58 protein-coding genes, 1 tRNA gene and 1 rRNA gene (1 of these 60 running past the window's edge) are annotated in these 57,671 nt (G+C 44.5%); 35 read left to right on the forward strand and 25 right to left on the reverse strand.

The features are described 5' to 3' along the window. Positions 1 to 109: 109 nt before the first annotated feature. The 3 genes from rrf (at position 110) to Psfp_RS10280 (ending at position 3,959) form a co-directional block, all read left to right on the forward strand. Positions 110 to 226: ribosomal RNA gene (gene rrf, locus Psfp_RS10270) — 5S ribosomal RNA — on the forward strand. A 190-nt stretch (positions 227 to 416) separates the two neighbouring features. Further along, positions 417 to 3,245 carry a helicase C-terminal domain-containing protein gene (locus Psfp_RS10275; RefSeq protein ID WP_134218453.1) on the forward strand — a complete coding sequence of 943 codons (2,829 nt, stop codon included), beginning with the start codon at positions 417 to 419 and terminating at the stop codon, positions 3,243 to 3,245. Positions 3,246 to 3,650: 405 nt separating this feature from the next. Further along, positions 3,651 to 3,959 (forward strand): CC/Se motif family (seleno)protein, encoded by a 309-nt coding sequence (locus Psfp_RS10280; RefSeq protein ID WP_134218454.1) that lies wholly within the window; start codon positions 3,651 to 3,653, stop codon positions 3,957 to 3,959. A 92-nt stretch (positions 3,960 to 4,051) separates the two neighbouring features. Here the strand turns inward: Psfp_RS10280 and hypE are convergent, their stop codons facing one another. The 12 genes from hypE to Psfp_RS21625 form a co-directional block, all read right to left on the reverse strand. Further along, complete coding sequence (gene hypE / locus Psfp_RS10285) at positions 4,052 to 5,059, reverse strand: hydrogenase expression/formation protein HypE (RefSeq protein WP_134218506.1); 1,008 nt, start codon at positions 5,057 to 5,059, stop codon at positions 4,052 to 4,054. A gap of 113 nt (positions 5,060 to 5,172) precedes the next feature. After that, entirely contained in the window at positions 5,173 to 6,231 is a 1,059-nt protein-coding gene (hypD, locus tag Psfp_RS10290; protein WP_134218455.1) for a hydrogenase formation protein HypD, read from the reverse strand. Beyond that, on the reverse strand, positions 6,224 to 6,463 hold the full coding sequence (locus Psfp_RS10295) for a HypC/HybG/HupF family hydrogenase formation chaperone (RefSeq protein ID WP_134218456.1): 240 nt from the start codon (positions 6,461 to 6,463) through the stop codon (positions 6,224 to 6,226). The genes hypD and Psfp_RS10295 overlap by 8 nt, the downstream gene beginning before the upstream one ends. A 104-nt stretch (positions 6,464 to 6,567) precedes the next feature. After that, positions 6,568 to 8,859, reverse strand: a complete 2,292-nt coding sequence (gene hypF, locus Psfp_RS10300) for a carbamoyltransferase HypF (RefSeq protein WP_134218457.1) — start codon at positions 8,857 to 8,859, stop codon at positions 6,568 to 6,570. A gap of 132 nt (positions 8,860 to 8,991) precedes the next feature. Further along, positions 8,992 to 9,360, reverse strand: coding sequence for a 4Fe-4S dicluster domain-containing protein (locus tag Psfp_RS10305; protein WP_134218458.1), 369 nt, complete (start codon positions 9,358 to 9,360; stop codon positions 8,992 to 8,994). A gap of 18 nt (positions 9,361 to 9,378) precedes the next feature. Then, complete coding sequence (locus tag Psfp_RS10310; RefSeq protein WP_134218459.1) at positions 9,379 to 10,461, reverse strand: nickel-dependent hydrogenase large subunit; 1,083 nt, start codon at positions 10,459 to 10,461, stop codon at positions 9,379 to 9,381. Positions 10,462 to 10,463: 2 nt separating this feature from the next. Continuing rightward, positions 10,464 to 10,892, reverse strand: coding sequence for an NADH-quinone oxidoreductase subunit C (locus Psfp_RS10315; protein WP_134218460.1), 429 nt, complete (start codon positions 10,890 to 10,892; stop codon positions 10,464 to 10,466). Between the two features lie 13 nt (positions 10,893 to 10,905). Further along, complete coding sequence (locus tag Psfp_RS10320) at positions 10,906 to 11,361, reverse strand: NADH-quinone oxidoreductase subunit B family protein (protein ID WP_134218461.1); 456 nt, start codon at positions 11,359 to 11,361, stop codon at positions 10,906 to 10,908. 49 nt (positions 11,362 to 11,410) lie between these two features. Beyond that, positions 11,411 to 12,271 carry a complex I subunit 1 family protein gene (locus Psfp_RS10325; protein ID WP_134218462.1) on the reverse strand — a complete coding sequence of 287 codons (861 nt, stop codon included), beginning with the start codon at positions 12,269 to 12,271 and terminating at the stop codon, positions 11,411 to 11,413. Positions 12,272 to 12,324: 53 nt separating this feature from the next. Further along, complete coding sequence (locus Psfp_RS10330) at positions 12,325 to 14,274, reverse strand: proton-conducting transporter membrane subunit (RefSeq protein ID WP_134218463.1); 1,950 nt, start codon at positions 14,272 to 14,274, stop codon at positions 12,325 to 12,327. Positions 14,275 to 15,329: 1,055 nt separating this feature from the next. Continuing rightward, entirely contained in the window at positions 15,330 to 15,722 is a 393-nt protein-coding gene (locus Psfp_RS10335; protein ID WP_134218464.1) for a TIGR04086 family membrane protein, read from the reverse strand. A 79-nt stretch (positions 15,723 to 15,801) separates the two neighbouring features. After that, complete coding sequence (locus tag Psfp_RS21625; RefSeq protein WP_190239011.1) at positions 15,802 to 15,966, reverse strand: hypothetical protein; 165 nt, start codon at positions 15,964 to 15,966, stop codon at positions 15,802 to 15,804. Positions 15,967 to 16,080: 114 nt separating this feature from the next. Between Psfp_RS21625 and Psfp_RS10340 the strand changes: the two genes are divergently transcribed. The 8 genes from Psfp_RS10340 to surE all read left to right on the forward strand — a co-directional run bounded on the left by Psfp_RS10340 (position 16,081) and on the right by surE (position 20,653). Beyond that, on the forward strand, positions 16,081 to 16,290 hold the full coding sequence (locus Psfp_RS10340; RefSeq protein WP_134218465.1) for a heavy-metal-associated domain-containing protein: 210 nt from the start codon (positions 16,081 to 16,083) through the stop codon (positions 16,288 to 16,290). 46 nt (positions 16,291 to 16,336) lie between these two features. Beyond that, on the forward strand, positions 16,337 to 16,735 hold the full coding sequence (gene queD / locus Psfp_RS10345) for a 6-carboxytetrahydropterin synthase QueD (RefSeq protein WP_134218466.1): 399 nt from the start codon (positions 16,337 to 16,339) through the stop codon (positions 16,733 to 16,735). Then, positions 16,732 to 17,409 carry a 7-cyano-7-deazaguanine synthase QueC gene (queC, locus tag Psfp_RS10350; RefSeq protein ID WP_134218467.1) on the forward strand — a complete coding sequence of 226 codons (678 nt, stop codon included), beginning with the start codon at positions 16,732 to 16,734 and terminating at the stop codon, positions 17,407 to 17,409. The genes queD and queC overlap by 4 nt, the downstream gene beginning before the upstream one ends. A 50-nt stretch (positions 17,410 to 17,459) precedes the next feature. Further along, positions 17,460 to 18,023: a DUF366 family protein gene (locus Psfp_RS10355; protein WP_134218468.1), complete on the forward strand. Its 564-nt coding sequence runs from the start codon at positions 17,460 to 17,462 to the stop codon at positions 18,021 to 18,023. Continuing rightward, entirely contained in the window at positions 18,024 to 18,758 is a 735-nt protein-coding gene (locus Psfp_RS10360; RefSeq protein ID WP_134218469.1) for a 7-carboxy-7-deazaguanine synthase QueE, read from the forward strand. Between the two features lie 24 nt (positions 18,759 to 18,782). Beyond that, a complete protein-coding gene (gene folE / locus Psfp_RS10365; protein WP_134218470.1) occupies positions 18,783 to 19,343 on the forward strand; it encodes a GTP cyclohydrolase I FolE in 561 nt (186 codons plus the stop codon). Between the two features lie 341 nt (positions 19,344 to 19,684). Continuing rightward, positions 19,685 to 19,873, forward strand: a complete 189-nt coding sequence (locus Psfp_RS10370) for a YpmA family protein (protein WP_134218471.1) — start codon at positions 19,685 to 19,687, stop codon at positions 19,871 to 19,873. Between the two features lie 12 nt (positions 19,874 to 19,885). After that, positions 19,886 to 20,653 (forward strand): 5'/3'-nucleotidase SurE, encoded by a 768-nt coding sequence (surE, locus tag Psfp_RS10375; protein WP_134218472.1) that lies wholly within the window; start codon positions 19,886 to 19,888, stop codon positions 20,651 to 20,653. Here the strand turns inward: surE and spoVB are convergent, their stop codons facing one another. Continuing rightward, on the reverse strand, positions 20,654 to 22,219 hold the full coding sequence (gene spoVB / locus Psfp_RS10380) for a stage V sporulation protein B (RefSeq protein ID WP_134218473.1): 1,566 nt from the start codon (positions 22,217 to 22,219) through the stop codon (positions 20,654 to 20,656). It abuts the gene before it with no gap. 346 nt (positions 22,220 to 22,565) lie between these two features. Between spoVB and fusA the strand changes: the two genes are divergently transcribed. Continuing rightward, on the forward strand, positions 22,566 to 24,587 hold the full coding sequence (gene fusA / locus Psfp_RS10385) for an elongation factor G (RefSeq protein WP_134218474.1): 2,022 nt from the start codon (positions 22,566 to 22,568) through the stop codon (positions 24,585 to 24,587). 158 nt (positions 24,588 to 24,745) lie between these two features. Beyond that, on the forward strand, positions 24,746 to 25,024 hold the full coding sequence (locus Psfp_RS10390) for a hypothetical protein (protein ID WP_134218475.1): 279 nt from the start codon (positions 24,746 to 24,748) through the stop codon (positions 25,022 to 25,024). 93 nt (positions 25,025 to 25,117) lie between these two features. Here the strand turns inward: Psfp_RS10390 and Psfp_RS10395 are convergent, their stop codons facing one another. Beyond that, the gene (locus Psfp_RS10395) at positions 25,118 to 26,077 is read right to left on the reverse strand and encodes a MetQ/NlpA family ABC transporter substrate-binding protein (protein WP_243120581.1); all 960 of its coding nucleotides are present in this window, start codon (positions 26,075 to 26,077) and stop codon (positions 25,118 to 25,120) included. Positions 26,078 to 26,220: 143 nt separating this feature from the next. Between Psfp_RS10395 and Psfp_RS10400 the strand changes: the two genes are divergently transcribed. Beyond that, entirely contained in the window at positions 26,221 to 27,144 is a 924-nt protein-coding gene (locus Psfp_RS10400; RefSeq protein WP_243120582.1) for a 1,4-dihydroxy-2-naphthoate polyprenyltransferase, read from the forward strand. Between the two features lie 18 nt (positions 27,145 to 27,162). Here the strand turns inward: Psfp_RS10400 and Psfp_RS10405 are convergent, their stop codons facing one another. The 5 genes from Psfp_RS10405 to Psfp_RS10425 all read right to left on the reverse strand — a co-directional run bounded on the left by Psfp_RS10405 (position 27,163) and on the right by Psfp_RS10425 (position 30,502). Further along, positions 27,163 to 27,921 carry an ABC transporter permease gene (locus Psfp_RS10405; protein ID WP_134218477.1) on the reverse strand — a complete coding sequence of 253 codons (759 nt, stop codon included), beginning with the start codon at positions 27,919 to 27,921 and terminating at the stop codon, positions 27,163 to 27,165. Then, entirely contained in the window at positions 27,905 to 28,678 is a 774-nt protein-coding gene (locus tag Psfp_RS10410; protein ID WP_134218478.1) for an ABC transporter ATP-binding protein, read from the reverse strand. The genes Psfp_RS10405 and Psfp_RS10410 overlap by 17 nt, the downstream gene beginning before the upstream one ends. Before the next feature lie 2 nt (positions 28,679 to 28,680). Beyond that, positions 28,681 to 29,286, reverse strand: coding sequence for a TetR/AcrR family transcriptional regulator (locus Psfp_RS10415; protein ID WP_134218479.1), 606 nt, complete (start codon positions 29,284 to 29,286; stop codon positions 28,681 to 28,683). A gap of 166 nt (positions 29,287 to 29,452) precedes the next feature. Continuing rightward, a complete protein-coding gene (locus tag Psfp_RS10420; RefSeq protein WP_134218480.1) occupies positions 29,453 to 30,301 on the reverse strand; it encodes an acyl-ACP thioesterase domain-containing protein in 849 nt (282 codons plus the stop codon). Positions 30,302 to 30,426: 125 nt separating this feature from the next. Beyond that, positions 30,427 to 30,502: transfer RNA gene (locus Psfp_RS10425), tRNA-Trp, on the reverse strand. A gap of 137 nt (positions 30,503 to 30,639) precedes the next feature. Here Psfp_RS10425 and Psfp_RS10430 point away from each other — a divergent pair. The 6 genes from Psfp_RS10430 to Psfp_RS10455 all read left to right on the forward strand — a co-directional run bounded on the left by Psfp_RS10430 (position 30,640) and on the right by Psfp_RS10455 (position 38,167). Continuing rightward, entirely contained in the window at positions 30,640 to 31,578 is a 939-nt protein-coding gene (locus tag Psfp_RS10430) for a D-alanine--D-alanine ligase (RefSeq protein WP_134218481.1), read from the forward strand. Between the two features lie 2 nt (positions 31,579 to 31,580). Then, positions 31,581 to 32,282 carry a deoxyribose-phosphate aldolase gene (deoC, locus tag Psfp_RS10435; protein WP_243120583.1) on the forward strand — a complete coding sequence of 234 codons (702 nt, stop codon included), beginning with the start codon at positions 31,581 to 31,583 and terminating at the stop codon, positions 32,280 to 32,282. Positions 32,283 to 32,502: 220 nt separating this feature from the next. Next, on the forward strand, positions 32,503 to 32,688 hold the full coding sequence (locus tag Psfp_RS10440; protein WP_134218482.1) for a hypothetical protein: 186 nt from the start codon (positions 32,503 to 32,505) through the stop codon (positions 32,686 to 32,688). A gap of 52 nt (positions 32,689 to 32,740) precedes the next feature. Next, complete coding sequence (locus tag Psfp_RS10445) at positions 32,741 to 35,488, forward strand: UPF0182 family protein (protein WP_134218483.1); 2,748 nt, start codon at positions 32,741 to 32,743, stop codon at positions 35,486 to 35,488. Positions 35,489 to 35,621: 133 nt separating this feature from the next. Next, positions 35,622 to 36,719 (forward strand): 6-phosphofructokinase, encoded by a 1,098-nt coding sequence (locus tag Psfp_RS10450; RefSeq protein ID WP_134218484.1) that lies wholly within the window; start codon positions 35,622 to 35,624, stop codon positions 36,717 to 36,719. A 290-nt stretch (positions 36,720 to 37,009) separates the two neighbouring features. Then, on the forward strand, positions 37,010 to 38,167 hold the full coding sequence (locus Psfp_RS10455; RefSeq protein WP_134218485.1) for a glycosyltransferase family 4 protein: 1,158 nt from the start codon (positions 37,010 to 37,012) through the stop codon (positions 38,165 to 38,167). Between the two features lie 274 nt (positions 38,168 to 38,441). Here Psfp_RS10455 and Psfp_RS10460 read toward each other — a convergent pair whose 3' ends face one another. Continuing rightward, entirely contained in the window at positions 38,442 to 39,899 is a 1,458-nt protein-coding gene (locus Psfp_RS10460) for a long-chain fatty acid--CoA ligase (protein WP_243120584.1), read from the reverse strand. A gap of 141 nt (positions 39,900 to 40,040) precedes the next feature. Here Psfp_RS10460 and Psfp_RS21630 point away from each other — a divergent pair, with 141 nt between their 5' ends. Together Psfp_RS21630 and Psfp_RS10465 are read left to right on the forward strand one after the other, a co-directional pair. After that, positions 40,041 to 40,184 (forward strand): hypothetical protein, encoded by a 144-nt coding sequence (locus Psfp_RS21630; protein WP_192895364.1) that lies wholly within the window; start codon positions 40,041 to 40,043, stop codon positions 40,182 to 40,184. Beyond that, positions 40,177 to 40,761 (forward strand): DUF6657 family protein, encoded by a 585-nt coding sequence (locus tag Psfp_RS10465; RefSeq protein ID WP_134218486.1) that lies wholly within the window; start codon positions 40,177 to 40,179, stop codon positions 40,759 to 40,761. Before Psfp_RS21630 ends, Psfp_RS10465 begins: the two co-directional genes overlap by 8 nt. A gap of 36 nt (positions 40,762 to 40,797) precedes the next feature. Here the strand turns inward: Psfp_RS10465 and Psfp_RS10470 are convergent, their stop codons facing one another. Next, a complete protein-coding gene (locus Psfp_RS10470) occupies positions 40,798 to 42,075 on the reverse strand; it encodes an MFS transporter (RefSeq protein ID WP_207670246.1) in 1,278 nt (425 codons plus the stop codon). A gap of 219 nt (positions 42,076 to 42,294) precedes the next feature. Between Psfp_RS10470 and glpX the strand changes: the two genes are divergently transcribed. From glpX to Psfp_RS10510, 8 genes are all read left to right on the forward strand, one after another. Continuing rightward, complete coding sequence (gene glpX / locus Psfp_RS10475) at positions 42,295 to 43,278, forward strand: class II fructose-bisphosphatase (RefSeq protein WP_134218487.1); 984 nt, start codon at positions 42,295 to 42,297, stop codon at positions 43,276 to 43,278. Between the two features lie 92 nt (positions 43,279 to 43,370). Beyond that, positions 43,371 to 44,057 (forward strand): ATP-binding cassette domain-containing protein, encoded by a 687-nt coding sequence (locus Psfp_RS10480; protein ID WP_134218488.1) that lies wholly within the window; start codon positions 43,371 to 43,373, stop codon positions 44,055 to 44,057. A gap of 5 nt (positions 44,058 to 44,062) precedes the next feature. Beyond that, entirely contained in the window at positions 44,063 to 44,881 is an 819-nt protein-coding gene (fetB, locus tag Psfp_RS10485) for an iron export ABC transporter permease subunit FetB (RefSeq protein ID WP_243120585.1), read from the forward strand. A 140-nt stretch (positions 44,882 to 45,021) separates the two neighbouring features. After that, positions 45,022 to 45,810 carry a hypothetical protein gene (locus Psfp_RS10490; RefSeq protein WP_134218490.1) on the forward strand — a complete coding sequence of 263 codons (789 nt, stop codon included), beginning with the start codon at positions 45,022 to 45,024 and terminating at the stop codon, positions 45,808 to 45,810. Positions 45,811 to 45,886: 76 nt separating this feature from the next. Beyond that, positions 45,887 to 46,663, forward strand: coding sequence for a GGDEF domain-containing protein (locus Psfp_RS10495; RefSeq protein ID WP_190238996.1), 777 nt, complete (start codon positions 45,887 to 45,889; stop codon positions 46,661 to 46,663). Positions 46,664 to 46,944: 281 nt separating this feature from the next. Next, a complete protein-coding gene (locus Psfp_RS10500) occupies positions 46,945 to 47,208 on the forward strand; it encodes an alpha/beta-type small acid-soluble spore protein (protein WP_134218492.1) in 264 nt (87 codons plus the stop codon). 214 nt (positions 47,209 to 47,422) lie between these two features. After that, on the forward strand, positions 47,423 to 47,638 hold the full coding sequence (locus Psfp_RS10505) for an alpha/beta-type small acid-soluble spore protein (protein ID WP_134218493.1): 216 nt from the start codon (positions 47,423 to 47,425) through the stop codon (positions 47,636 to 47,638). 872 nt (positions 47,639 to 48,510) lie between these two features. Continuing rightward, positions 48,511 to 50,589: a DNA topoisomerase III gene (locus Psfp_RS10510; protein WP_134218494.1), complete on the forward strand. Its 2,079-nt coding sequence runs from the start codon at positions 48,511 to 48,513 to the stop codon at positions 50,587 to 50,589. Between the two features lie 65 nt (positions 50,590 to 50,654). Here Psfp_RS10510 and Psfp_RS10515 read toward each other — a convergent pair whose 3' ends face one another. After that, positions 50,655 to 50,945, reverse strand: a complete 291-nt coding sequence (locus tag Psfp_RS10515) for a zinc-ribbon domain containing protein (protein WP_134218495.1) — start codon at positions 50,943 to 50,945, stop codon at positions 50,655 to 50,657. Between the two features lie 580 nt (positions 50,946 to 51,525). On the opposite strand from Psfp_RS10515, the gene Psfp_RS10520 reads away from it, so the two are divergent. The 4 genes from Psfp_RS10520 to Psfp_RS10535 all read left to right on the forward strand — a co-directional run bounded on the left by Psfp_RS10520 (position 51,526) and on the right by Psfp_RS10535 (position 54,278). Further along, entirely contained in the window at positions 51,526 to 51,840 is a 315-nt protein-coding gene (locus tag Psfp_RS10520; RefSeq protein ID WP_134218496.1) for a hypothetical protein, read from the forward strand. Positions 51,841 to 51,987: 147 nt separating this feature from the next. After that, positions 51,988 to 52,734 (forward strand): ATP-binding protein, encoded by a 747-nt coding sequence (locus Psfp_RS10525; protein WP_134218497.1) that lies wholly within the window; start codon positions 51,988 to 51,990, stop codon positions 52,732 to 52,734. Positions 52,735 to 52,966: 232 nt separating this feature from the next. Next, positions 52,967 to 53,272: a CC/Se motif family (seleno)protein gene (locus tag Psfp_RS22505; protein WP_282434334.1), complete on the forward strand. Its 306-nt coding sequence runs from the start codon at positions 52,967 to 52,969 to the stop codon at positions 53,270 to 53,272. A 448-nt stretch (positions 53,273 to 53,720) separates the two neighbouring features. Next, positions 53,721 to 54,278 carry a DUF3231 family protein gene (locus tag Psfp_RS10535; RefSeq protein WP_134218499.1) on the forward strand — a complete coding sequence of 186 codons (558 nt, stop codon included), beginning with the start codon at positions 53,721 to 53,723 and terminating at the stop codon, positions 54,276 to 54,278. 186 nt (positions 54,279 to 54,464) lie between these two features. Here Psfp_RS10535 and Psfp_RS10540 read toward each other — a convergent pair whose 3' ends face one another. The 3 genes from Psfp_RS10540 to Psfp_RS10550 form a co-directional block, all read right to left on the reverse strand. Further along, the gene (locus tag Psfp_RS10540) at positions 54,465 to 54,665 is read right to left on the reverse strand and encodes a hypothetical protein (protein ID WP_134218500.1); all 201 of its coding nucleotides are present in this window, start codon (positions 54,663 to 54,665) and stop codon (positions 54,465 to 54,467) included. Positions 54,666 to 55,112: 447 nt separating this feature from the next. Then, a complete protein-coding gene (locus Psfp_RS21635; protein WP_192895366.1) occupies positions 55,113 to 55,274 on the reverse strand; it encodes a hypothetical protein in 162 nt (53 codons plus the stop codon). Between the two features lie 443 nt (positions 55,275 to 55,717). After that, positions 55,718 to 56,410, reverse strand: coding sequence for a zinc dependent phospholipase C family protein (locus Psfp_RS10550; protein ID WP_134218502.1), 693 nt, complete (start codon positions 56,408 to 56,410; stop codon positions 55,718 to 55,720). Positions 56,411 to 56,632: 222 nt separating this feature from the next. Here Psfp_RS10550 and Psfp_RS10555 point away from each other — a divergent pair, with 222 nt between their 5' ends. Continuing rightward, positions 56,633 to 57,671: the 5' portion of a Coenzyme F420 hydrogenase/dehydrogenase, beta subunit C-terminal domain gene (locus Psfp_RS10555; protein WP_134218503.1), read on the forward strand. 44 nt of this gene lie beyond the right edge of the window; 1,039 of the gene's 1,083 nt are visible here — the first part of the coding sequence; its start codon is at positions 56,633 to 56,635; its stop codon lies off the right edge, out of view.

The following is a 57,671-nucleotide window of genomic DNA, read 5'->3' on the forward strand; positions in this document are numbered from 1 at the left end:
CTGACCGGTACTAATAGGTCGAGGGCTTGACCTAAAACAGCAACTAAAACATTGTAACTCCTACGCTGTACAGTTTTGAGAGAACATCTCAACTAAAACGATAAATATTTCTGGTGACAATGTCGGAGGGGGTACACCCGTTCCCATCCCGAACACGGCAGTTAAGCCCTCCTGAGCCAATGGTACTTGGGACGTCGGTCCCTGGGAGAGTAGGTCGTCGCCAGATTAATTTTAAGCCTCATGGTCAAACAACCATGAGGTTAATTATTTTCTGACGTCCCACGTCCCACATCCCATATCGCTGCCATCGACCGATTTCGCAAAAGTAGTGGGGGGCTAAAGGGATTTAGTCAGACTTTCTAGAAATTCTTTTAGAGTAATATAATAGTATTGGCTAACGCGCTAGGTGAGTGTACATGGATAAGAGGATTGTGGTTTGTGACCTTGAAACAACCGGTCTGGATCCTAAATTTGATAACATCATCGAGGTGGGTCTGGTAAGCCTGGAGATGGGAGAGGTCACGGGAAAATTTCAAACGCTGATAAATCCCGGCCGGTCACTGCCGCTCAAGGTAAAAAGGCTCACCGGTCTGGATGACTCAGATCTCGTTCAAGCTCCGGACATTGATGCCCTGCTGCCTCAGATACTCGATTTTATTGGTGAAAGTCCTATTGCGGGGCACAATGTCCAGTTTGACTTGGGCTTTCTTGCTTCTGCCCGGGGAGTGCCATTTGCAAACAATTCTTACGATACGCTCGAACTTGCTCGCCTGGTTGCCCCTTTTGCTGCCAGTTACCGTCTGGAATCCCTTTGCAATGAATTTGATATAAATTTAGGAGCCAGTCACAGGGCTTTAGACGACGCCCTGGCAACTGCACGCCTGCTTGTGCTGATGTTAAAATTAGCTGGTCAGCTGGAACTTGGTGTATTAATGCAGGTGGCCAAGCTATTACTGGAGGCAGCCTCCGGTTGGAACGGCGCCTTTAATGATTTGGTCAAGGAGCGTTTGAAAAGTTTTCCCGATAAAAAAATTTCTACCCAGGCTTATTGGTCTCGTGGACATGGCGGGGATGGTAAAAACATCACCGCCCGTAAGGACAATTATCCCGGGAGACAAAAAGAAACCTTGGAAGAGAGCGACATCAGGTACTTATTTGGACCGGATGGCCCTTTTGCAGAGGTTCTACCCACTTATGAATACCGCTCTCAGCAGGAGGTTATGGCCTGTTGTGCGGCAGCAGCTCTTAACGATGAACGGTACCTTTTAATGGAGGCAGGGACCGGTGTGGGTAAATCTATGGCTTACCTGGTTCCGGCTGTGCTGTGGTGCATCAAGAATAAAGAGAGGGTGTTGGTGGCCACCCATACGATTAACCTACAGGAGCAGCTCTGGTTTAAGGATATCCCGGTACTGGCCGAAGTCATCAGCAAACCGTTTCGGGCGGCGCTGGCCAAGGGACGGCAGAATTATGTCTGCCTGCGCAGGTGGTTAACATCACTGGAAAGCCAACATCAGCCGGAAGAGGCCGCATTTTATGCCCGTGTGCTGGTTTGGTTGACGAACACCGGTGCCGGCGACAAAAGTGAATTGAATATTATCGGGGGTGAGGAAGACCTCTGGTTGGGTATTTGTGGAGAGGCGGAAGGTTGTCTGGGGATGCGTTGTCCCTATCAGAAGGACTGTTTTGTCCAAAAGGCCAGGAGAGCAGCGGAGGAGGCCGACCTGATTATTACCAACCACTCACTGCTCTTTGCCGATGTAAAGGCGGAAAACAGGGTACTCCCCGCATACGGGCCGCTCATAATAGATGAGGCGCACCACCTGGAAGAATCTGCGACAGCCCACCTGGGAATGCAGTTTGCCCAAGGTATGTTTAACCGTTGGTTGGGTATCGCAGGCAAGACCATGGCCAGGTTTGCCGAAAAAGCTCCGCCCGGTGACTGGGCAAGATGGTCGGAGAACCTGAAAAAATCCCAGGAAACCAGGGTTGAAGCGGCAGAATCAATGCGCCTTTTTTATAAACTGTTAGGAGAGTCCATAGCAGTAAGTATTTCGCCGGCTGACAACGAGTATGGGAGAGTTTCCACAAGGCTGCCTTGCCGCGATCCAAACTATGGTGAGGTGGTTGTCTGCGGCGGCAAATGCATCGAGGTACTGCGCCGCTTGACGGACGATATGAAGCAATGTGTCGAGCTCATGGAAACTTGGGCCATCACCGAAGAGTCCTGGGCGGGATATGCGCGTGATCTTGGGCAAATTGTCCACTCCGGCGAGAGTATGGTAGATGACTTTGAGTTTATCCTGGAAGGTCGCGACGAAGATTTCGTATACTGGGTAGATATGGCCTTTTCCGTACGCTGGGGAGTCAGGTACTGTACGCTGATGGCTGCTCCTATTGATGTGGGCGCCATGCTGTATGAACGCTTATTTAAAAACAAAAACACGGTAATAATGACTTCAGCCACAATTACTGTCAACGGGAGCTATGACCATTTTATTGAACGGACCGGCCTGCGTTATATCCAAAGGGAAAACCTGGTTACCTCAAATTTTGATTCACCTTTTGCCTATGACCACCAGGCACTGTTGTGTATCAACCGTGATCTCCCCGTACAGGGCGCTGTGGCAGATAATGTCTATATGGAGAGCCTGGAACATACAATTTATAAGCTGGTTGAAGTAACTGGCGGAAGGACCCTGGTTCTTTTTACCTCCCACCGGACTTTAAGGGAGGTCTATCAGCGGTTGAAACCGAAACTGGAGACCCTGGGTGTGTGCCTGTTGGGGCATGGACTGGACGGCAGCAGGTCCAGGATATTGGAGGAGTTTAAACAGGACAGCCGAACCGTTCTATTTGGAGCTTTCAGTTTTTGGGAGGGAGTGGACGTTCCTGGTGAGGCGCTTACCTGTGTGGTGATCGTGAAATTGCCGTTTATGTCGCCTTCGGTTCCAATTATAGAAGCCCGTTTGGAGGATTTAGCCAGAAAAGAAAGGGATGGTTTTCGGTTGCTCAGCGTACCGCAGGCTGTGATCCGCTTCAAACAGGGTTTTGGCAGGCTGATCCGGAGCTGCAGCGACAGGGGCTTCGTGGTTGTTCTTGACGGGCGAATTCTCAACAAGAGCTACGGCAGACAATTTTTACGTTCACTTCCTGTGAAAAACCACATAAGAGGTAGTATTGATATGATCATCACAAAAATGTCGGAATGGATTAATTCTGACAACACTACTAATACCTGGTAAAGTCTGTTTAAAAATATTTGGCACATTCACACACAGCCCGAAATAAACTATTATCAGTGAACGTTTAAGAAGGGATGTGAATAATTTGCGTGTATATTTTGTAAAACTTCCGTCTTTTTTGAGAGCTTTTCTGATGAAAATTATAAAATAATGTCCCCGGCAGGCGTAATGTCTGCCCTTTATTTTTGCTGCAGGTTGTCAAAATAATAGAGATAACAAGAAAAGTGTTTTTTTTATCACGATAAAGCCCGTAGACTTTTTATTAGTTCTACATATAGTTATTAGTTTTACATATAGATGAACTATTGTAAAAGAAATAATAAATATGATAGAATATCACCAGAGCACATGAGTTTAGTAATAAATTGATCTGTATACACTAAAAATATCTAGGGATTGAATAAAATGATCAAAGTCGAGATTTCTGAAGATGCCAGGGACTATATTCTCAAAACGTCTGATACCATTACTGTGGACCTGGTAATAATGAGCGGTTGCTTTGGCGCCACCAATGAGCCTCTGGTGTCCATAGGTGAACCGTCCGTACTTGAAAATTATGACGAAGTTATTGCTGACGGAATTAAGGTATACTTTTTTAAGGGGGCCGTTAGCGCACCAGATGGAATCAGGATATATCTGGAGGGTAATAGATTGGTATATCAGAGCTTGCAGATCGAAGGGCTGATCTATGAATTTACCCCGCTTCCATCATAGAACCTGCCGATAACAACAAAAGGGCAGTTGAACCTTCTTGATACAAGGGGGGCTAACTGCTCTTTTTTGATAGCAATATTGTCAGTGTCATCTTAACAGATGCGCGGCAGCAGTTCACCGGAAGCAATATCAATTATCCGTGTACTGCCAATATAGGTCCGTAGCGCAACTCTTCTTGTCTTATCTGTAACTTCACCGATTATAACCGCATCTTTACCATATTCGTGACCGTGTAGGACCTCCAGTATATTATCTGCTGCACTTGCTGCAACAATCGCGATAAACTTACCTTCATTGGCCAGATGCAAGGGATCCAGTCCCAATAATTCACAACTGGCTTTAACCTGGGGTTTGAAGGGTAAGCTTGACTCATCTATGAGCATGCCGGCATTACTACTGCCGGCTATCTCATTGAGGGATGAGGCGACACCTCCACGGGTTGGGTCGCGCAGGACATGAATATCATTGCCAAAACGCAGCAGTTCCTTGACCAGACCGTTTAACGGCGCGCAGTCACTTCTTAAATCTGCTTTGAAGCTTAATCCCTCACGCAAGCTGAGAATAGTCATCCCGTGGTCGCCTATTGTCCCTGAAATAATTACTTTATCACCGGGTTGCGCATTTTCAGCTGATATATTCAATTTTTCGTCGACAATACCGATGCCGGCGGTATTAATATAGATACCGTCAGCAGCTCCCCTGCCGACCACCTTCGTATCACCGGTCGCGATTTGTACCTCTGCCGTACTTGCAGCTTCGGCCATGGCGCGTACAATATCCTCTAATTCGACGATAGATAAACCTTCTTCAATAATGAACCCAACGCTCAAGTAAAGCGGCAGGGCGCCCCGCATAGCCAAATCGTTGACTGTGCCGCATACCGCCAGTTTTCCTATATTGCCGCCGGGGAAAAAGCGCGGTGTAACGACATATGAGTCAGTAGTGAAAGCAATTTTACGCTGCGGCAACATTACAGTGGCGGCATCCTCCAGGGCGTTTAAAATGGGGTTGCCAAAATACTTTAGAAATAAATTACTGATCAATTGTTGTGAAAGTCTTCCGCCGCCACCATGACCGATCATTATTCTATCCACAAAAATTCTTCCTTTCAAAGTAAGGGGACATTCCTTTTCGGTAGTCCCTTTTTCACAAATTAAGGTGATATCTTTCACTGTAAGGATTAAAAATAATGTCAGGCTATAATTTAATATCGTTATTCCCTGTATCTGTAATGAGCGGCACATGAACCCTCGCTGGAAACCATGCATGGTCCGATAGGATTTTCCGGTGTACAAGCAACACCAAACATTGGACAGGCGGCCGGTAATTTGACTCCTCGTAAAATGTCTCCACAGCTGCAGCCTTGGTGCTCAACCGGCTCGTCCACTTTAACTTCAAACCTGTGCAGCGCGTCATATTCTTGCCAGTCAGCTTTGATCGCCAGACCGCTGTCGGAAATTATACCCAATCCGCGCCAATCACTGTTACAGGCAGTAAACACTTGGTTCATTCCTTGAAGGGCAGCTTGATTGCCGTTATCTTTTACTACCCGCCGGTATTCATTTTCAATCAGCGGCCCAGCTGTTTGTTGACGAATCAGCTTTAAAATCGATCCTAAAATATCCCGTGGTTCAAAACCGGTAACAGCGCCGCCGATACCATATTCTTGCGCTAAGAAACCATATACTTTTGCGCCAATAATTGCGCTTACGTGTCCCGGCAAGAGGAAGCCGTTGATTCCCAGTTCACCTGAATCAAGCAACGCGCGCAGCGCATTGGGCAGTGTCTTATGCATGCAAATCACGGAAAAGTTCTTAAGAGCGTCTTTCTTGGCTTCCATAATGCCGAAAGCAGTGCTGGGCGCTGTTGTTTCAAAGCCTACAGCGTAAAAAACAACTTCCCGGGCAGGATTTTGCCTGGCTATCTCCAAGGCTTCCAGAATTGAATAGACTACCCTGACATCTCTTCCTTCAGCGCGTTCCCTGGCGAGGCTGCTTTTGGAACCGGGCACGCGGATCATATCACCAAAGGTTGTTAGTATTAAGCCAGGGATTCCGGCAAAGGCAATCGCAATATCGATATCACGGTTAGCGGTTACACAAACCGGGCAGCCAGGACCCGAAAGCAGCTTAATATTGTCCGGCAATACTTCCCTCAGCCCGTAGCGGCTTATAGCCATGGTATGTGTGCCGCATACCTCCATAAACGCAAGTGGCTTTTCGCATTTCTTAATCTCAGATATCAGTAACTGGACAATCTCAGCCTCATGCATCCCGCTGTTCCTCTTCCATCATTTTTTTAATCTCCTTGAACAAATCCATGGTTTCTTCTGCCTGCGTTTGATCAATGATACTGATGGCGAAACCTGCGTGGATCATAACATATTCACCAATTTTAACTTGCGGGGTCATAGCTATGGAAATAGCTTGGGTGACACCGTCAAATTCTACATCTGCCTTTTGGCCGTCAATTTTGACTACTTTGGCTGTTACACCCAGACACATATATCATCAGCTCCTCGTATATAGTTATTGTTTACAGTAAACCCACCGCTGTTCCATAAAAGAAGAAGCCAAGAGGGGAGGGTGGTGAAGCTGCACCAATTATACTACCTGCTCAAATTATAGTGTGCTATCATAACCTGGCCAAGTGAAATGCCGCCGTCATTTGCCGGCACTTTTTGTTGCCAGAAAACACTAAAGCCTTCTTTTGTGAGGCGCTTTACCAATCCTTTCAACAAAAAAGCATTTTGAAAGACACCACCACTCAGACATACTTTTTTAACCCCGGTATGATTCGAGATTCTCCGGCAGACATTAGAAATTGCCTTGATCAACCCATTATGAAATTTAGCTGCAATGGTTGAAGGGACAATGTTATTTGCCAGATCATTATATACTCCTTTTAAAAGAGGAGCAGGATCCAAAATATACCCCTGCAAGTCAAAATCATAAAAATCTATCACACCTTCGTCAATGATACTTTCTAAACGGACCGCGGCTTCTCCTTCATATCGCACAATTCTGGCTATATTAATAAGAGCCGAAACCGCATCAAACAATCGCGCACAGCTGGACGTCAACGGCGCATTTATATGCTTGTCCATTTGTTGCGCCATTATCAGTAGCTCTTCATCTTCAATAGTATCAAGATATTTTTGAAAAGTGCGGGTATCTTTGCCGAATAAACTATAAAGATAACCGTAGGCCATCCTATAAGGTTCTTTAATTGCTTTTTCTCCGCCGGGCATGCGTACATATTTAAAATGGCCCAGCCTGGTAAAAGAACGATAATCAGCCAGCAAAAATTCTCCACCCCAGAGATTCCCGTCTGTTCCATAGCCGGTACCGTCAAAGGCGATACCGATTACCTGATCTGTGACGCCGTTTTCTAGCATGCAGCTAACAATATGAGCATGATGGTGTTGTACGCCGAGCAATTGAGCGTTGCCGATTGACTGGGCGTAATGGGTCGAGAGGTAAGCAGGATGTAAATCATGTGCGACGATGCGCGGGTTGATCCGGAAAATATGTTTATAGAAATCAATCATACGCTCGTAGTATTCAAGCGTGGGCAGGTTATCCAGATCGCCGATGTGTTGACTGACAAAAGCGTGATAATCGCGGGTAAGGCAGAAGGTATTCTTTTGTTCCGGCCCGCAGCCTAAGATTTCCGGCAGTTGTTCAGGCAGCAGCAAGGGTTCCGGCGCATAACCACGTGCGCGGCGGATTACTGCTTCCCGTCCGGCTATGATCCGGGTCACCGAATCATCAATTTTATTCACGATATCACGGTTATGCATCAGGAAACAGTCTGCAATTACGCCCAGCTTTACAATTGCTTCTTCATTGGAACTAACTAAGGGTTCTTCGGAAATATTGCCGCTGGTCATGACCAGCGGTTCCCTATAACTATCAAGAAGTAAAAAATGCAGGGGGGTATATGGCAGCATCACACCCAGGGTAGGTAAACCAAAGGTAACACTGGACGCTATCTTTGTACCTTGCCGCTGATTCAAAATAACAATGGGCCGTCGTGGGCTAACCAGCAATTTCTCTTCGGTAGCAGAAAGCTCGCAATATCTGGCTGCCTGCTCAAGGTCCTTCATCATTACGGCCATTGCTTTGCCGTAACGGTGTTTTCTCCTGCGTAATTCAGCAACTGTGGTTTCATCGGTAGCACTGCAGGCCAGGTGAAAACCACCGAGCCCTTTTATCGCTAAAATCTTACCTTCCTGCAGGGCCTGCGCCGTCAGTTTAATCGCTTCTCCATTGATAACTTGCAATGGTGTTCCACCCATAAAAGTCAACTGTGGTCCACACTGCGCACAGGCATTTGGTTGGGCATGAAAGCGGCGGTCATCCGGGTCTGTGTATTCTTGAGAGCATGTGTCGCACATCTGGAAACGTTGCATGGAGGTAAATTGGCGGTCATAAGGGATATCGGTTATGATTGAAAAACGCGGCCCACAATTTGTGCAGTTAATGAAAGGGTAACCATAGCGGTGGTCGGTGCTATCCATTAATTCGCGTTGGCAGTCCGCACAAGTGCCGACATCCGGCGATATAGACACATATTTTCCCGGCTGTGCTTGACTTTGCCTGATTTTAAAATCCTGGTACCCGGCTGCTTCTGCTTCAATTACCGATATGGTATCTATTTTGGCAAGCGGCGGCAGCTGCATGGTTAAGTCATCCAGGAAGGCATGCAAGCTTTCTTCCGCGCCTTCCACTTCAATTAATACTCCACCGGAAGTATTAAGGACCCATCCATGCAAACCATACCGCTTGGCAATTTGAAAAACAAAGGGGCGGAACCCCACCCCTTGTACTATCCCTTTGGTTTCTATTATCCGCCGAGTTAAATTGTCTTTGCTATTAGCGTTAGATAGTCTGTCCATTCTCTAATTCCTTCAGATTTAGCAGCATACTGCAAAATACCCAAGCTGTTTAGGAGTGCGTTTATTCTAATGATATCCAAACCAGTTTCAAGTATGCCCCGGGTAACTGTCAGTTCATGCATTATATTTTATTTAGGAGTTCTCTTTGGTAGCTGTTTTTTTCACCGGTGGCTTACCAATTTTTATTTGGTTTTCTTTAACATAAACTGGAGTCCTGTAAACCTTGTTAAGAGACAGGCATTTGGTCGGACAGGCTTCTACACAAACACCGCAAATAATACAGTTGTAGGGGTTAAGTTCCCATTTGCAGGCAGCTTTTTCGACGCTTAAACAGGTTGATGGGCATTTGCGCTGGCACATCCCACAGAAGATACATTTATCAATATCTATTTCCAGTTGACCCCTGGCCTTATCGAAAGCTTCCCTTTTTTCAAAGGGATACAACCGGGTGGCCGGTTTCCCAAGGCCATTTTTCAAAATGGGTGATAACATTCCAAACATCTTTACGTCCTCCTTTTCTTACCGCTCGGTGCAGCTGATGCAAGGATCGATCGTCAATGCCAGAACAGGCACGTCTGCCAGTTCACAACCAGGCAACATGGTCAGGAAGGCAGGAATGTTGGCAAAGGTTGGTGTGCGCACATGCATTTTTTCAAGATTTTTGGTCCCGTTCGCTTTAACAGTATAAGTCACTTCACCACGCGGTTGTTCAACCTGTATAAATGCTTCGCCTTCCGGATTCCCTTTAACCTTGACATTAATTTCTCCGGCAGGAATTTTAGCAATTGCTTGCCGCAATAAATCAAGTGCTGCAAACATTTCTCTGAAACGGACTTTTGTCCTGGCGTAGCAGTCTCCGGCGGTTTCTACAACCGGTTCAAAGTTCAAGTATTTATATCCGGCATATCCGATCATCCGTGCGTCCCATTTTACGCCGCTGCCACGCAGTGTTGGACCAGCGGCGCCCAATTTCCATGCTTGTTCTTTGCTGATAATGCCTTTATCCACAGTTCTCTTTTTGATTGTATAGTCATTCAGGATTGAATGCTCAATAGCTTTTAGCCTGCGTTGAACATCGTCGGCTAATTTAACAATCTGCTGCAATAATTCAGGTGAAATATCCCTGCGTACGCCGCCGACCTGACAAGTGGAGATAATCACGCGGCTGCCGGCGGTTGCTTCCAGCATATCGACAACAGCTTCACGAATTTTCCAGGTTTCCATGAACATGGCTTCAAAACCAAAGGCGTCAGCCATAAGCCCAAGCCAGAGCAAGTGGCTGTGTACCCGGTGTAATTCCGACCAGATCACGCGCAAATAATCAGCCCGTTCAGGAACTTCAATATTCATTAACCTTTCAATACTGAGACAATAACTCATAGCGTGCTGAAAACTGCAGATACCGCAGATTCTTTCCGCCACAAATACCATCTGGTTAAAGTCCCTGACTTTAACCAGCCTTTCCAGGCCACGGTGAATATAGCCGATTTGCGGAAGCGCCTCAACTACTTTTTCATCTTCAAGTACTAGTTTTAATTGAATTGGTTCGGGTAATACAGGGTGTTGAGGCCCAAAGGGTATAACAGTACGTCTTTCTCCCATGATTAACCCTCCTTCTTCGCAGTATCAGCTTTTTTGTTCCACTTTTTAACGAGAGAGACGTTCATACCGGCCATTGATTGTGGTGGAGCTTCCACTTCGTCCTGTGACATATATAAACGTCCGCCAAAGTCAACAACCAAACCCTTATATTTTAAGCCATATAGATCCTGATTTTCATTTTCGATTAACAGCGCGTTGAAGAAAATAGGGGAGATGCTAGGTATTTCCGAACCCTTGGCAACAGTTAACCGCAAGGTTGTTGCGTCATAATCCTTTCCAAACTCATAGATAAGTTCGAAATTATCTTCGTTTTCAAAGACATCCGCAATTATGAAGCGATAACCATTATCCGCTAATTTTTGAGTTTCTGCGAACAGTTTATCGATGGTAATTTTCACTTCATTAGTTTCTTTTGTTTGGTTATGCAGCATTTCGTAACACCTCCTAATTCCCGACAGCTTTACTATTCATCTTTGCTACTTTTTCCCCGAATTTCTGAAGGCCCAGCACCACACCATCGATAATTGCTTCCGGACGCGCAGCGCAACCGGGTACGTATACATCAACAGGGATGACTTTGTCAATACCTTGTATAACGTTATAACAATCCGCAAAAACGCCGCCGGTGCATGCACATGCGCCTATCGCAACTACCACCTTGGGTTCGGGTATTTGTTCATAGACGTTTCTTAAGACACGTTCATTGCGCGGATTCACTGTACCCGTTACCAGCAGAATATCAGCATGTTTTGGATTGCCAATATTCAGGATGCCAAAACGTTCGATATCATAAAGTGGGGTCAGGCAAGCCAGGACTTCAATATCGCAACCATTACAGCTACCGCAGTCAAAATGTACGACCCACGGAGACTTGGCCCTGGAATTGTTAATCAAACCCATATAATCATCTCCTTTATATCCCCTGTATATACCAGCGAGTGTTTAAGAGCTAGATAAAATACAAAGCAATTACGTTAACAGCACACAACACAATCCCGAAACCCCAGGCGGATTTTAACATCCATCTCCAGGTTAACCTGGCCGTAGTGTTGTCTAATATTATTTCCAAGAGGTACATTACTATCACCAAGGCTGCAGCAATATACCAATTGCTTGCGAAGAAGATGGCGACAAAACCAAGCGCCAACATTAATTCATACCAGTGGGCAACTTCAATCAGCGCCAGATAAGGACCGGAAAATTCTGTATGCACACCACGCACAAGTTCCTGGTGGGCGTGTTGTCCAGCCGAGATGTCAAAAGGAGATTTTCTCATTTTAATAGACAATACTTCGATCAGCACAATGAACACTAAGGGTAATACATATAAGAGAGGAGTATTGTTTTGAATCTGGTAGTTCACTATTTCTGATACTTTAAAACTACCGGTTACTACAAACATACCGAAGGCAGTAATGATTAACAACGGGTCATACGCCAGCATTTGCAATATCTCACGCTGGCTGCCGATTTGGCTGTAGGGGGAACGGACGGAAAGAGCTCCCATGACCATTGCGCCGCCACCAACGGTGAGAACGAAGATGATAGCGATTAAGTCCTGGCCTAAAACAAAGAGCACAAAACTTAACATCGCGAAGAATATATAAGTGATTACATATACAATTTGTACTTTGTTGTTAATAAATTTTTCTTTACCAAGCAATTTGAATACATCATAGAAAGGCTGCATGATTGGCGGGCCGAAACGACCCTGCAATCTAGCGGTTATTTTTCGATCAATACCAGTGAGCAAGCCCCCAATGATAGGGCCCAGGACAATGGCTAAAACAACGATCAACGCTGTATTCATCTCATATATCACCCCAATAATTTATTTTTCAGCACAATTGACAAGAGATGCTGTTACAATCCCATGTAGGACACAATAAACATTACTAAAATCGCAATAATAGCAATGATATTGGAACCATTCGTCAGTACTTCTTCTCCAAATACTTTGTTCAAATAATAGTTGCTATGAGCGTAATCGACCCAACCGTCAGCAATGGCACGGAACCGCGGCCGGTCTTCATCATTATCGGCGGTTTCACCGCACATATATGGCGCGGTAACCACGCTGTTTTTCGCTTTCCCGACAGCGTAAATACTAAATAGAATGACCACTATAACGGTTGCGAATATGGGCCACAGGGTGAAAGATCCTACGGTGTTGACTAATGTACCGTTCCCTACCTGGGTAAAGGTGTCCGCTGCTTTAGTATAGTAAACTTTTGCCAGAGGGGAAATCATTAAGTTATATACCTGGAAGATTATAATATTGAGGATAATCGCCAGCGCCGCCAGGGCAACTAACGGAGTCTTGGTCAGGAAGGCAATATTTTCAATAACCCGTTTTACAGGCTTGCTGGAAGTACTCATTAGAATTCCAGCCCACCGTACCCAGAAGACTATTGTAATAGCACTACCCAGAACCATTAGGAGTAAAACTATCGGCATAATTGCAGCTGCTTCCATAGCGGTCCATTTACCAATCAACATGCCAAAAGGAGGTAAGAACATGGTAACCATACCAATAACGCTGATTACGGCGGTCATAGGCATTTTATCAACTAAACCATGCATGTCTTCAATATCTCTGCTGCCAATACCATGTTCGATTGTCCCAACACAGAGGAAGAGCAACGCCTTGGAAACCGCATGAAAAATAATCAAGAATATGGCGCCGGCATATGCGAGCGGAGTATTTATCCCGGCACATGCGATAATCAAACCGAGGTTGGCAATAGTAGAGTACGCCAGGACTTTCTTACCATTGCTTTGTCCAACCGCCAAAGCTGAAGTAATAACAAAAGTTAAACCGCCAAGAATAGCGACCATCGTGCTTAACCAGGTGCCGGCATAGGCTGGCGCTAAGCGTACGATCAGGTAGACACCTGCCTTAACCATGGTGCTGGAGTGAAGCAGCGCCGAGACAGGGGTCGGGGCAACCATCGCGCCCAGCAACCAGCTCTGGAACGGGACTTGCGCAGCTTTGGTTAGTCCTGCAAAAACCATCAGTGAAAGCGGTAAAATTAATAATGCTGGGGCATGTTTACTGTTGATAATGTCTATTAAAGATAGTGTATGGGCGTTGTTGAAAAGAATCATAACACCGGCAGTAAAACCAACACCACCCAGCATGTTTAATGATATCGCCCTTAATGCGTTTACTGTGGCAATTTCAGTTTTATCATGTCCGATAAGCATAAAGGAGCAAAGAGTGGTAATTTCCCAGAAGAACAACAACCAGACAATATTATTGGCAAGAACAAGACCATTCATTGCGCCAAGGAAGAGCACTAAGTAAAGGAAAAAACGCGGCTGTCTGGTTATTTCTAAATGTATATGGTGTTCATGTTCCTTCATGTAAGGAATACCAAAAATAGCAATCAACGAACCAACTATCGAAATAATCAATACCATGATAATTGAAAGCTGATCAGCAAAGAAAGTTGGCTCTACTTCAATCCCATGGGCCATTACAAAGTCAAAATAATAAACCATTACAATAGAAGCAATGGCAAAGATAACAGCGCTGTATGCAAACAAGGAATGGTATTTTCTGTGGTAAAAGGCTTGGAATGCAATATAAGCTAATAATGCAAAATCAAGATACGTAATTAATTCGTTCCATTGCCCTCCCAAAGTGTACTCGAAGTCTCCATAACCCAGTAGTACTATTGAAGTTATCATTAAAACTATGGAAACAAGAACGACAACTACTGCCCTGGCAGAGTGGTTCTTCAATGCAAGACAAATAAAACCCGCAATAAACGGTAATGCAATTAGTATCAATAAAAGCGTGTCCAGCATTGTAATATCATCACCTCTCCTGATTTCTCAAAAAAATTCTTTCTTTCTAGAATCAAAAAAATAAATTATGACGCTAAAATTAGCCCTAATAACCACCCTTATAAAAAAATATTATTGTTTTCCGAATTCCCTCATCTCCTATCCAGGCTATTGTTTCCTTCTAAGGTACCGTTGGTGGCACTGAAACTAATCAGTTTAAGAAGCCTCCCCAGTAACTTATAACAATGCATGCCACGTTGACCACCGGCACTGGGAATCGTTTGGGTTCCAATCTCTATTTATTTGGTTCTCCTCACGTAATTGCCACCAAACGTAATGAGGATGTAGCCTTCATTTTTTAAGGACACACAAAATAAACCTCTCTAATGACTTTTTCTAATCGCAATTTCCCTGTGGCTCATGTAAGATTTTCAACAACACGTTTCCCTTGAAGTTAAATAGATTCCGCCTTTCAAGCGTAAGACCATGAGTGATAAATGAAAGGCTCTTCGCCTGAAATAGGGTGAATGTGTAAACTCGGGATGGCTTGACCAAATTTAGCCAGCAGCACGCCCCAGCTTTTATGCGTGGACGTGAGCATGCAGGCAACTGTAATCATAAACCGGCATGGCGTACTGGTGGCCATAGAGGGTTTATCTAAAGCATAACAATCTAAGTTTAAGTAAGTTTTTAAATAATTATGAGGTTGCCAAATTTCACTATTATGGAGAATAGTAGTACAGAGTAAAACAGTGTGCAATTTATGAAAATTAGACAAAATTCGATATTGTTAGACAAATTTATGTGGTTATGAGTATTTTATAAGCTACTTCAGCATAAACATTGTTTTGTAATTAAAGTAAGTTTAACAGAAAACAACTTACCAGTCAACAAGAGCAACTATTTGTAGGTTTGGGATGCGGGACGTAGTTTGTTGACATATTTACAACAAATAATTTTTATCACAAACTAGATATTGAAAATGCAAAAGGTTTTTTCTGGTGAGCATCAATAGTAGGCATTAAGAAGCGTAAGTCTAGGGCTGAATGAACTTTTATAGAATATAAGCTTGTATTTCATGTTAAACTAACGCCTACAACACCACCGAGAGCTCCGGCGCTCAAAGATAACAGAAATTTGGAGAAAATACTGAGGCCGGCTTGCCCCGGTAAGAACAAACCGGCCAGCAGCCATAACGCGAAAAAAAACAGCAGCCCCGTAGCAAGCCCGTGGTAAAGTCCCCTGCTCCCGGCCTGCTTGCCGGCGGCAAGTGAACCGCTGAAAGCGCTGGCAGCCAGGATAGCGCCGGTAAACCATGGTAGAGTTTGCTCTGTTACTGAACTTACATGGTAGACAATACCGGTCCCAATGCTTAATAGCAAGGACACAGCCAGGGTCAGAAAGGTCCCCTTGAGCACCGCGCTGATATTAACCAAACTTCTCAGGCTCCCCATATTAGTGGAAGACATTGCAACACCCCCTTGATCTTATTATAATTATGTTTATGTATTGAGGGATGCTGCATATGACAGCGGGCAAGAGTTCTGCTTATTTCTTTAGCTTGGCCTTAACTTCGTGAGCAGCCGTGGGCGTCCGTCCCGAGGGAGTATTGTCGTCAACAAAGTCGTGTTCCCACTGGCCGTCAAGGTTAATTTTTGTAGCGGATCCGGTTTTTTCTTTAATAAAGGTGTTGCCTTTGCGAAATTTAGCCAAATTATTAACCTCCTTCTTTTATTTTAGTATTTACCCGGTATACTATCTTTAAGTGGATTTTTCAATATATTTTTGTTGTGGTGAGTTAAGAACATATTGAAAGGACGTGGGTTTATGGAGAAAATTATTCTTAAGGTATGGGGAATGGAATGTGGTCATTGTAAGGCCGCAGTTCTAAAGGCTCTAAGGGAAACAAAGGGAGTGAATGACGTAAGTATACATTTACCTTCCGGCGAAACTACAGTAACTTATGATCCCTCGGTTGTTGGACGTGACGAGATGGTAGTGGCAGTAAAAGGCGCGGGATATGAGGTTTTAGATTAAGGAAAAATAAAGTCGGTGTTCTAAACAGTCTAAGGGGGCCCAGCTGTTGTACGAGCTTAGTATTAGAACCCGGTTTGCAGCGGCGCACTGTATTGAAGATTATAAAGGCCCCTGTAGCAGGGTGCACGGTCACACCTGGCAAATCGAAGCTACCGTGCTTGGTCCGCAGTTAAACCGGTTGGGGATGCTGATTGACTTTCAGGACCTTAAAAGAATTCTCAAAAATATTGTTCATAAACTTGACCACCAAAACCTGAATGAGCTGGAACCGTTCAAGGGCGGGGGGGAGAAAAGCCCCACGGCGGAAAACCTGGCCCGTTATATCTTTGAACAGCTCAAGCCTGAAATTACAGCCATGCAGGGGGACCTGCGGGTAGGATTGGTGCGTGTCTGGGAGTCGCCTGACGCCTCGGCTGTTTACAAGGAGGTGCAACCGCTTTCATGAAAAGTGTTGTTCTTCTGTCAGGCGGTCTCGATTCCACAGTTTCTTTCGCCCATGCGTTAAGAGAAAGCGAAGTCGCCCTGTGCCTGACTTTTGATTACGGACAGAGGGCAGCCAACCAGGAAAAGAAAGCCGCCGCAGCGCTGGCGGCCCACTACCGGGTTGAACACCTGGTAGTGGAACTGCCTTTTTTAAGGGATATTACCTCAACAGCCCTCGTCAGGGGTGATTTGGATTTGCCGGAACCAGACCGGACCGGACTTGATGATTTCGCAGCATCAACCGCCAGCGCTGCCGCCGTTTGGGTTCCTAACCGCAACGGGGTATTTATCAATATTGCCGCTGCCTTTGCCGAGTCCCGTCAATGCGGGCTGGTTGTAACAGGTTTTAATCGCGAGGAAGCAGTAACCTTCCCCGACAATAGCACGGACTTCGTTGCTGCTGCCGGCCATGCCCTCAGTTTTTCAACTATGAATAAGGTTAAAGTCGTCAGCTATACCCAGCGTTTGGATAAGGTTGAGATTATCAAGTTCGGCCTAAGGTTGGGTATTCCATTTAGACACATTTGGAGCTGTTACAGGGGATATGAAAAAATGTGCGGCAGCTGTGAAAGCTGCCAGCGCTTCAAGCGGGCATCAGAACAGGCCGGCCTGGATACAACTGCTTTTTTTGTCTAAGGCTGCTTGCGTATATATCAAAATGATTTTTCTATATCGCGGAGGTTGAAATGCTGCAACGTTTTATTTCCGAAACAATCACCTACGACGGTACCCAGCTTTCATCACACTGGGCTTTTCGCAGTATGGGACTTCTGGGAGACAGCATTGTGTCTTTTCGAGGACCCTGCCGGGTTATGCTGGCGGAAATGGTGGACCTGGAGGATGTGAGAAAAAACGCTCCTATATTTAGCCACAATATGCTGCACTTCATCGTGGAGCATTTCGACATGGACCTCGAGAAGACGATTTTGCGTCAACGTATGCTGATTGCGATTATTAAAGATATTCTGTGGGAAAGCCATCGGGCAGAGTTTACCCGTAGTGGAGACGACCTCTATGCCGGTGAAAAAAAATTATCTGTCTCCATCGCTACTTTGACTCCGGTTTCCACCATGATTCACACGGGACTTAATATTTTAAGCAAGGACACACCGGTTAAAACGGTCGGGCTGGCCGACCTTGGCTTGCAGGAGGAAGAAATCGAGTCCCTGGGCAAACTTATTAGCAGCAGATATACAAAGGAGATGGACGAAATCGGGATGGCTCGTTGTAAAGTGCGAGGGACCACGTAAATGGCTGTTCCGGTAACCGAAATTTTCTCTTCTGTGCAAGGGGAGGGATTGCTGGTAGGGCGCCGCCAAATTTTTATCAGGCTGTACGGTTGCAACCTCAGGTGTTCCTACTGCGATACGGTTTTGACCGAAGAGCCCGCTTTCTGCCGGGTAGAAACGGCTCCAGGATGTGGAATTTTTGAGTATCTGCCAAATCCCTTAGGAATCGAAGAGATTGTTAAGGTCCTGGAAGGCCTTGCTGTTGGCCTGCATCACTCAATCAGCCTTACTGGTGGTGAGCCGCTGCTGCATTCCAATATTATCAGGGAACTGGCGCCGGCGCTTCGCGGGTCACGCAGGGGAATTTACCTTGAAACGAACGGCACTCTGCCGGATGAGTTATCCAGGGTTATTGATCTGGTTGATATGGTGGCTATGGATTTTAAACTGCCAAGTGTAAGCGGCCTTCCTCCCCTCTGGAGCAAACACGGTCGTTTCCTTGAGATTGCTGCCACTAAAGAAACATATGTAAAAGTAGTAGTGGCTGAACAGACACCCAGCCGGGAGATAGAAATGGCTGCCGGTCTAATTAAAAGTACAGCTCCCGGTGTGCCTTTGGTTATCCAGCCCCTTACTACCAAAGGAGCGATGGGTATATCGCCAGCTCGTTTGAGCCTACTGCAGAGACAGGCATTAAAGGTTTTGGACGATGTAAGAGTCATACCTCAGACCCATAAACTAATGGGTATGCTGTAGCTAACAACCAAAGGGGCGAGAGAGATGGTCGACCAAGACAAGATAAAAAAAGCGGTCAGGATGATCCTGGAGGCCATAGGAGAAGATCCGGAGCGGGAGGGTTTAACGGAAACACCGGACAGGGTGGCTCGTATGTACAACGAGATCTTTAGCGGGCTTTGGGAGGATCCCGAGTCTCATTTGGAAAAAATTTTCAGCGAACAACACGAAGAGATGATCATTGTGAAGGATATACCGTTATATTCAATGTGTGAGCACCACCTGCTGCCATTTTACGGAAAGGCTCATGTCGCCTATATTCCAAAGGACGGCAAAGTCACCGGGCTGTCCAAACTGGCCCGGGTTGTGGAGGGTTACGCCAAGCGGCCACAGCTGCAGGAGCGACTTACCTCCCAGATCGCCGACTCCATTATGAACAGGCTAAATGCCCAGGGCGCCCTGGTGGTAGTGGAGGCGGAGCATATGTGTATGACCTTCCGGGGAGTTAAAAAACCTGGTTCAAAGACTGTAACCTCTGCGGTACGGGGCCTTTTCCGCCGCAATAAGGCTACCCGGGCGGAAGCCTTTGCGCTGATAAAAAGTTAAGGAAAATGGATCCGTCCTGAAAACACATGCGAGTGAGATCCAAGCATGAGGTGCGAATTCATTCGTACAAAAGTTAATTTAGACAACCATGCCGTTAACACGGCACCAGCAGAAGATGAAAATTTGATTTTCGGGATAGATGCCCCAAGTGGGGCGCTGACGCGCCGTTGTGCGATTAAAATCGCACCACATCACTTGTGTTTTCATGATATATGGCGCCGCTGGCGGGCATATATCATGAAACAGTGGGTGCGAAATTTGATCGAATACAAGACTGAAACCTCATTGTAAGGTTTGTTACAGTATGAAATCTTGCGTTTATACTTAACGAGGTGGGTTGATTGGAAAACAACGAAGGCAGCTTGACGGGCAAACTTGAATTAATTGCTGTTAAGACCTTTAAAAATTATGATGAAATGTACAAAGTGGTCAATTTTTTGAACAATACCTTAAAGGACAAAAAACTCATATTCGGTCTTACCAAAGATTCTGCCAACGGAACAGTGACAATATCCATCTATGAAAGCTGACGGAGACAATTAATGCGTATATTAATAAGCAATGATGACGGTATTGAGGCTGAAGGAATCAATCAGTTGAGAGTATTCCTTCAGGAGGACCACGAACTGTTTGTGGTCGCTCCTGACCGGGAGAGAAGCGCCACAGGTCATAAAATTACAATGGACCGGCCGCTGAGGGTCAAGGAACGTATCTATCCCGGCAGCAAAACAAAAGGGTGGGCCGTAGACGGGACGCCTGCGGACTGTGTGAAACTTGGGTTGGAGGCTTTGCTTCCGGCGCCTCCGGACCTGGTTATATCGGGAATTAACTTCGGGCCTAATCTGGGTACCGATGTCCTGTACTCAGGTACCGTATCCGCGGCCATAGAAGGTATCATCAACGGGGTGCCTGCCCTTGCTGTTTCCCTGGCCAGTTATGAGTACCACGATTTCTCCGAAGCAGGGAAGTTTATTAAGGAGCTTGTTGCCAAACTCGGCCGGGATATTGCAAAGAACAGCCTGCTCAACATAAATATTCCGCCATGCCGGCCGCGGGGCATCAAAGTGACCAAATTGGGCCAAAGGCGCTATATCAACATCTTCGATAAAAGAATTGATCCAAGGGGAAAAGTGTATTTTTGGATGGGCGGTGAGCCCTTTGATTTGGACGAGAAGGACCCGGATACAGATGTGTGGGTGGTGAGGGAAGGGTATACTTCCATTACACCGCTCCACTTTGACTTTACTGACCATGGCTTTATCAGCAACCTGAAAACGATGATAAAAAAGCTGGAGGGTGAACCAAGCTAATCAAGCGTCAATTTTTGAGTTGAAGGCAGCCCTTAGCCGTAGCAGGTCATAAATTTTAATACCACCTGTAAGGAATAATAATAATAGATAAAAAGAAATCCCTGCAAATAGGGCGCCTGCGGTTGCAGCGGCTTCTGAACCCGTATATCCGTAAAGGGAATTCTTTGATAAAAGGATGGCTGGCCCCATACCGATGGTCGCAATTAAGGGTTTCATTAAGTTATTGTGCCAATCAGGTTTTAGCCGGGTCAGGCGGCGGATGTCGTAAAGGTTCAGCACTGCCATTACAAAATAGCCTGCAACCAGTGCTGCAGCCGTACCCTTTATCCCCAGATGGTTTAACCCGGTCAGGTAGTATATACCGGTAATCTTAATAAATGAAGCGAATACCAGGTTCCGAAAAGGCCGGAATGCTTCACCCAACCCTTGGAGAATACCAGTTGAGGTCTGCTGGAGATAAAGAAATGGGCCCCCGAGGGCTAAAATTCTGAGACTTGCTCCGGCCTCGGGGTAACCGAAAATCAGGCCGCATAATTCTTCTGCCAAAAACATAAGGATTACGGCGCTGGGCAACCCGGCCAGCAGGGTTATTCTGATGGCTTCTTCGCAACGTGAGCGTACCAGGGGGATATTCTGTAAGGCAACGGCATCCGAAACCGCCGGGATTAACGCGGTCGCCATAGAGATCGTGATTATACCCGGGACAAACAAAAGACTCTCCGCGATTCCCACAAATTGCCCGAAGACAGATGTGGCCTCGACCAATTGAAGACCGCTAGCTTGTAAGCGGAGCGGGATTAAGACGGCATCTATCGACAATAGCGAAGTTGCAACAAAACGAGTGAGGGTAACAGGGACGGCCAGGTTGAAGATTCTGCCCAATGAACGCAGCAGAGGTTCATCCGTGGCAGATGGAAGGCCTGCAGGGAAGTGGGGACGTTTTTGTAAATGAATAGTGACGATTGCTGCAAGGCCTGCAATTTCGCCGATGATTACACCTGTTGAGGCGCCAGCCGCCGCATACTCAATCCCGCGAGGCAATAACAATGTGGCCAGTGTGAGTCCGGCGACGACCCGGACCAGTTGTTCCAGGACCTGCGTTACGGCGGTAGGTTTCATCTGTTGCAAACCCTGGTAGTAGCCGCGAAAAGCAGAGCAAAGAGAAACAATAATAATCCCGGGCAAAAGGCTTAAGAAAATATTGAATACTTTAGGATTGGGAAAGACGTGCTTAAGAAGGTATGGAGCACACAGGAGGCAAAGCAAGGTAAAAACTGAGCTGCTTACTATAAGGAAGGTAAAACAAATATTAAATATGCGGTTGGCTCCCCGCCAGTTATGCCTGGCCACTTCCTCCGCCACCAGTTTTGATATGGCCACCGGCACACCCGCGCTGGCCATCACCAGTATCATAACGTAAATTGGGTAAATCATGTTAAGCAAGCCGATCCCTTCCGGGCGGATCAAACGAATTAAGAAAATCTGGTAAGTGAAACCAATAATTCGGTTCAATAAACTTGCTGCCAGCAAAACGAAGGTACCATAAATAAAGGACTGCTGTTTCATATGAGGTAAATCCTTCCCATTAATAGTTGAGAGCTCTAAAGCTTCCTGATAATATCTATGCAGCCTAAATTTACCTATGAAAAAAGCTTGCTGACGGAACTGAAGTATTAAAAAATAAGACGCTATTTTTAAAATAACAAGGAATTTGGATTATGCCTGTAGAATTGGTAATTTGAAAATATTATGTCATTTTGCCTGTTGCCCTGAGGGTTGATCAACGTTGTTTTAGTTAATCCTTAGGGGGGGTTATTTTTTTGTTTTGTTCCAAAAATGCCCATTTATGCTCTAATAAAGTATAGAATGACAGTTTTAGGGAAACCATTATTTACAAAAGGAGGCATACATATTGAAGAACTATCAAACCGGACAAATACGCAACCTCGGGGTAGTGGCCCACGGTGGGGCAGGAAAAACCTCCCTGGTTGAGGCTTTGCTGTTTAATACCGGTGTATTATCACGCCTCGGCAGGGTTGAGGACGGGACAACTACCTCGGATTACCATCCCGAGGAAACGTCAAGGCAGATTACCGTTCACACCAGCCTGGTACCGTGTGAATCAAACGGTGTAAAGGTAAACCTGCTGGATACTCCCGGTTTTTCTGATTTTATCGGTGAAGTAAAAGGTGCTTTAAGGGTTTCCGATGCAGCCATGTTCGTGGTATCAGCCGTTGACGGCGTTGAGGTGCAGCACGAGATTATCTGGGACATTGCCGACCAATATAATCTGCCCCGGATAGTATTTATCAATAAAATGGACCGAGAAAATGCTAATTTCGAAAGAGTTCTGGATGATTTGAAGTCAAAATTTAAAGCTAATTTTGTTCCCGTACAAATTCCCATCGGCTCATTTAGCACCTTTAACGGCGTGGTTGATATCATTAACGCAAAGGCCTATACGGGTGAAGGAAAAGGCAAGGAGACCGGGATTCCCGGCGATCTGGAGGACGACATCGCCAGCTACAGGGAACAGTTAATTGAAGCGGCAGCTGAGGGCGATGACGACCTCACAATGAAATATTTGGAAGGGGAGGAGCTGACCCCGGACGAGATTAAGGACGGGTTGAAGAAATCCGTTGCTCTTGGTAAGGCGGTTTTAGTGCTGGCAGGATCGGCAACCAAAAATACAGGAGTTGCCCAACTGCTCGATGTCATCATAAATTATTTGCCGGCTCCACAGGAAAATGAAGGTCCGATGGCAGCCCTTGTATTTAAGACCATCGCAGACCCATTCGTTGGTAAAATGAACTTCCTGAAGGTTATGAGCGGAAAATTCAAAAGTGATACAACTGTTTACAACAGCAGTAAGGAAAAAAACGAAAAAATCGGCAATGTCCTGTTTGTCCGGGGTAAAAACACGGTTCAGACTGATGTGGTAAACTGCGGCGACATGGCAGTGGTGGTAAAACTCCAGGATACCGGGACCGGCGACACCTTGTGTGACAGGGATAAGCATGTGGTTCTGGAAAGAATTGACTTCCCCGTGCCCACCCTGACTGTGGCCATATCCCCCAAGAGTAAGAACGATGAGGATAAACTGGGCGATGCCATTTCCAAGCTGCTTGAAGAAGACCAGACTATGCGCGTTGAGAAGAACACCGAAATAAAACAAACTCTTCTTACCGGTATGGGAGAACTGCACATCAACATCTTGGTTGAAAAACTTAAGCGCAGGTATGGTGTTGATGTCGTGTTGGCCGAACCCAAGGTTCCATACAGGGAAACAATAAGGTCCAAGGTAGAAGTAGAAGGAAAACACAAAAAACAATCGGGTGGACGCGGGCAGTACGGTCATGTCTGGATCCGCTTTGAACCAAACCCGGAAGAAGAATTTACCTTCACTGAGGAGGTTTTTGGTGGTTCTGTCCCCAGACAGTATTTCCCCGCAGTTGAGAAGGGCTTGCGTGAAGCTATAAATGACGGGGTACTGGCGGGCTTTCCTACTACCGGTCTTAAAGCGACTTTGTATGATGGTTCCTACCATAACGTGGACTCTTCCGAAATGGCCTTTAAGATTGCGGCTCACCTTGCCTTTAAAAAAGGCGCCATGCTGGCCAAACCGGTGCTTTTAGAGCCAATCATGAATGTTGAGGTGTGGGTACCGGAAAATAACATGGGAGATATTATCAGTGATTTTAACACCAAGCGCGGGCGTGTCCTCGGCACTGAGTCCGAAGGCAAGCAAACCATTGTTAAAGCAACGTGTCCTCTCTCTGAGATGTACCGTTATGCCATAGACCTTAAGTCCATAACCCAGGGCAGAGGTTCCTTCAAGATGGAGTTCAGCAGCTACGAGGAAGTTCCCGGGCGTCAGGCTGAAGATATAATCAAGAAGGCCAAGGCTGAGGCTGAAGCTGAGAAGGAAAAATAATTATTCAGGTATAATGAAAGCATTTGTTTGTGAAGCACGGTTATATACTGAAAAGTGAACGAGTATGTTGCCATAAAAGTTCAAGAAAGAAATAAAAGAATTCTAGCCCGTGCAGCGAGCTAGAATTTTTTTGAAAAAGATTAGGGGGTAGGCAAGTTTTGAGTATGATTTACACCACAGTGCATCATCCGGATGTTGATCAGAATTTAGCATGGTTTGAGATTAAAGATGATAAAATCTACCCTGCAGAAAAACACCCGGATGGACCAGGCCAAGAGCCATGGTTTGAGATTAGAGGTAATAAAATTTATAGTACTGAAAATTACCCATATGGGAAAAGCGGAATACAACTTTTTGAGATTAGATTGGACAGTATCTACACAACCAGCTTTCACCCGGGCGGGGCCAATAATTTCCCATGGTTTGAAATACGGTAAGTATATTAAAACCGCTATATTAAATACGTGAATTGGTTTAAAGGACCATTTTGGGGAAAGAATCCTGCAATCATTGTATATTGCTCAGTACAATTAAATTTTTTCAACCAGGTCCTGGTATTTTAAATCTGTTTTCAGCAGGCCTTTTTTTGTCATCCACTTCAAAATATTGTTGACATCCTCCTCTGCGGGAAGCTGGGGTTTGGGATAGCGCTGGATTTGATAGTCTTTGGCAATTTGTTCGGGAATATTGACATTATCAATCATTACTTGTTGGTAATCAACCGGATGGTTATTGAGGTCGTCCACTGCATTGGCATATGCCCGGTAGAATGCTTTTACAGCACCTTTCTTCTCGTTTAATGTTTTTTGGTTGAAAATCACCACAGACTGGGAAAGGTTACGAGCCGTATCCCGGACTACGATTTTGGCGCCTTTAAACTCGGCAAAGGTCAGCAGGGGATCGGGTACCACAATGGCGTCAACCTGGTGGCTGAAAAGCATCTCCACGCGTACGGGGATTTTAGGCACGGACACTTTGTCAACCAGGGACGGGTCAATCCCGCCATCCTCCAGCAGACCGTCCGTAACATATTCGATGATGGTATTGTTAGCGATCCCTATTTTTTTACCTTTTAAGTCTGCGAGTGTGTTAATGCCGGACTTTGGCGCAGCGACAATGGCGAATTTTCCTTCCTCGGGAGTTGACCCGAGTGCTATTGAAGTGACTTTGATATTCTGGCCGGATTCTTTTAAAAGTGCCGCCACTATCAAATCGTTGACAATGCCGTCCAGTTGTCCGGACTGTATGGCGCTTTCCTGTTCCACCGCGCTCTGAAAACGAACAAGTTCAACATCAAGGTTTTCCTGAGCAAAGTAACCATTTTTCTCCGCCACTACTGCAGGCATGGCGTCTTCAAGGGGCAATACTCCGATCTTTAATTTTTCCGGCGCTGTTTTTACTGCTGTCACTTTCGTTTGCCCGCACCCGGCCAGCAAAAGAAGAGATAAAACCAGCAAAATTAAGCCTCTCAACCTCACAGCATTTTTCACATTACCAACCTCCTTAGGCCCTTCAGTGTAATACAATGAATCAAGGTTCATTTCTTTAACTTTATGTTAATTTGACATTAATCAAAAGTCAATAAGAACCTTTTGTAGCAAAAAGAAGGATTATGTCTAAGGAATACGAATATATGAATATTATGGATATGATGGTAAGCCCTCAACAACAACAGAGTATTCTGAAAATATGGATGCTGGCCGTTCGTCCGAAGACATTACCTGCAGCTGTTGGACCTGTGTTGGTAGGTACGGCACTCGTTGCCGGGGATCAGGCTTTCAGAATCGGGCCGGCCCTAGCGGCCCTGTTGGCGGCCTTGCTTTTACAGATCGGTTCCAACCTGGCCAACGATGTTTTTGATTTTAAAAAAGGAATGGATACCAAAGAAAGGACCGGTCCCATGAGAGTCACCCAGGCGGGTCTATTAAACCCCTGCCAGGTGCTGGCGGGGATGTGGACAGTCTTCGTACTGGCCTTTTTGATTGGTACATACCTGATCTGGGTTGGGGGATGGCCCATCCTGTTAATTGGGGTATTGTCCATTATTACTGCCATTGCTTATACAGGGGGCCCATATCCCCTTGGTTATCATGGTTTGGGTGAGATTTTCGTCTTTATCTTCTTTGGACCGGTAGCAGTCTGCGGCACATACTATGTTCAGGCAGGATTTATCGGCGCTTCAGCCTGGTGGGCATCCATTCCCATGGGGTTTTTAATTTGTGCGATACTTGTAGTAAATAACTACCGGGATATGGAAACCGATAAAAAAGGAGGCAAAAGGACTTTGGCCGTCCGCTTAGGACCCTCCTGCACCCGGTGGGAATATTACTTTTTTCTTATGGCCTCTCAATTGGTACCATTAATTATGTGGTTAAGTGGTGAATATTCGCTGTGGATGATCATGTCTTGGATTTCCTTACCCCTTATCAGGCCGCTGGTCCGTGATGTGCAAACAAAAAAAGGTGTCGCTCTGAATGCTACCCTGGCCGGGACAGCCCGTTTTACGTTAATTTTCAGTATTTTATTTTCTATTGGTTATCTAATAGATAAGTTTTAATTTTGTTAACTACTTCAGTTATAAATGAACCCATTCGCATAGCGCCTTTTCCATCTTATCCAGCATGATATAGAGGATAAATCCCATCAGCCCCATGGCGATAATGCCTGCGAACATTTCTTCATAATTCATCCGGCTCAGAGAATCTATGATAAAAAAACCGATACCCTTTTGGGTGGCATAAGTTTCCGCCAGAAAGAGTACGGCCATGGCTGTCCCCAGCCCCAGTCGCAGAGAAGTGAGTATGGACGGTAAGCAGCCTGGAAGAAAAACGTGCAGGTATAAATCCCGGGAGCTGGCCCCCAGTGAACGAACTGAAGAAATATATCCTTTTGCCAGATTTTTTGCTGCATCCCGTGTTGTCACAAGGATTTGATAAAATATGATCAGGGTGATCAATACGATTTTGGAAACATCCCCGATTCCCAGAAGGATAAGAAAAATAGGCATAAAGACAACCTTTGGCACTGGATAAGTCAGGTAAATCATGGGTGCGATCCTGGCATCGATTTCCGGGTTTTTACCCAAGAAAATACCCAATGGCACTCCAATGGCTGCTGCCAGAATGAGGCTCACAAGAACACGGTAAAGGCTGATGCCCAGGTGGATAAGAAGTTCCCCCCGGAGGCTAGTCAAAAAGCTTTTTAAGGCGCCTAAAGGGGGAGGAACAGCCGGGCTTTTTAAAGCCAGGGCGAGAAGCCACCAGACGAACAGGAGAATTATGATAGAAATAACGAGTGACATCGTTCCCAGTCCTTTTTTAAGCGGTTGCCGCATCACTGTACCTCCCGCGCAAAAATGATCGAAGGGAACTGCACATTTCAAGGAACTGGACTTTTCCCCTCAGGTGGGAGGCCCCTGCTAATCCGTTCTCTACTTCCTGTTGAATATGTCCTGGGCCGGAAGACATGATAAAGATCTTTTGGCCCAGGAAAACAGCTTCTTCAATATTGTGGGTGATCAATAAGATTGTGAGCCGGGTTTCTTCCCAGATTTCCAGAAGGAAATCCTGGATTTCTTCTCGCGTCAGGGCGTCCAGCGAAGAAAAAGGCTCGTCCATCAATAAGAGTCTGGGCTCCAGCACCAAAGCCCTGGCAATGGCTACCCGCTGCCTCTGACCACCGCTTAATTGGGCTGGGTATCTTTTGGCCAGGGAGTAGAGGCCCAGTTTTTCCAGGAGCGTGGCTACTGCCACGTTAATTTCTGCGGTGGTCCTTTTCCGAAGTTTAAGACCCAAAACCACATTGTCCCAAACCGTCTTCCAGGGTAGGAGACCAAAATCCTGTAGAATCATAGCTGTTTCTCCACCTATAGCAGGCGGTCTGCCGTCGATTAACACTTCTCCGGAATAGTTTGAATTCAGACCTGCCAATACGCTAATCAGGGTGCTTTTACCGCAGCCTGAAGGGCCGATAATAACACCTCTTTTGCCCTGGTTCAGAGAGAGATTAACAGAGTCAAGTGCTGTGACTGTCTCTCCTTTTTGCTCGTAAAGGACTTTTAAGGATTTTATTGATAGGAAATAATCCTGCACTTTTATTGCCCCAATCCCCTGATATTATATTTCACCAAAGTGTTAAAGGCCGCTTCCAGGTTTTCCGGTTTTCCTTCCCGCAGCCAGTTGATGATTACCTGCCGGAAGCTGCCCACAAAAGCCATGGCGCTGACCAGGGTATCATCATCGGGCAGTCGTCCCAGACTTTTTAATTCATCCAGGTCCTCTTTGGTTAGTTTAATCAGCTCGTTTTCAAGCTCGATAAGCTTGGCATTGAAGGCATTATTTACACTAGGTACTTGGACCAGCAGGATCTTTGCCATGCCTTTTTCTCTTACAAAAAGTTTAATGCACGCTTCCATGGAAGCCTTAAGTTTATCAAATCCATCGGTAAATTTCGCCCGTTCATTTTTTATTGAGTTAAGGAGTTCCTGGAATAGCTCATCGACAATCATATTAATCAAGGTTTCTTTGTTGGAAAAATAAAGGTAGAAAGTGCCGGTAGCGATTTTTGCTTTTTGAGCCAGCACCTTAATAGATGTTCCCTGATAACTGTTCTCGGCAAAAACCTCACGGGCTGCCTTAATTATTTCTTTTTTTTTGAGCTCGAATTTTTCTCTAACCTTATCGGTCTGCCGGTAAGCCATGAATTATGGGTGCCTCCTGAGTAGTAATAAAATGAACAGTAATTCACATTATTAAATAATATATTAGGTCTTTTAAGAAATTAAGTCAATAATGGATAATATGGGGATGTCAGTAGGTAACAAAGAAGCCGGCAAAAGTTTTTATTCGCCGGCATTCTTATTTTTGCTATAAACTATTTGAAAACTCAAATTTAATATCAAAGGCGGTGTTATCTTTTATATCATTGTATCCCCGCACAAAAACCTTATTGCCATCATAAGCTTTTAATATTGAGAAGGTGTCTTTTTTCCTTAGTTCAGATGTAAAGTTGAAATCCATCCGTTTAAGTTTCGCTAAGTTCTGCCGCTCTTTATCGGTAAAGGCGTCATAGGCAAATTCGCCATAACGGCAGTTGTTAACATGACCAAGATAGTCAATATGGCTGTTTAATACTTTTCGTTCGTCTACCTTGCAGAATTCCAAATTGGTTTTAAAGGTTGGGCTTGCTTCTATGGTAAAATCCCCGGTAGGCTGACCAAGAAGAAACGGAAGCTCTTTTTTACGATAGATGGTTCGTTTTTCAACATCCAGCAAAACAGAAAAGGTGGAGCCATGAAACATCACCTCGCCGTTTTCGTTCCTAAACACAAGCTCACGGCGAAAAAATGGTCCTCGCCGCTGGGAATACCATGTGTTTGCATACATCTTTATACAGCCCTCAACAGGCTTAACCAGCTCAAAAGAGAGAGACGTCAGTACCCAGGCTAAATTATATTTCCTGGTTATATTTACATTTACATTAATATTTCTTAAGTGTTTCTCCACTATCTGGGCAAACAGATTCTGGTATGCGTAAGGCTTTAAAATATTGTAATCGTTTAAAACAGAAGGTTCAGTTTCCACCTCATATAAATAATCCTTTTCAATGCGCATTTCATACCTCACATGGTCTTCTACCAAACTGTTTTCCAGTAAATAGTAGCAAATAGTTTCAACAACGTCAACCAAAGTCGTGCAGGTCAGAGGGATAGACATAGCAATGGGATGATCAAAGATATACTAAACTTGTCTAAAAAGTTGGTTTGCCAGTCAAAAATATTGATTGTGAGCCAAGTAGTGATTTGAGAAAAAAATAAAAGCCCCGAAAGGCTTTATTTCTCTGGCAGGGGTGGAGGGGCTCGAACCCCCAACCAACGGTTTTGGAGACCGCTACTCTACCAATTGAGCTACACCCCTAAGTGTATCAGCAATAAATATTATATAAAAATAATTGCCTTGCGTCAAGAGAAAACTCTATCCTAAAAGGATTTTATGGAATTGGCACGAATATATTTAAACCAGTTTAATAGAACAAAAAGAGTGAGGTGAAAGCAGTGTCGCCCAAAATTGGTGTCCTGATGGGAGGTCGCTCCCCCGAGCGGGAAATATCGCTAAAGACAGGAGCGGCCGTTTATAATGCGCTTGCAAAACTAGGTCGCCCGGCAGTGAAAATTGATGTGGGACTTGATGTTGTTGAAAGAATAAAGGAAGAGGGTATAGAGCTGGCTTTCCTGGCGTTGCACGGCAAGTATGGAGAAGACGGGGCCATTCAGGGGTTGCTGGAAATGATTGGCGTACCTTACACGGGTTCCGGGGTCCTTGCCAGTTCTCTTGCCATGGACAAAATAGCTACCAAAAAGATGCTGAGCTACGAAGGCCTGCCGACGCCGCATTTTCTGGAACTGGAAAATAATGCTGTCAAAGGACTGGGTCTGCAGGCTGCTGCGGAAACAATCTACAGCAAAATGGAGCTGCCGTTAGTAGTCAAGGCGCCAACCCAGGGTTCTACTATAGGTATCAGTTTTGTTCACAAGAAAGATGACCTGGTTAGCGCTCTGGAACTGGCTTACCGCTATGATCGCACAGCCCTCGTAGAGCAGTTTATTGATGGCAGGGAAATAACAGCCTCAGTGCTCGGCAACGAAAAACCGGTGGCGCTGCCCCTGATTGAGATTGTCACAACGACCGGGGTTTACGATTATGAGGCCAAGTATACAGCCGGTTTGAGTGATCATATTATACCGCCACGCATTTCACGAGAGCAGCAGGAGATTATCAAGGATCTTGCCGTACGGGCCTTTAAAGCATTAGGCTGCAGGGGATTGGCCAGGGTTGATTTCATGCTTGATCACGAAGGCAATCCGTTCATTTTGGAGGTTAATACCATCCCGGGTATGACTGCAACCAGCCTTTTCCCGGATGCTGCCCGTGCCGAAGGCATCGAATTTCCGGAACTGATTGACCGGATTTTAAAACTGGCCCTGGAAAGTTAGAGATGACAATGGAAGATCAGGTGTTCCTTTCCAAAGCTGAGTTGGCCGGGCTAATTGACCACACCCTTTTGAAGCCGGATGCCACTCCAAGGGATATTATGGAACTTTGCAGTCAGGCAGTAAGTTTCAGATTCAAAGCAGTTTGTGTCAACCCCTGTTATATCCCTTTGGTGAACAGGGAACTTACGGGCTCAAGAGTACTTATTTGCACGGTGGTCGGATTTCCTCTGGGGGCCAGTGACCCTGCGCTTAAGGCGGTAGAGGCGGGAGCCGCTGTACGCGCCGGAGCCTTGGAAGTCGACGTGGTGATGAATATTGGTTTTTTCAAGGGGGGCCTGTTGACCCAAGTACAAGACGATTTGGCGGCAGTAGTACAGGCGGCCAGAAGAGAGAATTCCCAGGCAGTAGTAAAGGTTATACTGGAAACATGTTTGCTAAATGACCATGAGAAAATTGTCGCTTGCCGGCTGGCTGTTGAGGCTGGCGCTGATTTTGTAAAAACCTCAACGGGATTTGGAAAGGGAGGCGCGACAATTCAGGATGTGGCCCTTTTGAGACGGGCAGTGGGACCATCGTTCGGGGTTAAGGCAGCCGGGGGAATTCGTAATCTCCAGGCTGCTTTCAACATGATCAAAGCAGGCGCTAACCGCCTTGGCACCAGTTACGGCCAGTCCATATTATTAGAGCATTCTCAGTTTAGTTGACATACAGCCTGGTTAATAGCCAGGTTTTTTGTATATCAATGTTGAAAGTCTAATGTGATAAATGTAAATTATTATGAATTGAGGTTAAACTATTAATATGTATTAAATGCTGGAATTAGCTTGAATTGTATCCCTATTTTTTTTATTGGGCAGGAATTAGCTTAAGCCGCAACGAAGTATCTAGGTTATCACTCAACTATTTTAATTGGGGGTGCCGGTTATGAAATTGCGGTGTATGCTCTGTGGCAAGATTATGGAGGAAGAGCTTGTGTCCAATCCTGATCCTTTTGACGACGATTATGATGACGATCTACCCCAAAAGAAACCACTGGCAGTTTGTTTGATGTGTCAGGCCAAGCTCAAACATGAAGCGGACGATTCGCAAAAGGTACCAAGGCCGATGTAAACGCGGAATATAATTACGCACTGATGTATGGATAACTTGGGAGGTTAGTTGCTTGCAACATAATTTTCGACGTGTGTTTAATGTTGTTTTAGCGTTGGTGGTTGTGCTGGTCATTGCTGCGATTTCCGGAGCCCGTCTTTATACTGATTGGCTATGGTTCCAGTCTTTGAATTACCAGAGTGTTTTTATGACTATAGTTGTCTCGGATATTGGACTTCGGATTATTGTCGGTGTGACTTTTTTCCTGCTTTTATTCTTTAATCTTCTTTTTACTCTTGGGCCGCTGCTGAAGGCTGCACAAAATGCTGCCGTATATAAGGAAGAGAATGTTCTTACCATCCAAAGTTCTCCCTGGAGTCACTTCCTTACAAAAAAACTCTTACTTGTAGCGTTTTTTGCCTTAAGCCTTGTTATGGCATTTCTATTTAGCTTTAGTGTGGTAGGCGACTGGGTAACTTTGCAAAAGTTTCTCCATCCCACCTCCTTTGGGAGCATTGAACCTGTTTTTCAAAAAGATGTAGGTTTTTATGTTTTCAAGCTCCCATTTTACGAGTTTCTATATAATTTAGCCAGTTGGGCTATAATAATCATAGCCTTCTGGGTTTCTATGGTATACCTCCTGGTCAATATTGTCCAGGGTCAAGCGGGAAAGCTTCTGAACAGCATTTCGGCGCGTTACCACCTTTCATTCCTGGCAGCTATTTTCTTCGGGCTTAAAGCCCTGGGATATCAGTTGAACCAATATGCTTTGCTTTATACCCACCACGGCGCTGTCTGGGGACCCGGCTATACTTCCACTCACGCTACGATAGTGGCTTACAAGGTATTATCGGTAATTGCGCTGCTGTGCGCTCTGGCCATATTGGTCAACCTTTTTCTACAGCGCTTCCGGTTGGTGGTGTACAGCATCGGAGTGCTGTTGCTGGCGTCCATACTCCTGGGTGGAATTTACCCGTCCGTGGTGCAAAAATTTGTGGTGCAGCCCAATGAGATTGCCATGGAAAGCCCGTACCTGCAGAGAAATATTCAGTATACCAGGATGGCTTACAACCTTGACGCTGTTGAAAAAAAGGATTTTCCGGCCGGGCGTATATTAAGCGCTGACGATATCAAGGCCAACAAGGATACTATTGATAATGTCAGGTTGTGGGACTGGGCGCCGCTCATGCAGACTTATGCTCAACTGCAGGAAATGAGGCTTTATTATGAGTTCAAGGATATAGATATTGACCGTTATGTAGTGGATGGTCAATACCGGCAGGTTATGCTGGGGGCCAGGGAACTGAACCAGGAACGCCTGTTGAGTCAGGCCAAAACATGGGTCAACCAGCGGCTGATATACACGCATGGTTACGGGATAGCCATGAGCCCTGTAAACTCCTTGTCTGGTGAGGGACTGCCTACTTTTTTCCTTAAAGATATCCCCCCTGTTACCCAAACAGATTTAAAAGTTGATCGACCGGAAATTTATTACGGTGAAGTTACCGATAATTATGTAATTGTTAACACGGCGTCACAGGAGTTTAATTATCCCAGGGGTGACGAGAACGAATACTCTACCTACCAGGGCGACGGTGGAGTAAAGATATCCAACTTTTGGCGCCGGTTTATGTTTGCTTTTTCACTCGGTGATTATAAGCTGCTCCTGTCCAAGGAGGTTAACAACGACAGCCGTGTGCTGTACTACCGTACCATTAAGCAAAGGGTAACCAAAGTTGCTCCGTTTCTTCAACTTGATAACGATCCTTATATTGTATTGAGTGAAGGCAAGCTTTACTGGATGTGGGACGCCTACACCAACACCGACAGGTATCCGTATTCAGAACCTTACGATAAAGTCAACAACTACATCCGAAATTCGGTAAAAATTGTGATTGATGCATATAGCGGAGAGATGGATTTTTATATCAGCGATCAGAATGATCCCATAGTTATGACCTACAGTAAGATATTCCCAGGAATGTTTAAGCCATTAGAGGATATGCCCGAGGAGCTAAGGAAGCATATCCGCTATCCTGTTGATTATTTTAAGATTCAGGCCAATATGTACGCTGTTTATCACATGCAAGAACCGCAGGTTTTTTATAACAGGGAAGACAAATGGAATGTTGCGACTGAAGTTGCGGAACAAACAGAAACACCGATGGAGCCTTACTACACCATTATTGAGCTGCCTGGCTCGAATGAGCCTGAGTTCGTTTTAATTCTGCCCTTTACACCGCAAAATAAGAAGAACATGATTGCCTGGTTGGCGGCCAATTCAGATGGAGAAGATTATGGCAAAATCCTGTCCTACAGCTTCCCCAAACAGGAGTTGGTTTACGGGCCGGCGCAGGTTGAAGCCAGGATAACCCAGGATACAGTCATATCCCAGCAGATATCGCTTTGGGATCAGCGGGGCTCAAAGGTTATACGGGGCAACCTGCTGGCAATTCCAATTAATGATGCCCTGCTATATGTGGAGCCGCTGTACCTGCAGGCTGAACAGAGCAAGATGCCTGAACTGAGGAGGGTTATAGTAGCGCACGGGGACACCGTGGTTATGGAGCCGACCCTTGAGCTGGCTCTTGATAGAATATTTGGAAGCGGGAAGGGCGCAGGTACACCTGCCGTTGAGTTGCAAACCGAGCCCGGGACTCAGCGGCCGGATGCAAGTGTCGCAGAACTGGCCAAAAAGGCTGACCAACTCTATGACGAAGCCCAAAGCAAGCTCAAGGCTGGGGATTGGACCGGCTATGGTGATGCTTTGTCCAGGTTGAAGCAGACTCTATCAGAACTGGTGGATAAATCAGGCCAGTAAAGGATGGGGACTGAAACAAAGTGGTATCTACCGGCAAGGCATTAGATGCCCGCCAGCCTTATCAAATGTGCGCTAAAAGAGCTGCCGGCGGTATGCCGGCAGCTCTTTGTAACAAAAAATAGGGGGTATGGTTATGGGTATTGGCAAGGTTAGACGCCTGGGAGTCTTAACTGGCGGGGGTGACTGTCCCGGCTTAAACGCAGTAATCCGAGCGGTTGTGAAAACAGCCGTAAGGGATTATTCTCTTGGAGTGGTCGGGTTTGAAAACGGTTTTGGCGGGCTGCTCCAGAACCGGGCCCGTGACCTGTCTGAAAAGGATGTAGTAGGTATACTGCCCAGAGGGGGCACTATCCTCGGCACTACCAATAGAGACAACCCCTTTCATTATCCGACCATAGTAAACGGTGAGAAAGTGTTCAGGGATGTTTCCGACAGGGTTATGGAGAACATCAGTATCCACGGAATCGATGCTTTGATAATTATAGGTGGGGACGGCAGCCTCAGCATCGGTAAGGAGCTTTTTGAGAAAGGCCTGCCGGTGGTGGGTGTGCCCAAAACTATAGACAATGACTTATCAGCAACCGACCAGACCTTTGGCTTTGATACTGCTTTAAATACAGCCACTGAAGCCATTGACAAGCTACACACGACTGCAGAATCGCACCACCGTGTGATGGTCCTGGAGGTAATGGGGCGTTATGCCGGGTGGATTGCCTTGGAGGCAGGTCTGGCCGGCGGCGCCGACGTCATACTTATTCCTGAGATACCTTATTCCATTGAGAAAGTTAACGCCAAAATCATGGAGAGGTTCGAGTCCGGTAAAAAGTTCAGCATTGTGGTAGCGGCGGAAGGGGCCAAACCTGTTGGGGGGGATATGGTTGTCCAAAGGATGGTCCCGGATAGTTTTGAGCCGGTGCGTCTGGGGGGTGTTGGAAACCTGGTCGGCAGGCAAATCGAAGAAGGTACCGGAATGGAAACCAGGGTGACGGTGCTTGGCCACCTGCAGCGGGGTGGTACCCCGACTGCCTTTGACCGGGTCCTCGCTACACGTTTTGGTGTTGCTTCGGTAAACCTGGTTATGGAAGGAAAATTTGGTGAAATGGTCTGTCTGCAGACCCCCTATATAAAATCAGTGCCTCTGGCTGAGGCGGTGGGTGAAATGCGGGTGGTTCCCACCGACAGTGACCTGGTCCGGGCGGCCAGGCAAATCGGTATTTCCTTCGGAGGCTGATTCCTGCAAGATCTGGTAACAGTGCACCACAAATTGGCGCCCCCGGCTAGCGAAAGGCAAGTGGAGCGCTTCACTTGTTTAAGAAAATTTTTCAGGGTTACAATATTAAGAAGGATCGGGTTTTATCCAGTAAAGCCCTAGATTAAAAAATGCAAGGAATAAACTGTGTTCAGGCAGAAGGCTTTGCTACAGCATCCAGATGCATGATATAGCCTGGTGGAAAACTTGTACTCTTTATGACTCATATGTTAAAATTAGCCACAGATGCAACTACAGGAGGAGCCGGGAACTTGAAAGTCGGCATTTTTACCGATAGCTACTTGCCCTATACCAGTGGCGTCGTGCGTTCAATACAGACCTTCAAGGAGGAACTAACCAGCCTTGGGCATGACGTTTTTATTTTTGCGCCAAGTTACAAAAACTGCAATCATGAAAGCAGGGTATTTCGTTTTGCCTCCATCCCGTCCCTGACGAACCGTGAATTCACCTTGGCTGTTCCTTTCTCACTGCGCTTAAAGCCAATTATTCAGGGCTTGCAACTGGATTTAATACACGTCCACTCCCCCTTCCTGCTGGGGCGGCTCGGCGCGAAGTATGCAAGAAAAGAGGGTATCCCTCTGGTTTTTACCTACCATACCCTTTATGAAGAGTATGTCCACTATGTACCATTTGCCAGATCCTTTACCAAAGAAATGGCCCAAAAGGTCAGCCGTGATTTTTGCAACCAGTGCGACCTGGTTATTGTTCCCACAGCCATTATCGCTGATTATCTGCAAAAAATCGGAGTAACGGTAAATATTAGCAAGGTTCCTACCGGCATCAAAATTGACAAGTTCCAAACTGCTGACAGGGCTTGGCTGCGCCAACGTTTTAACATTAGCCCACAGGAGAAAATCCTTCTTTTCGTGGGAAGATTGGGGCGGGAAAAGAATATCGGCCTTCTGTTGGAGAGTTTTAGCCTGGTTAACAGTGAGATTAACCAGACAACCCTGGTAATCGTCGGGGGTGGGCCAGAGGAGGAGGAGCTTAGATCAGAAGCGGACCACCTCGGCATTGGAGAACGGGTTGTCTTTACCGGTACACTCTCGCCGGATGAAGTTGCCAACTGCTATGCAGGGTCTGACTTATTTGTCTTCTCTTCTATTTCCGAAACCCAAGGGATCGTTATTGCGGAGGCTAAAGCGGCCGGGCTTCCTGTTGTAGCCGTTGGGGCTTATGGAGTGTCTGAGATGGTCGAACATGGTATGGATGGCTACCTGACGGAACCGGAGCCACTACAACTGGCTAAACATATCTGTCACGTGCTGAAGTATGACAGCCTGCGGGAGCAGATGAGCAGTAGGGCCAGGTCTAATGCCACAAAGCTATCTTCAGCCAACTGTACCGCACAACTTGTTAAATGTTATACGGACCTTATCGGAAGTTACAAACTAGACGACATTAGATAAAATACACACAACAAGTAAATCATTTGGAATAATTACCATAAAAAATGAGGGTGTGAATTCATTCGCACCCTCATTTACCGGTCAAGTGCTCTGTGCGTAATTTTAGGCGAGTTCCGCTTGTCGCCAGCAGCGCCGCGTATCGCAATGTATAATAGCCAATATACTTAGCAAAGTGGGTGCGGATTACAATTGCACAGCGAAGCATTCGGAAATTCAACTGAATTTCGTACCCACATTTTTGAGAAGCGCTTTGTGCGCCTTTATGGCGGAGGTCTTACTGCAATAGTCGTTTCAATATTTTCCCACTTGCTCCGCGGGGGAGTTCACTGGTGAAGACAAATGCTTCCGGTAATTTATATCCCGCCAGCCGATCTTTTAGAAAGTAAAATAATTCCTGCTTGTCCGGGTTATGTCCTTCGTCGGGAATAACGAAAGCCTTTATTACCTGTCCCTTGAGGGGATGCGGCACCCCGATCACGGCAGCTTCCGCCACCCCCGGGTGTTCCTCGAGAGCGAGCTCTACTTCTCTGGGGTAAACGTTGAAACCTGCATTTATAATCAACTCTTTTTTACGTCCAACAATAAAAAAGAAGCCGTCCTGATCCTGGTAGGCCAGGTCGCCCGTATGCAGCCATCCGCCCTGCAGGGCGGACAAGGTTTCCTCCTCCCGGTTAAAGTAACCCTGCATGATGTTCGGACCTCTGGCAATCAGTTCGCCGATTTCACCAAACGGCATCTCCCGGCCCTCGTCGTCTATTACCTTTGCTTTCACCCCTGGCAGGGGGACACCGACAGAGCGGATTTTGCGTGTTCCTTGAATTGGATTCAGGCACACAATCGGAGAGGCTTCTGAGAGGCCGTAGCCCTCAACAATCGGGGTGTTAAATTTCTTTTCAAATTCCACCAGGTTTTCCCCGGAAATAGAATCCCCACCTGAGAAGGCAAATCTGAGCTTAGGAAAAACAACCTGACGGCGGGACTTCAACAGCAGTGAAAACATGCTGGGAACTCCGCAGAATATGGTAACTCCTTCATCTACCAACACCTGCAATATCTCCTTGGGTTTAAAGCTGTCCAGGATAGTGATGGCGCCGCCGAGATATAATGGAAACAGGACACTGGTTGCCCAGCCAAAGCTATGGAACATGGGCAACACAGCCAGAAAATTATCTTCGCTGGTAAAGCCGGAGACATCTTCCATGGCTTTAACGTTAGCTATAAGATTGGCGTGAGTAAGCATCGCTGCCTTGGGCTGTCCGGTAGTCCCAGAGGTATAAAGAAAGGTACAAGTACTGAAGTCAGTTACATCTGGGAAGCTGACCTGGGGTGAGTCAGCAATCTCCTGTCTACACTTATCGTCAAGTAGCACTACGGTAAGACCCGGCAGTGGCAGCCGCCCCATGTGTTGGCCTATCTCGGGATTCACAATGAGGAAACGGGAACCTGAATCCTGGAGCATAAAAGCGAGCTCACGAGGCGCTTGCAACAGGTTTAACGGAACAACAATACCGCCCGCCCGCGTAATCCCCAGATAACTGTATATAAACCCAGGGCAATTGGGCAATGCGATAGCTGCCCGGTCGCCGGGCTTTAACCCCATTTTTATGAAATACCTGGCGTACTGTTCAACATTGTGCTCCAAATCAGCGTAGGTAATTGTTTCGCCATGATAGCGTAAAGCTGTACGCTGTGTATGTGGAGCGTTTCTCTTATGTAGCTCAAAAACCTTCAATGGAGAACCCTCCTTGTGCCTTTTCTTTTTTACTCTTCTTCTTTTTCTACAACACCACGCTTAATCCTCTTCTCAGAACTCTAACATTCTTCATTTTGGAACAATATGGTAGTATTGGGCAGTATTTTTGTGATGCCTTTCATGTTTGACCGGGCCGGGATGGAAAGATATAATAATATTGGCAAAAAAGAAAGTAAATACTGCCTTAATGATAATACCGGCGCCGATTTTTCTATTGTGCCGGTTGGTGCTAAAAGTAATATAGGAGGGGTTCGCTTTGGATAGAATCAAATCTGCTTATGAAATGGCCCTCGAGCGGTTTAAGCAAAGAAAAGAAGTACCACAGGCAGAAATGGACAGGATGGAGTATGAGCCTTTGGGCAAGAGCGTTGCCGCCATTTTTCTAAGGGAAAAGGATTTTGACATGATGGTTGAGGTTGCAAAATATCCCCAACAATTTCAGGGATATATTCTCGAAGGTATCCAGAAGACACTTTTAAGCAACCTGCTTCCACCGATAGATAAAAACACACTTGAAGACAACCTGAGGGCAATGCAGGGACTTCTTCTCGTTAAAAAGGACAAGGACGCCGTCAAGGAGGTCCTGGGCCAGTTGGAAAACCTTTTTCAATACTATGAGCAGGCCTTGACTCAGACATACAGCCAGTTTAAACAACAATTTACAGAAAAGCTAAGCCCTTCAATAAGGGCAATGGAGAAAAGAACCGGACAAAAGTTTAAGATAGATCCAGAAAAACAGCCCGGTTTCCAGGATGAATGGAATAAAGTGGTAAGTCGTTTGAACTTACAGTATGAGCAGGTACTGGATGAGCAAAAAGAAAAATTGAGAAATATAAAGTAATAAGAACAAAAAGGCGGGGAATCCGAGCCTTTTATTCTAGTTCTTTGGTTTCTTCGCTGGGGCGGGTGCAAAGTTGAATGTGGATGTAAGCTTTTGGTTCCGGCCTTTTATGAAGAAATAGCTCAGGATAGCTCCCAAGAGGGTCAATCCGGAGGAAGACCAGAACATCAGCCCGGTTCCCTTGTTTGCCAGAAAACCGTAAAGAGGAGGGCCAAAAGCCACACCAAAAAACCTGACACTACCGTATAAAGAGGTAACCAGACCTCGTTCATCAGTAGAAGCAGCGCTGGTGATCAGGGTGTTCAGGCAGGGTAGGACCATACCGGTACCGATCCCCACCACCGAAATCGCTACAAAGTATAAAATCACATTTCTGGAAAGCGGCAGTAAAATGAGCGCCGCGGTCATTATTGTCAACCCGGATACAACCAGGATTTTCATCAGAGTCTCCTTTCCTTTAATTATAAATCCGGTTGCAAATGATGTAGCGCTCATAAAAAGGACTGGGATGGCCAGGACAAGACCCTTCTTGATCCCGTCCAGTCCGTATTGCTGCTCAAGAAATTCTGAGAGATAGAATAAAACTCCGAAAAGGACCATCAGGGCAATAGCCCCGGCCAGGTAGGAGGAAAGCAAGAGGCCCTTCTGGTTTTTGAAGACCTTGGTGAAATTTTTAAGATATATGTCCAGCTTTTGCTTGTTCCGTTTAGTATCTGGTTCCTTGACCAGGAACCACATGCCGATAACTACAGGGATTACAATGATAGGAAAAAAGATAAAGGCAGCGTACCAGGTGATTAAACCCACGGCGGAACCCAGAACCGGGCTAATCACTTTGCCCAGACCGTTGGATGATTCAATGGTTCCCAGGGACTGGCTGCGCTGTTTGCCGGAAAATAAATCTCCGCACAAAGCCATCGCTATCGGAGCGGTACCCGCTGCCCCTGCACCCTGCAACACCCTTCCAGCCAGAATACCAAAGAATGCAGCATCCTTTAAAAAAATTGAAGCTAATGCAGCGACTATCCCCCCCAGGCCGTATATGACCAATGATGGAATTATGACAAGCTTCCTTCCGTAACGGTCGGAAAGGAATCCTGCCAAAGGTATTATTATGCCGGCCGGAACGGAGAATAAAGTTATTAACAGGCTCACTTGCACTGAAGTTAGCTTCAGCGCATCCTTGATATCCGGCAGGACGGGTATCAGCATTGAGTTGCCAAGAACCATGATCAGCGGTACACCTGCAAGGGCAGTCACTGCCACCCAAAAATTATTAGCTGGTTTTTGTGTCGCGTTATTATCTGTTGCCATCCCAATCCCCCTCACCCATTTCTCTTTCTTAAATTACCCAATGATTAAGAAAAATATATTATTGGACACAGACATGCAGGGTGGCTCCCCTAAAAGAACAATCAAATTGCATGTAATACCTATTCAATCAGCCAGTATAGGTATATTATTAAGTTAATATAGTTTATAAGGAGTTTGCATCCAGACGCCTTTTGAAATTATTTTGGGAGAGTGGTAATTGTGGATAGGGAACTGGCCATGGAACTGGTAAGAGTAACGGAAGCGGCGGCAATAGCCTCGGCACAATGGATGGGCCGGGGACGAAAAAACGAGGCCGACGGCGCCGCTACCAACGCCATGCGCAGAATGTTTGATACGGTATCCATCGACGGTACTGTTGTTATTGGGGAAGGCGAGATGGATGAGGCGCCGATGCTCTACATCGGAGAAAAAGTGGGATGCGCTACTACCCCTGCGGTGGATGTGGCTGTAGATCCATTGGAGGGTACAAATATTCTGGCAAAAGGCTTGCCCAATGCCATGTCTGTTATTGCCATCGCAGATAGGGGAAATCTTTTGCACGCGCCGGATATGTACATGGAGAAGCTTGCTGTAGGTCCAAGAGCAGCGGGCAAGGTCCATCTTGACGATCCCATTGAAGAGACCCTTAGAATTGTTGCAGAAGCCAACAACAAGAGAGTGCAGGACTGTGTTGTAATTATCCTGGAACGTGACAGACATAAGGAATTAATAGAGTCGGTGCGCCGGGCAGGGGCAAGAGTCAGACTAATAGGGGACGGTGATGTCAGTTCGGCTATTTCCACGGCATTTGACGATACCGGCATCGACATCTGCGCCGGAATCGGAGGCGCGCCGGAAGGTGTCATTGCTGCAGCGGCACTAAAGTGCCTGGGCGGGGAAATGCAGGCGCGGCTCTATCCGGAAGATGAGCAGGAGTATGAACGCTGCCTGAGCATGGGCATTAGCGATCCAAAGTGCATCCTCACCATGGACGACCTGGTCAAGGGCGACGACGCTATTTTTGCGGCTACTGGTGTCACCGACGGAGAGCTATTGAAGGGTGTCCGCTTTTATGGCGGGGACAGGGCTGAAACCCACTCCGTGGTCATGCGGGTCAAGACCGGGACAGTCCGTTTTATCAGGGCGATTCATAATCTTGCCCGCAAGATGGATCCCAAAGTATTGCAATACAAAACTGAATAGACAGTGAACGACTTTTATCATATTAAGGCGGCAGGATGAACCTGCTGCTTTTGTTTGAAAATTGATTTTTTGCAACTGGCGTGATAGTATCGATGCGTATTGAAATTTATGCCAGGCAGGGGTGTCATTACGCTTTGGCAGATTTCTTTTGTTTTAATAAAATAAACTATCTCCTGGGCTCAAGTTTCCGGCGTGTTGAAGTTTCTGCTTCCCTGCGGGAGGGGTCTGTGTTGCTTGTAAGAGGTCCGTCCGGCTCAGGTAAGTCCACGTTGCTCAGGGTTTTGTCACGGCTGCAAGAGCTGGTTGACGGCCAGGTATTTTTCCGGGGGGTTAACATGTTTTCTTTCACACCCCAGGTATGGCGCAGTAAGGTCCATTACGTCCCGCAAAAGCCTGCTGTTTTTCCCGGTACCGTTCACGATAACCTGCTAAGACCCTACTCCCTTAGAATTAACAGGTCAAAAGAATTTAACCTGGAGACAGTACAAAGGTCACTGGATAAACTGATGCTGGATTTTAATATAATGGAACAGAACGCGGGCACACTATCCGGTGGTGAAGCCGCGCGGATAGCTCTTTTAAGGTCAATCATACTTAGCCCCAATATACTGCTATTGGACGAACCAACAGCAGCTCTTGATGAAAAGGCCAAACAGGCAGTCCTGGGTCTTCTCACGGATTGGCTGGAACAGAAACCTGACCGTGGTATTATACTTGTTTCCCATACTGATGAAAGCACGACATTCCCATCGGCAAATCTTCTTGAGATAGGCAGGTGATGAGGGTGGGGCAAGTAGATGCCGGAGTTATTCCCATTACTGATTTTCAACTGGCCCTCAGTGTTATTTTGGTTTTCATTACAGGTTTAATTACGGCAGTATTGAGGCTCGGGCTGCTAAAGTCGCTATTTTGGGGCACGGTCAGGACTTTTGTACAGCTAACGCTGATTGGTTACGCACTGAATTTTATCTTTAATTTTAATAACCTTGCCCTAATTATCACGATTGTTGTCTTCATGTGTGGTGTCGCTTCTAAAACGGCCGTAAACCAGACGCTTTCAGTGGGGAAGTTCCCGCTGGTACTGGGTTTTGTATCTCTTTTAGCCAGCACCTTTCTGGTTGGCACAATTGTGGTAGCTCTGATCATAGCCCCCAAACCGTGGTACACTGCAAGGATCGTTATCCCTATTTTTGGAATGATCCTTGGAAACTCAATGAACGGCATCTCACTTGCAATGGATCGGCTGGTATCAGAAGTTAGATCTAGAGTTGCCGAAGTGGAGTCGTTGTTAAGCTTTGGGGCAACACCCTGGGAGGCTGTCAGGGATTGTGCCAAGGTTGCTTTGCGTGCAGGGATGACTCCCACCATAAACTCTCTTATGGTGGTTGGACTGGTAAGTCTTCCCGGCATGATGACCGGTCAGATCCTGGGAGGAGCTGACCCGCAGCAGGCAGTGCGGTATCAAATTGTAGTTATGCTGATGATTACAGCTGCGGTAGCCATTGGTTGCCTTTTACTGGTAATGATGTATTACAAAAAGGTGTTTACATTGGATGACGCTTTGGCGGCTTCCCTGTTAGATACGGACGGCAGAAAGAAGTAAGATGAACGTTTACCAATGCAAAGGTCTCAAATTAATTTGCCATATGGTGGAAGCTGTGGTAATTTATAGTGAGAGGCTGAAGTTGAAAATTTGAAGAGAAAACCGGTATTTTGTGTACCGGAATAGGAAAGGGGTATAAGTTGAACTACTCGTTAATCACCAGCCATATTATCTATGATGTAGATGAAATAGTGGAGATGTTGGAAGAAAATCTTGATGAATATGTATTAATGGAACACTACCTTGAGGATCAATTGTTGGAATCCAGCGTTATACTTCTGGAAGAGGTAGAGCTGGATTATGATCCCGGAGAAGCAGGTAGGTTTTTTAAGAAAAATTATCTAAAGGAAGAAGCCGAAGATCAGGAATTTACTTATCTGTTAAGAAATAATTTTCCCACGAGTATCTTTATTAACGGTTCACTGGTGGAGATCGAAATCCAAGACGGTCGCATCGTATGTCTGGTAGGTGACCGGGGTGAGTTAATTTTACGTACTGGGTTGGAAAGTTATGTTATTTCGCCTCTATTTAATTTATATATTCAACCGGACAAAGGTGATATACTTTTCAACGCCATAGTTACAGTGCTTAAACAAAACCAGGATAAAATGAAAAGAAGTGAAATAAGCCAGGAATCTTTTTCTATGGTTTCAGGGGTATGCCTGATGGCCATGGCTAAAATTAATGAACTGGCAGTCAATAATTATGAGCTTTATCTGTCCCACGATGAAATGCTTTTGTTTGGATTGGCTCTCAATCTTGCCGATGAAGGTGGAGATAAGGATACACAGGCAACGACCAGGTCAGTGATGGAGCAGATTAAAATCTATTTTCCGGAGATCGAGCACATTTCTCCAGAGAGCTTTGAACCATCCCAAAAGATGGGCAAGTTGCTTGAATTCAAAAGGCACGATCTGAATGATAATTAAGAGGGGAAATTATCACAAAGAAGTATGTTGAATATTTGAGATAATGCGGCGGATTTATACCAGGAGTGGTTTCTTTATGGCATTTCCTTTCAATAGCAATTTAGATCTTGAAAGTATCATTTTAAAACCAATATTGATGCTTTCTTCCTTTATCCTTTTTTTCTCATTGTGGAAACTTTACCGGGTTTACATAAGAGAGAGATCTTGGGCATTTTCTCTTATTGGTATAGGTTTGTATGCCATTGGAACGACCATCAATTTTATGTTTGAGTTTAACAGTGAGACCCCGGTTATAATTGATTATACGAAGAATGGCTTTATGGCTTTGGGAATGTCTGTTTTCACGATCGGAATTATGATGATTGTTAGACAGTTGATAAGCATGGCTAATACTGATCCAATCACAGGATTATATAATAATAGGTTTTTGCATAACATATTAGATCACGAACTCAAACGCTCAAAAAGATACGGGTTGCCCCTTTCTATAATTTTTATTGACCTTAATAATTTTAAAAATGTCAATGATCTGATGGGTCATTCGATTGGTGATGTGGTTTTGCGTAAGGTGTCTGAGAAATTACTTGAATCAGTTCGGGCAACTGATGTCCTGGCCAGATATGGAGGAGACGAATTTGTAGTTCTTATGCCGCAGACGGAATCCAGCAGTTCCAAAATAATAATTAAAAGGCTGCAGGAAGCAGTATGTAATTTGGATTTGCCGGGCGACTCTAAAATTAGCTTGAGTTTTGGCATAGCCGGATATCCAGAGGATGGAGATAATGCCGACCAATTGCTGAATATTGCTGATCGGCGGATGTACGAGAATAAGTATTTGAGTGAGAACAAATAATTGCTTGAATTTCAAAAAAATTAGTACGGCTTGATTTTGAACATTTAACCCTAACGTGAAAAACATTGGGTTCTTTTTATATGGATATACAATAAAATCATATAATTCTACATGAATGTAAAGTTATATCGCATATTTACCATATCACACTAGAAATAGATGTATTCTAAAAGCTTGGTATTTATATATAGCTATATTGCGAATTATTACCTAACATAAAAATAGTCGATGTGGTCATTATAATAACAGGTTGAAAAAATAATTATTAAGGAGGAATATCGGTGGCCAATAACAACAACAACCAAATTCTGGTTCCCCAGTCCCGTCAAAACTTAAATCAAATGAAGTATGAAATTGCATCTGAGCTTGGTTTCCCAAATTACAACCAAATTGATAAAGGTAGTCTCCCCAGCAGGGCCAATGGTTATGTTGGAGGTAATATTACCAAAAGGTTGGTTTCACTTGGTGAAGCTGCACTGGCTAATAGTGGTGGACAAGTAATATCTGCTACCCAATCCGTTAATTTGGAGACACCTCAGCAATAATAGGCTTGTCTAAAAATAATTACTTATAATATTTAAAGGGTTAATTATGTTAACCCTTTAAATATTTGGTATTAGAAGCAAAGAGTTAGTAAATAATTAAATTATTTTACTTAACTCAAAAATAACCATGTTAATTGTGCGAATTATTACCTGACATAAAAATATTTAAGATGGTCACTCTAATATCAGATAAAAGAAAGGAGGTGTAAAATATATGGCGAACAACAACAACAATCAGATTCTGGTGCCACAGGCTCGCAATAGTTTAAATCAAATGAAATTTGAAATTGCATCTGAGCTTGGTTTTGCCAACTATGACCAGATTGATAAAGGCAGCCTGCCGAGCAGGGCCAATGGGTATGTTGGAGGCAACATTACTAAGAGGCTGGTTTCACTAGGTGAAAGCGCTCTGGCTAACAAGCCTGTCTAATAATTGAATCTTGATTTTATCTCCTTAATTAAGCGAAAATATAGAGGGTAAATACCCTCTATATTTTTTGTAACACGGTAAAATTTTCTTGACACCGTAAATAATCAAACATACTAAATTGGAACACCCTTAGCTAATAGTTTAGTTCGGACCTCTACTGACAAATACTGGTTTATATAATTCTCCCAATCAGGAAAGCGGTTTTTTAGTTCTAAAAGCATTTCAGCATTTTCATAATATATTTCTGCAAGCTTGTCGGCATTTTCCCTATTTCGAAAAAACCTTGATAATAGATACAGCAATGGAACAGGCTCCTTTTTATAATATATTTAAGCGCCGGAAACAGCGCTTGTATTCATATATAGACCGTATCAAGTGTTTCTATTAGTATATAGCTCAGCTGTATTTTTTGTTAATGATTCATTAGGGAAAATGAAAATTTTTTTACAGAGTCACTATGCAGCATTACATCATATGATGGTAAAAAAGGAAAGGGGAGTGTCGCATGGCCGACTTTGCAGCTGAGGGTGTTGGTGCCGGTTTTGGCAACTGGGCATTTATCATCTTCTTAATCTTTATTCTGCTAATCTTCGGTGTAGGTTTCTGGGGCGGTTTTATATAATAGAAAATCTGAGTGCAATATAGTTGCTTAATTCTTCAACCCAGCGACCAGTAAAAGGAAGAGAATCAAACCATTAGTGTGGTTTGATTCTCTTCCTTTTACTGGTGATTTGAGCTTCTTTCCGGACAAGGGAAGACCGGGGAAAACCCTGAAAGAGAATGAGAGGCATTTTTAATATGTTATAATAATAGTGCAATCGAAAAAAATATTTACAATATTAGTTATAGCTAATAGGAATCGAGGAGATATAGTGAAAGCGCTTGTACTGGCTGAAAAGCCCAGCGTGGCACGGGAAATTGCCAGGGTGTTAAAATGCAATATCAAAAACAAGGGATTCCTGGAGGGGCCACAATTCGTGGTGACCTGGGCGCTGGGGCATCTGGTTACCCTGGCCGAACCGGATGATTACGATCAGAAATACAAGGAGTGGCGTCTGGAAGATTTGCCAATGCTGCCGTCCAATATGAAATTAAAAGTAATCAGGCAAACTTCTCATCAGTTCCAAGTAGTTAGAAATTTAATGAAACGATCAGATCTTAAGGAACTGGTCATAGCCACCGACGCCGGTAGGGAAGGAGAATTGGTAGCTCGCTGGATTATGACCCTCGCCAATTGGAAGAAGCCCTTTAAACGCTTGTGGATCTCATCCCAGACTGATAATGCAATATTGGATGGTTTTGCAAATTTAAAGACTGGCGCCGCCTATAATAATCTATATGATGCGGCAGTTTGCCGGGCCGAAGCGGATTGGCTGATCGGGCTGAATGTTACCCGGGCGTTGACCTGTAAGTTTAATGCCCAGTTAACAGCGGGCAGGGTTCAGACTCCCACGCTGGCCATGATAGTAAACAGGGAGGATGAAATTAAGCAATTTGTTCCGGTAGATTTTTGGACCATTCGGGCGGATTTCGGGGACTACTTTGGTGATTGGCGGAACCAGGCCGGAAACAGTCGGATATTTAACCGCACCCAGGCAGAAGAAATTATCTCTAAAATCAATGGTCATCCGGGGATAATCAAAGAGGTTCGTACTGAGGGCAAGAGTGAACCGGCGCCCCTGGCCTACGATTTAACCGAATTACAAAGAGACGCCAATAAACGATACGGGCTTTCAGCGCAAAAAACCCTGTCTATCCTGCAAGATTTATATGAGCAGCACAAGCTGGTAACATATCCGCGAACCGACTCCCGCTATATTCCTTCTGATATTGTCCCTACTCTTCCGGGCCGGTTGAAAAGCATCGCCGTGGCGCCCTATGTGGAGCTGGTAAAACCGCTATTACAGAAACCAATAACGCCGACAAAACGTTTTGTTGATAACAGTAAGGTTACCGACCACCATGCCATCATCCCCACGGAACAACCGCTCAGATTAGCGTCCTTGTCTGTAGAGGAAAAAAACTTGTATGACTTAATAGTCAGAAGGTTTATCGCTGTGTTGTACCCTCCTTACCGCTATGAACAAATTACCTTGATTACAGTAATTAACGGTGAGAACTTTCACTCCCGGGGCAAAGTTGTAAAAGATAAGGGTTGGCGGGCAGTGACCTCCAAGCCGCCAGAAAAAAATGAGTTGAATGAGGATGTGCTGCCGGAGCAGACCTTGACCCTGCAACAAAAAGGCGAGCATAAACAGGTTAAAAGTTGTAAAATAAATAGTTCAAAAACAAAACCACCGGCCCGTTATATCGAAGCCACCCTATTGACGGCTATGGAAAGCCCCGGCAAGTTTATTGAAGACGAGGAATTACGTGAAAGTATGAAGGGAAGCGGGTTGGGAACACCGGCAACCAGAGCTGATATAATAGAAAAATTGCTTTATAACAATTATATCGAACGACAGGGTAAAGAATTAGTCCCTACTTCAAAAGGAAAACAGCTGATCAAGCTGGTAGCGCCGGAACTCAAAACCCCTGAATTAACTGCCCAGTGGGAGCAAAGGCTTTCTAATATTGCCAGGGGTAAGGGCAGCAAAGCAGAATTCATGGTTGACATCCGTCAAAGCGCTAAGGAACTGGTTAAAAGCGTCGTTGCAGACACAGCCGTGTATAAGGCTGACAATATTTCGAAAACAAAATGTCCGGTTTGTGGTAAGTTTATGCTGCTTGTGAATGGTAAAAGGGGAAAAATGCTGATCTGTCAGGACCGGGCCTGTGGTCACCGGCAGCCTGAAAAACAGGATGAATTCGGTTATAAGAGCTCAAAAGGAGCCAGTAGAGCCAACCAAAAATTAATTGCCCGCTACAGTGACCATGGCTCTATTGGAAATAATTTGGGCGATTTATTGAAGGCGGCATTAGCGAAGGAAAACTCATCGGAAAAAGAATAAAAAATCAAATGAGGCAAATACATGTAAAAGAAGAAGGAGCAGTTAAACTACCCCTTCTTCTTGTATTAGCGGTTTGATATTTGCCGGAAGCAATCGCTGCAATAAACAGGCCGGTCTCCGCTTGGTTGAAAGGGAACCTGGGTTTCCTTATTGCAGTTCGCACATATCGCCGGATACATCTGGCGGTTTTGGCGATTATCAGTCCGACGATTCTGATTTTTGCGTGCTGCGCGACAATCCGGGCAACGTCCCGGGTCATTCGTAAATCCTTTCTCCGCAAAGAATTCTTGTTCCGATGCAGAGAAGACGAATTCACAGCCGCAGTCACGACATGTCAGATAGCGATCTTGATACATGAAAACACTCCCTCGATTTTTTTAGCTCCATTGGTATAGGAAAAAATAAAATTTATTCCCTAACCAATTTAACGAGAGAGGGAAAATTCATAACCTAACCATTAGAACCAAATAATTATAACATGCTATCCTTCATAAGTCAATGAATGTAGAACAAACCTCTATAATGTAAATATAAAAAGACAACCCTTAGGTGTCTTTTAAAAAATTAACCTTGAGCATTTTCAAATGTTTTGATAATAATCATGGAATTATGTGTCAAACATATATTTTAAGGGGTATGGTTTGGTTTGTAAGAAGCAATGATACTGCGCTAAAGGGAAGATCAATATATTAAAAATTTGTTTCCCAGAACAATATACTACCACTGCTGCTATTTAATGAAATTATATACAATAAATCTCTTCATATCACCGTTTCTCTACACAATTTAACGTTTGTTTCTTGCTAATTTTTTTGGTAGTATAGACTGTAGGAGAATGACTTCGGTCAGTTTGGATACAATAAAGGAGCAATGATAATAAGCTATTTCAGGTTAATTATGGAAAATGATATTCAAAAAATTGAAAGAGTTGATTAAATGAAATCGGAATTTGATGCAGCGAAAGCTAAATCGCTTATCGGAAAAAGTGTAGTCATTGGTTTTTCCTACATTGATAAAGATGATAATTTGATCGATCAGGAACAATTATTTGGCGATATTATTAATTTTAATGAGAGAGTTTGCGTTGTCAAAATAAAGAGTACAGGTAATGAAATGACTTTGCCCCCTGTTGTTGAAGCTTTTGCGGAAGCTGCAAAAGGCGAGTATCGTAATAAAAAAACCGGTGAAGTTGTTACTGACCCGGATTTAACAGTTGCTTGGACAATTAGAATACCAACGCCCGATAATTAAAATTGAATTTATTTTTAAAAAGGCCGGCAATGGCCTTTTTTCGTCTCATGTACTGCAGCTTAAGCCGGGACTTGTTTAAACAATCAAACCCTATTATTATATACTTGACAAATTCGTAGAACATGTTCCAATAAAAGGGGTTTCAACGTGACCAAAAACTTTCAACAGAAGTTTTTAAAAAAAGTCAAACGAGCTATCTATGATTACGGCATGATTGAAAACGGAGACAGGATAGCGGTGGGGTTCTCCGGCGGCAAGGATAGCGTCACCCTTCTGCATGCTCTTCACCTGCTAAGACGTTCGCTTCCTGTGAAGTTTGAACTGGAAGCAGTTTTTATTAAAACCGGTTGGCCGATGGATATACCGGTATTAGAAGACTTCTGCCAATCTCTAAATATATCTTTCCACGTTGTGGAAACGGAAATAGCCAAGATCGTGTTTGAGGACAGGGAGGATGACAATCCCTGCGCTATTTGCTCACACTTGCGCCGTGGAGCTTTACACAGTAAAGCGCTTGAACTTGACTGTAACAAAATTGCCTTAGGCCATCACCTGGACGATGTAATGGAAACATTTTTTATGAGCATGATCTATACCGGGCAGATGCGCGTTTTTTCACCGGTTACCTTTCTTGACCGAACCGGTTTGACCATGATCAGGCCTCTGGTATACCATCACGTAGAGGAAATCGTTTCTTATGTGGAATCAGAGAAATTGCCATTTATCCAAAATACATGTCCTGCCAATGGTTTTACAAACAGGGAGGTAGTGAAGAAATTTCTTGCAGACATGGTCAAACGTTTCCCTGATTTTAAGGCTCGATTTCTCACTTCCCTCAAAACATTCGATCAGCGGCATCTATGGCCTGATGCCATGTCCAAGTGTTCCGGGTAAACAACATTAAAATAGTTGATAAGGTAGCTTATGATATTCGAAAAAATGACGCAGCAGACGTTATTTTGTAGAATTTAGTAGTAAAAGGGATTGTAAATATGATAGAATATCACCATGATACATGGTGCTGTGGGTAAATTGAACAGTATCACTGAAACGCTACATACCGTTGACATCAAATGTGGGTAATTATGGGTAATTAAAAATTAAAAACGTCTGGAGGCTTAATAAAATGATCAAGGTCGAGATTTCTAAAGAAGCCAGAGACTATATTCTCAAAACGACTGATGCCCTTACTGTGGACCTGTTAATGTTAGGCGGTTGAGGGGGCGTAGTTAATGAGCCTGCCGTGTCAGCAGGTAAACCGCATGCGCCCGAAAAATTTGACGAAGTTATTGTTGACGGGATTAAGGTTTATATTTTTAAGGAGGCCGTTAGTGTTCCGGAGGGGATTAAGATATCCCTGGTGGGCGATTGGTGGATATTCCATAGACTGCAGGTCGAAGGGCTGATCTATGAACAACCCATCGCAGGCTGATGTACACAATGACTTTGCCGCTAATCGATATAGTTGATCGTAAATCTGTAAGGCCCGGGCTTTGCAAAAACAAAGCGATTGTCAGGCAACTGCCTGTCGCAGGAATAGCAAAACACAAATGAACCACTTCAAGGCGCCCACACCGGAGGGTGCCTTTGGTGTTCCTAGCCGTTGTACGTGAAGCAATGGGATAACCTATTGCCCAGCGATTAGAGAGTTACACGGAAGTAAAACTCATACGTAATTCACCATTTATATCCAAATGAATAACTTTTCTGAAGAGACTTTTATACTTGACTGTTTTGTTGACTATCTTTACTGCTCAGTTTCTAGATATGGACCTTATATCTCTTGGAACCAGGGTAAAATTAACAGGTAATGCTTGTACGAAAAGGCTTTACACATAGGATAAAGTATAGATTCCTTTGAAATAATAAATTGCAAAGGAGTGATAAATATAAACCCGTTTGAAGTTATACTTAATGCATTTAAACCGTTCTTAGACAAGGAAAAACCACCTATTAACGTTATGGAAGTTAGCAATTTATGGTTTTATTTTGCGGGATCTATGAGCACGTTACGGAACGAAGAGGTAGCATATAATGTCATTGAGGATGAGGAGCTAAAAGAATGGTTTAAAGATGCAATCGAAAATCTTCACAAGCCAATAATTCAAGAACTAAAAGCGTTTCTTGACCAGGAATCTGTTCCCTTACCAAAAATATACTCAGATTTTCCATCAGAAGATTATCGTTCTATTCCTCAAGGCACAAAATTAACAGATGAGGAAACAGCAAATCTAATGTCGTATAATCTATCTCTTGCTCTCAAACTAGGTATGCGGGGAATTACTGAATCAATTCGTCCTGATATTGGATTTCTCTATTCCAGATTTATTGCTCGGGAAATAGCTTTCTCATTGTCATTGAAGGATTTGATGCAGAAGAGAGGCTGGACACAAATCCCTCCAGCTTATTATCCTACAACAGAAATAAAAACACAATAAGATAAGCTTAATCTGTTTACATAACCTGTCAACAACACCGCAGAAATGGAGAAGAAAGTAACAAACCCGAACTGTCCTTTTTTAGTTTATCAGTTACAAAAAATAAGTTACAAAAAATATAAGAAAAAAGCACCCCTTATCGGGTACTTCGCAGCAAAAAAACACCTATCACAAGGAGTCCAAAAATTACTTATGTTGTAGATCTTTATCTGCTTTGATTTTAGGTTGTGGAATGTGATAAATCTCAGTATATGATTCTGTTTCAGCCACTGATAGTGGCGGGGTTGGAATTAATCCGGTACATTCAGTAGATGATACAACTATGTTTGAATCAAAAGATTTATCATCATCAGATTTTAGACGCCTACTTTTGTTTTTATCTTCCATTAATTATTCATTCCCCTTCCATTTACGCTTATTTTATCCAAGTAAGCGGATAATATAAGTGCAAAAAAAAACACCTTTCTTAATGTGGCTGAATACTGGCGGGCAACACAAATTAACAATCTGATATGGAAGGCCATAGGAGACGTTTTAAGACACGAAAAAGTTAAGGCTGGTATGAATCTTCAGGAATATATTTTGGGAGTTTTAAGAGAGATATATATTTTGTAAACCCGCTAAGGTAGGTTGCCGTCGAAGACTAGCCTTACGAGTGGCGATAACAAAAACGTTAATGCCAGTAAAAGAAAAATCCGCCCAACTAGATGGTACAAAGCTACCGGGGGCCACTTCAGATCAGGGTAAGTTTACATAATATATATTATCGGAACAAAATATGGACCCCGAAAAGGGGTTTTGTGTTAGCGTTACCACCAAAAATTATATTTTGAATTATAAATAAGAAGGGCCTATAATTTTATGCTCAACCAGTAATACAAAAAATTCATTATATGTTATATGTTTAGTTTGCTTTTTTAATATATTTTTTATAACGCCAAAAATTAACAAATCACCTCTGTTGTCAAAAAGATTATCCTCCCCACCTGTCTTCATGTTTTTGCACTATTTAGGCAATTAAAAGGCCGGCTTTTACCGGTCTGCAGGGTTCTTTCCTGATTTTTTCTTTTTTTTCTTGACTCTACTCTCCTCTAACATTAGGATATCATCTATAATAATAGCTTTGTAATTCGGTATTTTGAGACACTTAGCACAATTGTCGCAAATCTTTCCAGGATCTAGATCACATACAAAACATTCACAACAATTATCGCAAATCTTATCCTCCTCTAAAATACATTTAATAGATAATACGTCAGAATTTACATAGCCACCTTTATGCATTGCTAATCATCCTTGTCAGTAAGTTAAATGTAATTGTGAAACATAGTTATATTCTATAACGTTCCAACTTATAATGCATTATTTTGTTCTTAAAATGATTATAAATAATCCTTAATGGGTAAATAGAGCGGCAAAATGTCTTAAGTTCATGTCAATCATTTATTTGCGTGTTTTCTGGTAAAGTCAATGGCAAACTTTAGAAATCCTGCTGTCGAACGTTGGGCCAGTGGTAACAGTACACTGGTAGCAAGCCTATATGAGCTAACTGTACCGATGTTAGAAACATATGGGAAATAGCATCGTGATAATCTAGCGTTAAACAATAGCCAGTCACTTGGAGTGAGAAATTTGTTGTAGATACCTCCCGTCTCTACAACAAAATTATTATAGTTATTTAATACCCAGTTTTCATATTCCTTATGACCGGAAAAAGCTGCACCCTTAGCATGGTGCGGAACACACAGGTCCTGAATCAGGTGTAAAGCTGCTCCCAAATAAAAATAATACCTTCCCTTATCACCGCGTTCCCAATGTATTAGAGCTTTGTTAAAAAAATTATCAAATTCCACTCTTGCATCAGGCCAGGGACCCAGTCCTTGGTTAACAACTGGATCAAAGTAATGCGAAAAGTTCTTCCATCCTTTGTCTGCCCACAGTACTCCCTTGTTTAAGAATTCTATGTAATCACTAATATTACGGGCATATGGCAAAGCCCCGTCGTTTTTAAGTATAAGTAAGGCTTGGTTGGTGCAAAAAAGATGGGTATCGCCTTTGCCGGAAACAAGCTTTTGAATTGGTGTTCCCGCAGCTAGAAACAGTTTTACTGCATTCCATGAGGTTGGCCCCATTATTATCCCCCCTCAATTGTTTTTCATATTTACCTATAAACAGTTATTAATGATCCTGAACAATGATGGTAATGTATCCCACACCTTGCTTAAATATTACTTATTAACATGCAAAAATGCAAATTAGATCAAAAAAAATAAAAAAAATACCAATCTGAAAGGAATTACCATCTCTTAAAAAGAAATAAAATAAAACATATCAAAATATGGAAGAGGGGTATTATGGAAAACTGTGAGCTTGAGTATGGGGCAGCGGCTAGGTTAAAGGAAGGTGTGCTTGATCCCGGCCTTTGCAGCGGTTGTGGCGCATGTGTCGGTTTTTGCCCGTATATAAAGTCTTATAACGAGCGAGTTGCTATTATCCATAATTGCCAGATCTGTGAGGGTATTTGCTACCGGATCTGCCCTCGTGGTTTTACACAATACATGTCTTTACGACGGGAGGTTTTTGGAGCAGCTGACTTTGATTCTGTGCTGGGAGCCCATAAAGAGATATACTTTGCCCGTGCCGCTGAAGAAAAAATAAGATCGTGCGGCCAATACGGAGGAGTCGTCTCAGCGCTTTCTGTCTTTGCTCTTAAAGAGGGGTTTATTGAAAGCATCCTGATGACAGGTGGCAATGTGAAAGGGACAAAACCGGTTCTGGTTTCATCTGCCAGCGGTGTAACTGAGTGCGCCGGCTCAAAATATACTGCCGCCCCTACCCTCCGCCTTTTCCAGGATGCTGTAAGGAAAGGATATCAAAAGATTGGCGTTGTTGGCCGGCCTTGCCAGGTCACTGCATCACGTAAGATGCAGCAGGCATCAGAGATTAATGGGCAGTGTATATCGCTCGTGATTGGACTGTTTTGCATGGGTTCGTTTTCACCTGAGTTCTATACTTTTATCAATATGAAGGATTTGGGTAGCTACGACCGTATGGATATTCCCAAAGATGTTCATTTCCGTGGTTCCGATCAAGAAATAATTATACCTTTTGAAGAGATGCGCCAGTTTATCCGCAATGCATGCCTCTCCTGCTATGATCCACTCTCGGAACTGGCTGATATATCGGTTGGTTCAACTGAATATGACCCTGATTGGAATGCCCTGATTTTACGTACTACAAAGGGCTCTGAGTTAGTCGAGCAAGCATGCGCCAGCGGTTATATCGAGATCAAACCTTACCCCCCAGAGTTATTGCCAATTTTAAGAAAAGCTGTTTTTCGTAGAAAAAAGAGAGTTCTTGAACGTCCGGACTTCACTTACCTAAACCTTTCTG

The organism is Pelotomaculum sp. FP, from assembly GCF_004369245.1.
GTDB lineage: Bacteria > Bacillota > Desulfotomaculia > Desulfotomaculales > Pelotomaculaceae > Pelotomaculum_C > Pelotomaculum_C schinkii.

Excerpts from the sequence above, each read along its gene's own strand:
- deoC (WP_243120583.1), top strand. The coding sequence starts at position 31,581 with ATGACAATGGAAGATCAGGTGTTCCTTTCCAAAGCTGAGTTGGCCGGG.
- Psfp_RS10320 (WP_134218461.1), bottom strand. The coding sequence starts at position 11,361 with ATGGGTTTGATTAACAATTCCAGGGCCAAGTCTCCGTGGGTCGTACAT.
- folE (WP_134218470.1), top strand. The coding sequence starts at position 18,783 with ATGGTCGACCAAGACAAGATAAAAAAAGCGGTCAGGATGATCCTGGAG.
- Psfp_RS10275 (WP_134218453.1), top strand. The coding sequence starts at position 417 with ATGGATAAGAGGATTGTGGTTTGTGACCTTGAAACAACCGGTCTGGAT.
- Psfp_RS10405 (WP_134218477.1), bottom strand. The coding sequence starts at position 27,921 with ATGCGGCAACCGCTTAAAAAAGGACTGGGAACGATGTCACTCGTTATT.
- Psfp_RS10540 (WP_134218500.1), bottom strand. The coding sequence starts at position 54,665 with ATGGAAGATAAAAACAAAAGTAGGCGTCTAAAATCTGATGATGATAAA.
- Psfp_RS10315 (WP_134218460.1), bottom strand. The coding sequence starts at position 10,892 with ATGCTGCATAACCAAACAAAAGAAACTAATGAAGTGAAAATTACCATC.
- Psfp_RS10310 (WP_134218459.1), bottom strand. The coding sequence starts at position 10,461 with ATGGGAGAAAGACGTACTGTTATACCCTTTGGGCCTCAACACCCTGTA.
- Psfp_RS10340 (WP_134218465.1), top strand. The coding sequence starts at position 16,081 with ATGGAGAAAATTATTCTTAAGGTATGGGGAATGGAATGTGGTCATTGT.
- Psfp_RS21630 (WP_192895364.1), top strand. The coding sequence starts at position 40,041 with ATGTTTGACCGGGCCGGGATGGAAAGATATAATAATATTGGCAAAAAA.
- Psfp_RS10325 (WP_134218462.1), bottom strand. The coding sequence starts at position 12,271 with ATGAATACAGCGTTGATCGTTGTTTTAGCCATTGTCCTGGGCCCTATC.
- Psfp_RS10470 (WP_207670246.1), bottom strand. The coding sequence starts at position 42,075 with ATGGCAACAGATAATAACGCGACACAAAAACCAGCTAATAATTTTTGG.
- Psfp_RS10420 (WP_134218480.1), bottom strand. The coding sequence starts at position 30,301 with ATGTCTATCCCTCTGACCTGCACGACTTTGGTTGACGTTGTTGAAACT.
- Psfp_RS10360 (WP_134218469.1), top strand. The coding sequence starts at position 18,024 with ATGGCTGTTCCGGTAACCGAAATTTTCTCTTCTGTGCAAGGGGAGGGA.
- Psfp_RS10400 (WP_243120582.1), top strand. The coding sequence starts at position 26,221 with ATGAATATTATGGATATGATGGTAAGCCCTCAACAACAACAGAGTATT.
- Psfp_RS10295 (WP_134218456.1), bottom strand. The coding sequence starts at position 6,463 with ATGTGTCTGGGTGTAACAGCCAAAGTAGTCAAAATTGACGGCCAAAAG.
- Psfp_RS10335 (WP_134218464.1), bottom strand. The coding sequence starts at position 15,722 with ATGTCTTCCACTAATATGGGGAGCCTGAGAAGTTTGGTTAATATCAGC.
- Psfp_RS10505 (WP_134218493.1), top strand. The coding sequence starts at position 47,423 with ATGGCGAACAACAACAACAATCAGATTCTGGTGCCACAGGCTCGCAAT.
- Psfp_RS10415 (WP_134218479.1), bottom strand. The coding sequence starts at position 29,286 with ATGGCTTACCGGCAGACCGATAAGGTTAGAGAAAAATTCGAGCTCAAA.
- Psfp_RS10495 (WP_190238996.1), top strand. The coding sequence starts at position 45,887 with ATGGCATTTCCTTTCAATAGCAATTTAGATCTTGAAAGTATCATTTTA.
- Psfp_RS10305 (WP_134218458.1), bottom strand. The coding sequence starts at position 9,360 with ATGTTTGGAATGTTATCACCCATTTTGAAAAATGGCCTTGGGAAACCG.
- Psfp_RS10440 (WP_134218482.1), top strand. The coding sequence starts at position 32,503 with ATGAAATTGCGGTGTATGCTCTGTGGCAAGATTATGGAGGAAGAGCTT.
- Psfp_RS21635 (WP_192895366.1), bottom strand. The coding sequence starts at position 55,274 with ATGAAGACAGGTGGGGAGGATAATCTTTTTGACAACAGAGGTGATTTG.
- queC (WP_134218467.1), top strand. The coding sequence starts at position 16,732 with ATGAAAAGTGTTGTTCTTCTGTCAGGCGGTCTCGATTCCACAGTTTCT.
- Psfp_RS10550 (WP_134218502.1), bottom strand. The coding sequence starts at position 56,410 with ATGGGGCCAACCTCATGGAATGCAGTAAAACTGTTTCTAGCTGCGGGA.
- Psfp_RS10450 (WP_134218484.1), top strand. The coding sequence starts at position 35,622 with ATGGGTATTGGCAAGGTTAGACGCCTGGGAGTCTTAACTGGCGGGGGT.
- spoVB (WP_134218473.1), bottom strand. The coding sequence starts at position 22,219 with ATGAAACAGCAGTCCTTTATTTATGGTACCTTCGTTTTGCTGGCAGCA.
- surE (WP_134218472.1), top strand. The coding sequence starts at position 19,886 with ATGCGTATATTAATAAGCAATGATGACGGTATTGAGGCTGAAGGAATC.
- Psfp_RS10515 (WP_134218495.1), bottom strand. The coding sequence starts at position 50,945 with ATGTATCAAGATCGCTATCTGACATGTCGTGACTGCGGCTGTGAATTC.
- hypF (WP_134218457.1), bottom strand. The coding sequence starts at position 8,859 with ATGGACAGACTATCTAACGCTAATAGCAAAGACAATTTAACTCGGCGG.
- Psfp_RS10520 (WP_134218496.1), top strand. The coding sequence starts at position 51,526 with ATGAAATCGGAATTTGATGCAGCGAAAGCTAAATCGCTTATCGGAAAA.
- Psfp_RS10355 (WP_134218468.1), top strand. The coding sequence starts at position 17,460 with ATGCTGCAACGTTTTATTTCCGAAACAATCACCTACGACGGTACCCAG.
- Psfp_RS10330 (WP_134218463.1), bottom strand. The coding sequence starts at position 14,274 with ATGCTGGACACGCTTTTATTGATACTAATTGCATTACCGTTTATTGCG.
- hypD (WP_134218455.1), bottom strand. The coding sequence starts at position 6,231 with ATGCATGAGGCTGAGATTGTCCAGTTACTGATATCTGAGATTAAGAAA.
- Psfp_RS10280 (WP_134218454.1), top strand. The coding sequence starts at position 3,651 with ATGATCAAAGTCGAGATTTCTGAAGATGCCAGGGACTATATTCTCAAA.
- Psfp_RS10480 (WP_134218488.1), top strand. The coding sequence starts at position 43,371 with ATGCGTATTGAAATTTATGCCAGGCAGGGGTGTCATTACGCTTTGGCA.